The 57,671-nt window shown below is 61.3% G+C and carries 40 protein-coding genes and 4 tRNA genes (1 of these 44 only partly in view); 35 read left to right on the forward strand and 9 right to left on the reverse strand.

Features of this window, described 5'->3' with window-relative positions:
- Nucleotides 1-133 precede the first annotated feature (133 nt).
- A complete protein-coding gene (locus tag ROTMU0001_RS01440; RefSeq protein WP_005506572.1) occupies nt 134-502 on the forward strand; it encodes an Rv2175c family DNA-binding protein in 369 nt (122 codons plus the stop codon).
- 127 nt (nt 503-629) lie between these two features.
- Here the strand turns inward: ROTMU0001_RS01440 and ROTMU0001_RS01445 are convergent, their stop codons facing one another.
- Nucleotides 630-1,862, reverse strand: coding sequence for a polyprenyl synthetase family protein (locus tag ROTMU0001_RS01445; RefSeq protein ID WP_005507737.1), 1,233 nt, complete (start codon nt 1,860-1,862; stop codon nt 630-632).
- Between the two features lie 185 nt (nt 1,863-2,047).
- On the opposite strand from ROTMU0001_RS01445, the gene dinB reads away from it, so the two are divergent.
- The 24 genes from dinB to nrdR all read left to right on the forward strand — a co-directional run bounded on the left by dinB (nt 2,048) and on the right by nrdR (nt 34,108).
- On the forward strand, nt 2,048-3,442 hold the full coding sequence (dinB, locus tag ROTMU0001_RS01450) for a DNA polymerase IV (protein WP_005507738.1): 1,395 nt from the start codon (nt 2,048-2,050) through the stop codon (nt 3,440-3,442).
- Between the two features lie 172 nt (nt 3,443-3,614).
- A complete protein-coding gene (locus ROTMU0001_RS01455) occupies nt 3,615-4,016 on the forward strand; it encodes a DUF3040 domain-containing protein (RefSeq protein ID WP_005506566.1) in 402 nt (133 codons plus the stop codon).
- Nucleotides 4,017-4,573: 557 nt separating this feature from the next.
- Nucleotides 4,574-5,005, forward strand: coding sequence for a division/cell wall cluster transcriptional repressor MraZ (mraZ, locus tag ROTMU0001_RS01460; protein ID WP_005507741.1), 432 nt, complete (start codon nt 4,574-4,576; stop codon nt 5,003-5,005).
- 102 nt (nt 5,006-5,107) lie between these two features.
- The gene (gene rsmH / locus ROTMU0001_RS01465; RefSeq protein WP_005507742.1) at nt 5,108-6,172 is read left to right on the forward strand and encodes a 16S rRNA (cytosine(1402)-N(4))-methyltransferase RsmH; all 1,065 of its coding nucleotides are present in this window, start codon (nt 5,108-5,110) and stop codon (nt 6,170-6,172) included.
- A gap of 21 nt (nt 6,173-6,193) precedes the next feature.
- Entirely contained in the window at nt 6,194-7,168 is a 975-nt protein-coding gene (ftsL, locus tag ROTMU0001_RS09235) for a cell division protein FtsL (RefSeq protein WP_005507743.1), read from the forward strand.
- A gap of 62 nt (nt 7,169-7,230) precedes the next feature.
- Nucleotides 7,231-9,096 (forward strand): peptidoglycan D,D-transpeptidase FtsI family protein, encoded by a 1,866-nt coding sequence (locus ROTMU0001_RS01475; RefSeq protein ID WP_005507744.1) that lies wholly within the window; start codon nt 7,231-7,233, stop codon nt 9,094-9,096.
- 168 nt (nt 9,097-9,264) lie between these two features.
- The gene (locus ROTMU0001_RS01480) at nt 9,265-11,010 is read left to right on the forward strand and encodes a Mur ligase family protein (RefSeq protein WP_005507745.1); all 1,746 of its coding nucleotides are present in this window, start codon (nt 9,265-9,267) and stop codon (nt 11,008-11,010) included.
- A complete protein-coding gene (locus tag ROTMU0001_RS01485) occupies nt 11,003-12,622 on the forward strand; it encodes a UDP-N-acetylmuramoyl-tripeptide--D-alanyl-D-alanine ligase (protein WP_005507746.1) in 1,620 nt (539 codons plus the stop codon). Before ROTMU0001_RS01480 ends, ROTMU0001_RS01485 begins: the two co-directional genes overlap by 8 nt.
- Before the next feature lie 6 nt (nt 12,623-12,628).
- Complete coding sequence (gene mraY / locus ROTMU0001_RS01490) at nt 12,629-13,834, forward strand: phospho-N-acetylmuramoyl-pentapeptide-transferase (protein ID WP_005507747.1); 1,206 nt, start codon at nt 12,629-12,631, stop codon at nt 13,832-13,834.
- Entirely contained in the window at nt 13,834-15,420 is a 1,587-nt protein-coding gene (gene murD / locus ROTMU0001_RS01495) for a UDP-N-acetylmuramoyl-L-alanine--D-glutamate ligase (protein ID WP_005507748.1), read from the forward strand. Before mraY ends, murD begins: the two co-directional genes overlap by 1 nt.
- A 148-nt stretch (nt 15,421-15,568) precedes the next feature.
- The gene (locus tag ROTMU0001_RS01500; protein WP_005507750.1) at nt 15,569-17,749 is read left to right on the forward strand and encodes an FtsW/RodA/SpoVE family cell cycle protein; all 2,181 of its coding nucleotides are present in this window, start codon (nt 15,569-15,571) and stop codon (nt 17,747-17,749) included.
- Nucleotides 17,750-17,961: 212 nt separating this feature from the next.
- Entirely contained in the window at nt 17,962-19,062 is a 1,101-nt protein-coding gene (gene murG, locus ROTMU0001_RS01505) for an undecaprenyldiphospho-muramoylpentapeptide beta-N-acetylglucosaminyltransferase (protein WP_044141910.1), read from the forward strand.
- Nucleotides 19,062-20,561: a UDP-N-acetylmuramate--L-alanine ligase gene (gene murC / locus ROTMU0001_RS01510; protein ID WP_044141912.1), complete on the forward strand. Its 1,500-nt coding sequence runs from the start codon at nt 19,062-19,064 to the stop codon at nt 20,559-20,561. The genes murG and murC overlap by 1 nt, the downstream gene beginning before the upstream one ends.
- 9 nt (nt 20,562-20,570) lie before the next feature.
- Entirely contained in the window at nt 20,571-22,193 is a 1,623-nt protein-coding gene (locus ROTMU0001_RS01515; protein WP_155115028.1) for a cell division protein FtsQ/DivIB, read from the forward strand.
- A gap of 196 nt (nt 22,194-22,389) precedes the next feature.
- Nucleotides 22,390-23,580 (forward strand): cell division protein FtsZ, encoded by a 1,191-nt coding sequence (gene ftsZ / locus ROTMU0001_RS01520; RefSeq protein WP_005507755.1) that lies wholly within the window; start codon nt 22,390-22,392, stop codon nt 23,578-23,580.
- Nucleotides 23,581-23,716: 136 nt separating this feature from the next.
- Nucleotides 23,717-24,565 carry a purine nucleoside phosphorylase YfiH/LACC1 family protein gene (locus tag ROTMU0001_RS01525; protein ID WP_005507756.1) on the forward strand — a complete coding sequence of 283 codons (849 nt, stop codon included), beginning with the start codon at nt 23,717-23,719 and terminating at the stop codon, nt 24,563-24,565.
- Nucleotides 24,566-24,614: 49 nt separating this feature from the next.
- On the forward strand, nt 24,615-25,448 hold the full coding sequence (locus tag ROTMU0001_RS01530; protein ID WP_005507758.1) for a YggS family pyridoxal phosphate-dependent enzyme: 834 nt from the start codon (nt 24,615-24,617) through the stop codon (nt 25,446-25,448).
- A gap of 660 nt (nt 25,449-26,108) precedes the next feature.
- Nucleotides 26,109-26,531 carry a cell division protein SepF gene (locus tag ROTMU0001_RS09180; RefSeq protein ID WP_245534272.1) on the forward strand — a complete coding sequence of 141 codons (423 nt, stop codon included), beginning with the start codon at nt 26,109-26,111 and terminating at the stop codon, nt 26,529-26,531.
- A 10-nt stretch (nt 26,532-26,541) separates the two neighbouring features.
- Nucleotides 26,542-26,841, forward strand: a complete 300-nt coding sequence (locus ROTMU0001_RS01540) for a YggT family protein (RefSeq protein ID WP_005507764.1) — start codon at nt 26,542-26,544, stop codon at nt 26,839-26,841.
- 465 nt (nt 26,842-27,306) lie between these two features.
- Complete coding sequence (locus tag ROTMU0001_RS01545; RefSeq protein ID WP_005507765.1) at nt 27,307-27,846, forward strand: DivIVA domain-containing protein; 540 nt, start codon at nt 27,307-27,309, stop codon at nt 27,844-27,846.
- 288 nt (nt 27,847-28,134) lie between these two features.
- The gene (gene lspA / locus ROTMU0001_RS01550; RefSeq protein ID WP_005507766.1) at nt 28,135-28,737 is read left to right on the forward strand and encodes a signal peptidase II; all 603 of its coding nucleotides are present in this window, start codon (nt 28,135-28,137) and stop codon (nt 28,735-28,737) included.
- A 120-nt stretch (nt 28,738-28,857) separates the two neighbouring features.
- Complete coding sequence (locus ROTMU0001_RS01555) at nt 28,858-29,844, forward strand: RluA family pseudouridine synthase (protein WP_005507767.1); 987 nt, start codon at nt 28,858-28,860, stop codon at nt 29,842-29,844.
- Nucleotides 29,845-29,934: 90 nt separating this feature from the next.
- Nucleotides 29,935-33,477 (forward strand): DNA polymerase III subunit alpha, encoded by a 3,543-nt coding sequence (gene dnaE, locus ROTMU0001_RS01560; protein ID WP_005507768.1) that lies wholly within the window; start codon nt 29,935-29,937, stop codon nt 33,475-33,477.
- Nucleotides 33,478-33,652: 175 nt separating this feature from the next.
- Nucleotides 33,653-34,108, forward strand: a complete 456-nt coding sequence (gene nrdR, locus ROTMU0001_RS01565) for a transcriptional regulator NrdR (protein WP_005506525.1) — start codon at nt 33,653-33,655, stop codon at nt 34,106-34,108.
- Nucleotides 34,109-34,339: 231 nt separating this feature from the next.
- On the opposite strand, the gene ppgK is transcribed toward nrdR, so the two are convergent.
- A complete protein-coding gene (ppgK, locus tag ROTMU0001_RS01570) occupies nt 34,340-35,191 on the reverse strand; it encodes a polyphosphate--glucose phosphotransferase (protein WP_005507769.1) in 852 nt (283 codons plus the stop codon).
- A gap of 137 nt (nt 35,192-35,328) precedes the next feature.
- Entirely contained in the window at nt 35,329-36,240 is a 912-nt protein-coding gene (map, locus tag ROTMU0001_RS01575; RefSeq protein WP_005506520.1) for a type I methionyl aminopeptidase, read from the reverse strand.
- A 269-nt stretch (nt 36,241-36,509) separates the two neighbouring features.
- Between map and ROTMU0001_RS01580 the strand changes: the two genes are divergently transcribed.
- Entirely contained in the window at nt 36,510-36,767 is a 258-nt protein-coding gene (locus ROTMU0001_RS01580) for a hypothetical protein (protein WP_005507770.1), read from the forward strand.
- A gap of 134 nt (nt 36,768-36,901) precedes the next feature.
- Here ROTMU0001_RS01580 and panB read toward each other — a convergent pair whose 3' ends face one another.
- Together panB and ROTMU0001_RS01590 are read right to left on the reverse strand one after the other, a co-directional pair.
- Nucleotides 36,902-37,828 carry a 3-methyl-2-oxobutanoate hydroxymethyltransferase gene (gene panB, locus ROTMU0001_RS01585; RefSeq protein ID WP_005507772.1) on the reverse strand — a complete coding sequence of 309 codons (927 nt, stop codon included), beginning with the start codon at nt 37,826-37,828 and terminating at the stop codon, nt 36,902-36,904.
- 66 nt (nt 37,829-37,894) lie between these two features.
- A complete protein-coding gene (locus tag ROTMU0001_RS01590; protein WP_044141970.1) occupies nt 37,895-39,742 on the reverse strand; it encodes a hypothetical protein in 1,848 nt (615 codons plus the stop codon).
- Between the two features lie 391 nt (nt 39,743-40,133).
- Here ROTMU0001_RS01590 and glnA point away from each other — a divergent pair, with 391 nt between their 5' ends.
- The 7 genes from glnA to ROTMU0001_RS01625 all read left to right on the forward strand — a co-directional run bounded on the left by glnA (nt 40,134) and on the right by ROTMU0001_RS01625 (nt 48,743).
- Entirely contained in the window at nt 40,134-41,474 is a 1,341-nt protein-coding gene (gene glnA, locus ROTMU0001_RS01595; protein WP_005507778.1) for a type I glutamate--ammonia ligase, read from the forward strand.
- Between the two features lie 216 nt (nt 41,475-41,690).
- Nucleotides 41,691-45,044 (forward strand): bifunctional [glutamine synthetase] adenylyltransferase/[glutamine synthetase]-adenylyl-L-tyrosine phosphorylase, encoded by a 3,354-nt coding sequence (locus ROTMU0001_RS01600; protein ID WP_005507779.1) that lies wholly within the window; start codon nt 41,691-41,693, stop codon nt 45,042-45,044.
- Between the two features lie 401 nt (nt 45,045-45,445).
- Nucleotides 45,446-45,518, forward strand: a tRNA-Gly gene (locus ROTMU0001_RS01605).
- 47 nt (nt 45,519-45,565) lie between these two features.
- A tRNA-Cys gene (locus tag ROTMU0001_RS01610) sits at nt 45,566-45,636 on the forward strand.
- 24 nt (nt 45,637-45,660) lie between these two features.
- A tRNA-Val gene (locus ROTMU0001_RS01615) sits at nt 45,661-45,732 on the forward strand.
- 370 nt (nt 45,733-46,102) lie between these two features.
- Entirely contained in the window at nt 46,103-47,098 is a 996-nt protein-coding gene (locus ROTMU0001_RS01620) for an HNH endonuclease (protein WP_005507781.1), read from the forward strand.
- Nucleotides 47,099-47,375: 277 nt separating this feature from the next.
- Complete coding sequence (locus tag ROTMU0001_RS01625) at nt 47,376-48,743, forward strand: hypothetical protein (RefSeq protein WP_005507782.1); 1,368 nt, start codon at nt 47,376-47,378, stop codon at nt 48,741-48,743.
- Between the two features lie 384 nt (nt 48,744-49,127).
- Here ROTMU0001_RS01625 and hrpA read toward each other — a convergent pair whose 3' ends face one another.
- Nucleotides 49,128-53,675 (reverse strand): ATP-dependent RNA helicase HrpA, encoded by a 4,548-nt coding sequence (gene hrpA, locus ROTMU0001_RS01630; RefSeq protein ID WP_005507783.1) that lies wholly within the window; start codon nt 53,673-53,675, stop codon nt 49,128-49,130.
- A 285-nt stretch (nt 53,676-53,960) separates the two neighbouring features.
- Here hrpA and ROTMU0001_RS01635 point away from each other — a divergent pair, with 285 nt between their 5' ends.
- Nucleotides 53,961-54,422, forward strand: a complete 462-nt coding sequence (locus ROTMU0001_RS01635) for a helix-turn-helix domain-containing protein (RefSeq protein WP_005506503.1) — start codon at nt 53,961-53,963, stop codon at nt 54,420-54,422.
- A 36-nt stretch (nt 54,423-54,458) separates the two neighbouring features.
- Here the strand turns inward: ROTMU0001_RS01635 and ROTMU0001_RS01640 are convergent, their stop codons facing one another.
- The 3 genes from ROTMU0001_RS01640 to ROTMU0001_RS01650 form a co-directional block, all read right to left on the reverse strand.
- A complete protein-coding gene (locus ROTMU0001_RS01640; RefSeq protein WP_005507784.1) occupies nt 54,459-55,706 on the reverse strand; it encodes an alpha/beta hydrolase in 1,248 nt (415 codons plus the stop codon).
- A 14-nt stretch (nt 55,707-55,720) separates the two neighbouring features.
- A complete protein-coding gene (locus ROTMU0001_RS01645) occupies nt 55,721-56,668 on the reverse strand; it encodes an NADP-dependent oxidoreductase (RefSeq protein WP_005507785.1) in 948 nt (315 codons plus the stop codon).
- Nucleotides 56,669-56,950: 282 nt separating this feature from the next.
- Nucleotides 56,951-57,024, reverse strand: a tRNA-Arg gene (locus ROTMU0001_RS01650).
- Between the two features lie 74 nt (nt 57,025-57,098).
- On the opposite strand from ROTMU0001_RS01650, the gene argS reads away from it, so the two are divergent.
- Nucleotides 57,099-57,671, forward strand: the beginning of a protein-coding gene (argS, locus tag ROTMU0001_RS01655; RefSeq protein WP_005506491.1) for an arginine--tRNA ligase. The gene runs 1,092 nt beyond the window's last position; the window shows 573 of its 1,665 coding nt (coding positions 1-573); the start codon lies at nt 57,099-57,101; its stop codon lies off the right edge, out of view.

The raw sequence follows: 57,671 nt of genomic DNA on the forward strand, positions 1-57,671 counted from the left end.
AAAGTGCCGGTGGACCCGACTCCAACGCAAGAACAACGGGCAGGGCACAAGAACGAAAGATATATGGGAAGGCTCCAAAGCCTGCGGCGGGTCAAAAGTGGTAAATACGTGCCAGCTCTGGCACTCTTAAAAGGTGACTAACGAAAATATTGCTCAGACCTTCGCCCTCGTCGGCGATTGGGTAACTATCCCCGAAATTGCGCAGGCCCTCGACCTGAAGGTGACCCGCGTTCACAACCTGATTTCTGACGGTACGCTCATCGCGCTGCGCGACCCGGAAACCAACGTGCGCAAGGTACCCGCACTGTTCATGAACGGTTCGCGAGTACTCGAATCCCTCAAGGGCACCCTCGCTGTCCTGAAGGATTCCGGCTTCAGCGATGAAGAAGCTATCGTGTGGCTGTACACCAGCGACGAGTCCCTGCCCGGCCGTCCCATCGACGCACTGATTGACGGTCGTAAGACTGAAATCCGTCGCCGTGCGCAGGCACTGGCTTGGTAATACCAGCTTGGTAATAGTGGCTCAGTACTATAGCTAAATAGGTTGAGGCGGCATACTTCGGTATGCCGCCTCAACCTATTTAACGTTCTAACTGTGTTGAACCTCTACGCCTTGCGACGTAGCGCATCTATGCCTTGCGGCGCAGAGCACGGCCCACGATATCGGTCAGCGCCGCATGCGTCAGCTCGTCCAGGTTCATCGCCTCCAGTGCCTCAAACACAGCCTGAGACTTCTGCTCAATCAGCTGCTCATGCTTGGCGAAAGCACCCGAAGAAACCATCAGCTCGCGGATGCGCTCCACCTGCTCATCGCTCAGCTCGGGGTCGCCCAAGCTATTGTGCAGAAGCGCCGCGTCCTTCTCGTCGAGGACGGCGGAGGTGAGCGCCACCAGCACGGTACGCTTACCCTCACGCAGGTCATCGCCAGCGGGTTTACCGGTCACCTCGGGCTGGCCGAAGACGCCCAGCTCGTCATCACGCAGCTGGAAACCCTCACCCAGCGGCAGGCCGAACGCACGGTAACCGGCAAGTACCGGGTGCTGCTCGCTCACGGCACTTGCACCGCTCTCCAGCACGGCAGCCTGCAGAGCCAGAGCACCACCAATTGTGAAGGGGTGCTCGCACGAGTACTTGGCGGACTTGAAACGAATCACGTTCAGGGCACGCTGCAGAGCCGCCTGAGCGTCCTCGGTTTCGAGAACCTCGGAGTAGACGTCCAGGTACTGACCCGCCAGAACTTCGGTGCGCATCCGGTCAAAAATAGTGCGCGCAGGAGCGCCATAAATCGCTCCCTCACCCAGGGACGCGAAAACCTCGGCAGACCACGCCATGGTCAGATCGCCGGCAAGGATACCGCCGGTCAGACCATAGTTGAAAGCATCACCGCGCCAACTATTCTGCTCGTGCGCCGCCTCGAAACGCTTGTGCACGGAGGGAGCGCCGCGGCGGGTATCGGAGCGGTCGATAATGTCGTCGTGAATCAGCGCGGAGGTCTGGAACAGCTCCACCGCCATGCCGGCCTTCACAATAGACCAGGACGTGCGGTTCTCGGTTACTGGTGCACCGCCGGCACCTCGCCAACCCCAGTAGCTCAACAGGGCACGCAGGCGCTTGCCGCCGGTGGAGAGAGACTCAATAGCCTCCAGCAGAGGTAGGGTCTCAGAGGAAATGCCCTCGAGCAGCTCGCGCTGGCGGGTAAAAAACTCAGCCATGAGAGTGTCAAAAGCGTGCAGGTAGGATCGCTGCTCTTCAGCAATACGCTCGGCGAGGTGCGCAGAATCCGCCGGGATATTCGGTGCCGCTACGGTGAGGCTCTCGGTCGCCTGGGGAGTGGGTGCTCCGGAAGGAGAAGGGGGAGTCATACTATCCTCGCTGGTGGTCGCTGTGTACGGTCCTGATGCCGTGCGGTGTGCACTTCTTCTAGCTTAGTGGAGAAAAGCCCAAGAGAACGCATTTGCGAACATGTTTACGATATACTACCCCTATTGTTCGTAGAAATGTGCTATATTTTCGGTAGGTGGGCGTAGAAGCTATGAGAGGAGGCGACATGGGGCAGACGCGAACCTGCAAGAACAGCGGCGCAAGGAACGGCCGCGTCATTATGCACCTGGACATGGACGCCTTCTTCGTCAACGTCGAACTCCTCGAAAACCCCGCTCTGCGCGGCGAACCCATTATCGTGGCGCCCCTGGGCCCCCGCTCGGTCGTATGCTCCGCCTCCTACGAGGCGCGCGCTCACGGAGTGCGCTCCGGGATGCCGCTCAGCCGCGCCCGGAACCTCAGCCCCAACGCCACCGTCCTGCCGCTGCGTGGCGACTACCGGCACTACTCCCGCGCCGTCATGGCAATCCTTCATGACCTGAGCCCCTACGTTGAGCAGGTCAGCGTGGATGAAGCCTTCGTGGACCTCACCGGCGCCTACCTGCACGGCCAAGACCCCGTCGCCCTGGCGCAGCGCGCTCGCGACCGCATCGCACAGGAGCTCTCCCTGCCCTCCTCCGCAGGGGTGGCACCCAATAAACTACTCGCCAAAATGGCGTCCACCGGCAGTAAACCGAATGGGCTGTGGGTCATTCCACCCGAGCGCGTTCAAGAATTTCTTGACCCGAGAAAAGTCTCCGACCTGTGGGGAGTGGGTGCGAAGAGTACCGAGCAGCTCTCCCGATACGGTATTCACACCATCGCCCAGATGAGGTCCATGAGCCTGGACTGGCTCAAAGAACGCTTCGGTACCGCCCAGGGCGAGCACCTCTGGGCCATGGCGCGCGGCATTGACGAACGCCCCGTAATCACCGAACGTGAAGAGAAAAGCATGGGTGGCGAGCACACCTTCGAGACGGATACGACCGATGCCCAGGAGGTGAGCGTTGCTATTCGGGAGCTGAGTCTCAAACTGGGAAAGCGCCTGCGATTCGCGGGGAAACTCGCCGGAGGGCTCAGCCTCAAAATTCGCTACAGCACCTTCGAAACGCACACCCGCGCTATCCCACTAAACGTGCCCGTGGACTCCGGCATGCAGATCGCTTCCCTGGTGGTGGAAGCCCTGCGAGCAGATGAAATCGTGGTAGGGCAGGCGGTACCCCGCGCCCTGCGACTCATCGGAGTGCGCGCCGAAAAGCTTGCCCGCGCAGAAGACGGGGTGCAACAAACCCTCTTCGACTCCATCGAGAGCGGGGCAAACCCACGCTCCGCGCAAACCGCCTCCTCGCAAACCGCCTCAGCACAACGAGGCGGAGGGGGAGCGGACAATAGCCCGCAGAACGGTACTCGCTCGGGAGCTGGCGCTCACTCGGGGGCTGGTGCCCGCCTCGTGAAGAGTGGCAGATGGTCCGAGGTTGAGCACGTCATGGACGCGATTCACCGTAAGTACTCACAGGAAAGCCTCAAACCAGCCTCCGGAGTTACCGCGCCCGAGAAGAACATTGACGAAAAGAGGTCATAAAGAGCTTCTGTCCGGAAAAAGAATGCGCCAACCCCACTCCGCGCGGTACGATGGGAAACATACGACCGGAGACATACAGCGGGAAGAAGCGCCCACCGCGCCACCTGATGCACTAGCTAACCCGGCTGATACCGACGTCATCTTGAGTAGCGACACCTCAAAGGAGAAAACGATGGCACTGTCCGAGCGTGAACAGAAGGTTCTGGACCAGCTCGAAGAACTCATGAGCAATGAGGATCCGCACTTTGCCTCCTCCATGTCCTCAACTGGCAATACCGCGCCGGTCTTTAGCGCTCGCCACCTGGCTCTCGGTATTCTCTTCGTTCTTATCGGCCTGGGCATCATTATCGGTGCGGTTGCATCGAATATGATTTGGCTGGGTGTCTTCGGCTTCCTCTTCGCGGCAGGTGGCGTGTACTTTGCGACCACCAGCAAGAAGACCCCGGTAGATTCCTTCCTCGGCGGTAAGGCAGAGGGCGCAGCTCGCGTGCGTCAGCGTGAGCAGAAGGAGCGTTCCTCCTTCATGAATCGTCTGGAGGACCGCTGGGACGAACGCAATAACGGCCAGTTCTAGTACTGCTTTGGTGCAATAGTTTTTCTCACGGCTAGTATTTCTCGTGGCTGAGCATCCGTACTCTCTAGGGTCTTAAGACTTCATCAAGACTTCACAGGCGGAAGGTAAGAATTCTCTTACCTTCCGCTTTTTCTATGCCTGAAATAGTGAAGCGTGGATGCTTTATGAAAGCTGGTAGACGAATCACGCCGATTCCTGAAGCTTGCCCTGTTATTGAGCCTTTACTTGAGCCGGGGTATGGCAGGCATGCTGAGGGTATTACGCTGAGCTGATACGCCCGAAGCTGTGTAGAAGCTGTGCGGCAGCGTTAAAAATGCAGAAGAGAGCATAAAAACACTAAAAGATACTCTGCCGGGTGGGGTAGGTGGTGGAAAGTGGGGTAAAGTGGAGGGGAAAGCTGAAAGTCAGTCCTATCGCCGTGCCCTCAAACAGACGGCGGAGGCGCCGGCCCGGCACACCCCGCCACCGGCACCTACAGGATTCGTGGAGCAACCACGCTCCCGCAGGCTTCAGCACAATGGCACACATCAGGGGCACACATCGGGGAGGTGAAGTGAATGTTCTTAGGTACCTACTCGCCACGAATGGACGCCAAAGGACGCATCATCCTTCCCGCCAAATTCCGTGAGGAACTCTCAGCAGGCCTCGTTCTGACCCGCGGTCAAGAACGATGCCTGTACGTTTTCCCCGCCGCAGAATTTGAACGCATCCACGAGCGGATGCGCACCGCGCCCCTGCCCGGACGAGCCGCCCGAGACTTCCTGCGAGTCTTCCTCTCAGGAGCCTCAGACGAACTGCCCGACAAGCAGGGACGCATCACCATCCCGCCGATACTGCGCCAATACGCAGGACTGACCGACAACCTCGTCGTCATCGGATCCGGAACCCGCGCAGAAATCTGGGATGCAGCCGCCTGGGAGGAATACCTCGCCCGCACCGAAGCTGAATTTGCCTCCCTCGACGAGGACCCGTTCAGCCCGCTGCTCTAACCGGCTTTGCCGGTGTAGCAGCTACCACCCGGCATCTCTCTATCACCACCGCACCACTCTTCCGTAAACCTTCCCGCAGGACAAACTCTCACAGGAGCACCCATGAGCGTAGACCACGCCCCCGAAACCGGTACGACCGCATCCGGCGCTGCCGCCAAGGTCACCGGCGCATCCATTGAGAACCTCTCCCAGCGTGAAGCCAGCGAACGTCACGTGCCCGTCATGCTGGACCGCTGCATTAACCTGCTGGCACCCGGCATTGAACGCGCCGTTGAGGAGCGCGGCACCGCCTACGTTATTGATGGCACCCTCGGCATGGGCGGTCACTCCGAGGCGCTGCTTGAACGCTTCGAAAACCTTGTACTCATCGGCATTGACCGCGACCTGCAAGCGCACGCCATCGCCGGTGAGCGCCTGGCGCGCTTCGGTGACCGATTCGTGCCCGTCCACGCCGTCTACGATGAGATTGACCGCGCTATGGAAACCGCAGGCGTGCAGGGTATTGATGGCATCCTGATGGACCTAGGCGTCTCCTCCATGCAGCTGGACGAACGCACCCGAGGCTTCGCCTACTCCTACGACGCACCCCTGGACATGCGCATGAACTCCGAAGACGAGCTCACCGCCCGCATCGTCGTCAACGAATACAGCGAAGATCAGCTACGCCGCATTATCCGCAATTGGGGCGAAGAGAAGTTCGCATCGCGTATCGCCCGCGCCATCTGTACCGCCCGCGCCAACGCACCCCTGGAAACCACCGGTGAGCTCGTGCGCATTATCCAGAAGGCTGTGCCAGTCGCCGCGCAGCGTACCGGCGGCCACCCCGCCAAGCGTACCTTCCAGGCGTTGCGTATCGAAGTGAACCACGAACTGGAAGCCCTCGAACGCGCCGTACCGGCAGCCCTGGAGGCGCTCAACCTCGGCGGCCGATTCGTCGCCATGAGCTACCACAGCCTCGAAGACAAAATCGTCAAGAGGGCACTGACCGCAGAGGCAACCTCCAAGGCACCCAAGGGCTTCCCGGTAGAGCTTGAAGAGCACAAGCCCACCGTCAAAATCATTACCCGCGGCGCCGAACCGCCTACCGACGAGGAAATCGAACAGAACTCTCGCGCCGCCAGCGCCAAGTTGCGCGCCGCCGAGAAGATCCGCATCCCCGCCAAGTAGAAGAATAGAAAGCGAAGAAGAGTGAGCACCCAGCACGCATCCCCGCGCCCCACCCGCGCCCAGGGCGCCCCGCGGAGTCGACGCGCCGGTTCCTCGCGCCCTGCCGCCGGCACCCCCGGCGCCGTTGGCTCTACCCGCGCATCCTCTACTGGTGGTTCTACCGGGGCGAGCCGCGCCTCCACTCGAGCCCACTCCGGTCGTACCCGCACCGCGCGTCTGGAGCCGGTCACCGCATCCCAGCCGGTGGTCCGCCCCGTCAGCACCGCAGCATCGCACGGCGGTAAGCGCACCTCGACGAATGCGAGCCGTGTGCCCTCGAGCGTTCGTGCGGCAGCCCGCACCGAAGAGCCCCGCGAGGAGAAGCCGAAGTCGCGTCACCCGCTCTCGACCGTGCGCCGCCGAGCCCGTAAGCTCAGCCCGCCCACCATGCTCGCTGTTTTTGCGGCAATCCCGCTGACCCTGGTCTTTATTCTGTTGCTCAACGTGCTGATTGTGACCCGACAGTACGACATGGTGGATTTGCGCGCGCAGGAGCAGCAGCTTGTGCAAGAAAACCAGGCTCTGCAGCAGGAGATTGGCTTCAAGGAAGCTCCGCAGGATTTGGCGATACGCGCCAGTACCCTGGGCATGTTTGTGAGCTCTTCGCAGGCGACCCTGAACCTGCAGTCCTCCACGATTGAGGGCACCCCCGCCCCGGTGGCAAGCCCGACCGGTGCTGAGGGAAACAAGCAGGAGAACCTGATTTCGCCTCCGGCAGCTGGATCGAACGAAAGCTACGCCAAGGGCATCGTGGATGCGGATAAGTCCGTTCAGCAGCGCCACGGCCAGGCGAGCGCGGCGGCTAAGGCATCTGCAAGCGCCTCGGTAAGCCCCGCTCAGCAGGCCAACCCCACTCAGCAGGCTAACCCGACCCAGCCTGCACCGAGTGCCTCGGCTAGCTCTGCTACCGCACCGAGCGCCGCTCAGCAGCCCGCAGCAAGCCAAGCTGCACGATAAACAATATTGACCACAGGATGCGTAGCATCACCGATAGACTAGACCAGCGAAAGGACCACCGCATGAGCTCCGACGCGCGTAAGAACGCGAACGAATCGGCATCCGGTCAGCCGGATCTGACCCGCCGTGGCTTCGTCGCAGGCGCCGCAGCCACCTGCGCTCTGGGCGTTATCGGTGCGAACCTGTTTATCCGTCAGGGCTTTGACCCCGGTGCGGTGGCGAATGCGTCCCGTCAGAAGCGTCTGCGCTCGCAGGTGCTGCCTGCTGTGCGTGGCCAGATTCTCGATATCAACGGTAACGTTATGGCGCGTACCGTGCAGCGTTATAACCTGACCGCAGATCAGAGCGCCGTGGCGACCTTCAAGCGTTACAACGAGGACCGCACCCAGAAGATTGAGGTCACCCCCAACCAGCTGGTGTACGAGATGGTCGATATTCTCAAGACCGTTGACCCGGGCATTACCGACGAGTTCATCAAGTCCAAGCTGGACGGCACCTCCAAGTACTCGGTGATTAAGGCAAATATCACCCCGGAAATTTTCAATAAGATTGATGCTCTGGGTGCGCCCTTCATCTACGGTGAGGCATTCTCCCAGCGCCTGTACCCCAACGGTAGTGTGGGTGGCTCCGTGGTCGGCAAGTACAACATTGTTGAAGAGGCTGACGGCAACGGCAAGGGCGGCACGGTGTCCCGTAACTTCTCGGTGGGCATTGAGCGTGTCTTCGAGAAGGAGCTTGCCGGTACCCCCGGTGAGCGTACCTACGAGATTAGTGCTGATGGTGTGCGTATCCCCGTGGCGAAGGAAGAGCAGCGCCTGGCGGTGGACGGTAAGAATATTCGTCTGACCATTAACCGTGATGTGCAGTATTTTGCGCAGCAGGTGGTACGTGCCCGCGCTGAGGAGCTGAAGGCTGAATGGTGTACCGCCATTGTTATGGATGTGCGTGACGGCTCCATTTTGGCTCTCGCTGATTCCTCTACGATGGACCCGGGTGCGGCAACCATTGAGGATGCGGCGGACATGACTCCGCGCGCTATTTCGCAGAACGTGGAGCCCGGTTCGACCGAGAAGATGCTGACTTCTTCGGCGCTGATTGAGCAGGGCCTGACGACTCCGACTAGCGTGTATGATGTGCCCGCGACCCTCACGATTGACGGCCAGACTTTCAAGGACGCGTTTGAGCACGGGGCGCAGCGGCGTACTTTCTCGGGCATTATTACGGACTCGATGAACACCGGTACGGTGCTGGTTGGTCAGAAGCTCAGCAAGGAAGAGCGCTACAACTGGTTGAAGAAGTACGGCGTCGGTGAGTTTACCGGCATTGAGCTGACCGGTGAGCAGCAGGGCCTGATCGCCGATTGGCGTGATTGGGACGGCCGTCAGCAGTACACGGTGCTGTTCGGTCAGGGCGTTGCGCAGACTCCGCTGCAGACCGCCATGATTTTCCAGGCGCTGGGCAATAAGGGTGTTCGTCTGAAGCCGCGCATTGTGGACGCGATCATTGACGCGGACGGTACCGAACATAAGCGTGCCGTGGAGCCTGGCGAACGCATGGTGAGTGAGCAAACTGCCGCCTCCTGTCTGACTCTCATGGAGAACGTGGTGGAGCAGGGCCATGCCCGTCCGGCGAAGGTGACCGGCTACCGCGTGGGCGGTAAGACCGGTACCGCGGAAGCTCCGAGTGAGAAGGGCGGCTACGACGGCAACACGACCTCCTTTATTGGTGTGGCGCCGATTGAGAACCCGCAGTTCTTGGTGGCGGTGACCATGCAGCGTCCTGAAGGTAGCGTGGGTACGAACGGTACGACGGCTGAGTTCTCCAAGATTATGGAGAAGACTCTGCACACCTATAATGTGCCGCGTTCTACCGGTGAACCGGAGTTGATTCCGCTTTTTGCTGAGGATAGCCCCAATAAGACGAGCTAAAGGTGAGCGGGGGAGAGGCGCCCGGTAGCTGATTCGTGATGAAGAAGCGCCGGTACTGAACACCTGTCGAAGCCTAAAGACCGTAGAATATTGAATGACCCTGTGTGCCTTGAGCGCATTGACCATACAGAGCTCACCGCTTCGGACAGCGGAGAGGAAAGAAGGACGATGGATACCGCATCTCACGCACCCGGCCAGAACCTGCTGGGCGGCGACGCTCAGACTCTGCGCCCGAATTCTGTGCACCCGGTGAGTTTGGCGCACCTTCGCGAACATCTGCAGGGCTTGGGCGCTCAGGTGAGTTCCCAGCCGGCTAGCGGCGTTCAGGGTTCTGAATCTGGTGAATCCGTTGAGGTCACTGGTATCAGCATGGACTCCCGAGGCGTTCGCCCGCAGGACCTGTACGTGGCTCTGCCCGGTGCGAAGGTGCACGGTGCGCAGTTTGCTGAGGCTGCGTTGAAGCTGGGTGCTTCCGCTATTTTGACGGATGCTGCCGGTGCGCAGCTGCTGGGTGAGGCGCCGGTGCCTGTCCTGGTGACTGAGAACCTGCGTGAGTATGTCGGTCCGTTGGCGGCGCTGATTTATGGTTCGGCGTCGTTCCCCGCTACCCACCGTTACGCGGTGACCGGTACGAACGGTAAGACCACCTCCACCTACATGTTGGAGTCGGTGTTCCGCACCGGCCTGGGTGTGAAGACGGGTCTGATTGGCACTATTCAGATTCTGATTGATGGTGTGTCGGTTCCTTCGAAGATGACCACCCCGGAGTCTCCTCACGTGCATTCTCTGCTGACGATTATGGGTCAGCATCAGGTGCGTTGCGCGGCGATGGAGGTGTCTTCGCACGCGATTGATTACCACCGTGTGGACGGCGTGAAGTATGCGGTTGCTGGCTTCACGAACCTGACCCAAGACCACCTGGATCTGCACGGCACCATGGAGCATTACTTTGAGTCGAAGGCGCAACTGTTCACTCCTGAGCGTGCTGAGCTTGCGGTGATTACTGCTGATGACGAGTGGGGCGAGAAGATGTTCTCCGCCGCTTGCGAGCAGATGGGTGCGCAGCAGGTGCACCGCCTGGTGACTGCTCGCGGTGCCGGTCTGGCTGAGGTGCCCGCAGAGTTTGGTGCCCGCGACTGGGCTGTGGTGAAGGTTCAGCGTGAAGGCCTGGGCCACCGCTTCCACGTGGCTAATGGCGTCGGTGAGAGCGTTGAATGCTACACCGGTCTGCCCGCTGACTTTAACGTTTCGAATGCTGCGCTGGCGGCTCTCATGGCGTACCTGGACACTGACTCCGCTGAGCGTGAGCGCCTGCTGCCTGAGCTGGCGTCCGGTTCGGCCCTGACTCCGGTGGTTCCGGGCCGTATGCAGCTGATTTCCTTGGCTCCGCACGCGATTGTGGACTTTGCACACAACCCGGACGGTCTGACCCGCGCTCTGGAGGCAATGGACCGCCCCGGCGACGGTAAGGTCATGATTGTTTTCGGCGCGACCGGTGAGCGTGACCAGCTCAAGCGCCCGATTATGGGTGCGATTGCGGCACAGTACGCAGATATTGTGGTTGTGACTGATGACGACCCGCACGGTGAGGCGCCCGAGCCGATTCGTGCCGCCGTTGAGGAGGGCGCGCAGAAGGCTGAGAACCGCCGAGCCACCCAGATCCTGAATATTTCTCCGCGTGCCGCCGCTATTGATGCGGCAATTGCCCTGGCGGGCGAGCATGACGCCATCCTGATTGCTGGCCGCGGCCACGAAACCGAACAGGATGTTGACGGCGTGGATATCGCCCTGGACGACCGCGTTGAAACCGCCCGTGCCCTGCGTGCGCACGGTTTCGAGATTCTGCCTGACTACCAGCGCATGCTCGATGAAAGTGACTCTAAGATCGCTGAAAGTATGGTGAAGAATGATTAAGCTCAGCGCCGCCCAGATTATTGAGGCAACCGGCGGCACCGCTATCGGCCTGGAGGGCCGTGAGGAGCAGGTGTTCGCAGACTTCGCCACCACCGACTCCCGCGAGGTGCAGACCGGTACCCTGTTCGTGGCGAAGCCCGGTGCGGTCACTGACGGCCACAGGTTCATCCCCATGGCATTTGAGAGGGGCGCGACCCTGGCGCTGGTCGAGCGTGAAGTACTCGACGAGCAGGGCGTGCCCTACCCGAGCATCCAGGTGCCCGATGTGGTGCTGGCGATGGGCGATTTGGCGCGCTACTCCATTGAGCAGATGCGCGCTCAGGGTGAGCTGACCGTTATCGGCATTACCGGTTCTGCCGGTAAGACCACCACCAAGGACCTTCTTGCCGCCATTTTCACCCCGGAGGGCCCGACCGTTGCCCCGGTCGGCTCCTACAACAGTGAGGTGGGCGTGCCCCTGACCGTTTTCCGTGCGGATGAGTCCACCCGCTACCTGGTCATTGAGATGGGTGCCGACCACGTGGGCAACATCGAGTACCTGGCGAATATTGCGCACCCTGATCACGGCGCAATCCTGAAGGTTGGTACCGCGCACGCTGGCGAGTTCGGCGGCGTGGACAATATTGAGCGCACCAAGGGTGAGCTGGCTGAGGGCGTTCAGCCGACCGGCTCCCTGGCTCTGAACGCTGACGATGAGCGCGTGCTACGCATGGCGTCGCGTTCGGTTGCACCCATTACGTACTTCGGCGTGGGCGAGAAGACCGGCGCGAACGGTCAGCCCTACGAGCGTTACGTGGCGGCACTGAATCTGCGCACCACCGATGCCGGTTGCCCCGAGTTCACTCTGCGCCTGCCTGACGGTAGCGAGTACGAGATTTCCTCGCAGCTGATCGGTGAGCACCACGTGCACAACCTGCTGGCTGCGGCGACTGTCGCCTACAACAGCGGTATTTCCGGTGAGAAGATTGCTCGCGCGCTCAATAAGGCAGCGGCAGCTTCGAAGTGGCGTATGGCTCGTACCGACCGCGCCGATGGCGTGACCGTCATTAACGACGCCTACAACGCGAACCCTGAGTCGATGGCGGCTGCACTGCGCACTCTGGCGCAGCTGGGCCGCACCGTTGACCCTGCGACCGGTCAGCCGCACCGCACCTGGGCTGTTCTGGGCGCCATGCTGGAGCTCGGTGACGCCTCCGTGGAGGAGCACGACCGCATCGGCCGCCTCGTGGTGCGCATGAACATTTCCAAGCTGATTGCTGTGGGCGACGAGACGAAGCCCACCTACAATGCGGCTCACCTGGAAGGCTCCTGGGGTAATGAAGCGACCTGGGTGAAGACCCCGGAAGAGGCAGAGCAGATTCTGCGCGCCGAGGTCCGCCCCGGCGACATTGTGCTCTTCAAGTCCTCGAACGGCGCGAAGCTGGGCATTCTGGGTGACCAGGTTGCTTTCGCTGAGTACACCTTCGGCGCTGAGGAAGAGCAGGCACCGACCTGGCTTTCTGCCGGTGACTTTGTTGAAACCACCGATTTGAGCGACCACCTTGCCGCTCACCTGGACGGCGCCGCTAACGACGACCGTACTTCGACCGAACAGACCACGAACGAAGGGTAGCGCTTTATGATTACCGTGCTGATTGCTGGAATCTTCGGATTCCTCATCTCCCTCACCGCGCTGCCGGTGTTCATCAAGAAGATGAAGTCCCTCAAGCTCGGCCAGCTCATCCGTGAGGAAGGCCCGGCGGCCCACCAGCATAAGGCGGGCACCCCCACCATGGCGGGTCTGATCTTCATCCCCGCGGCGATTCTCGCCTACTTCTTGACCCTGGCGGTGAGCGCGCTGCTCTTCGGTACCGCGCCGGTACCGACCGCTACCGCGTGGCTGACCATCGCCTTCACCCTGGGCATGCTCGGTGTGGGCGCGGCGGACGACATCATGAAGTTCCGCAATAAGGGCAACGAGGGCCTGACCGAGAAGCAGAAGACCATTGGTCTTCTGGGCGTGACCCTGCCCTTCGCGTACCTGGCGTTCCAGTTCCCGAATGAGTCGGGTGCTCGTCCGGCGTCGACCGCTATCTCTTTCGTACGTGACCTGCCCATTGACCTGTTCGCGGCGGGTGCGGTTTTCGGCTCCATCCTGCTGGTTGGTTGGATTACCCTCATCTCCCTGTCCGGTACGAACGCTGTGAACTTCACCGATGGTCTGGACGGCCTGGCTGGCGGCATCATGATGACCATCTTCTCCGGCTACCTGACCATCAGCATCTGGCAGTACGTGCACGCCTGCTCCGCTGGCGCTGGCACCGCCTGCTACGATGTGCGCGACCCCGGTTCGCTGGCGCTGATTGCTGCTTCCCTGGTGGGTTCGCTGGCTGGCTTCCTCTGGTGGAACGTGTCGAAGGCACAGATCTTCATGGGCGACTCCGGCTCCCTGGCATTGGGCGGCGCAATGGTTGCTTTCGCACTGTTCACCCGCACCGAGCTGCTTCTGCTGGTCATCGCTCTGATTCCCGTGCTGGAAGTGTTCTCTGTGATTGTGCAGAAGTTCGTGTTCAAGACCAGCCGTAAGCGTTCGGTGGCAGCGGGGGAGAAGCCCCTACACGCGCACCGTTACTTCCGTATGACCCCCTTCCACCATCACATGGAGAAGGTCGGCGTCAACGGCAAGTACTCAATTGATAAGCGAGGCATTGCCCCCGGTACCGTCAGCAGCGGCGAAGTGAACTCCGTGTTCCGCCTCTGGGTTGTTAATGCCCTCTGCGTGCTCGTTGCCCTGGCGCTGTTCTTCGGTGACTGGTTCTCGCAGACTTCTGGAGTGATTCACTAATGTCAACTATTGAACAGCCGGATGCAGCTCGCATTGAGGCGGTTGCCGCCGCTATTGCGGTGAACCCGGTGTATGAGAACGAGCGCCTCGCGGAGCTGACTCACTGGGGTGCGCCCTGGGCTAACCTGCGCGTGGTCGTGGTGGGTATGGGCACCAGCGGCGACGCTGTGACCGACGTGCTTGCCCAGCTGGGCGCGAAGATCGTTGTCATCGACGGCGCGGATACTCCGGAGAAGCGTGAGCGCATCGAGATTTACAAGAACGCGTACGGCCCGGTTGAGGGCCTGTTCGGTCCCGAGCACATGCGTGCCCTGCCCCTGGTGGACGGTCAGGAACCCGAGCTTGTGGTGACCTCTCCGGGTGTGCGTCCCGACCACCAGGTGATGCTGGACGCTTATGAGCGCCGTATCCAGATTTGGGGCGATGTTGAGCTGGCATGGCGTTTAAACGAGCGTAGTGGCCTGCCGACCCCCAAGTGGCTGTGCCTGACCGGTACGAACGGCAAGACCACTACCGTGGGTATGGTCGATTCCGTCCTGAAGGCTGCCGGTAAGAAGTCTATTCAGGTGGGTAACGTGGGCATGCCCATCGTGTACGCCATTGCCGATGATGAGCCCTATGAGTTCTTCGCGGTGGAGCTGTCCAGCTTCCAGCTGCACTGGACCCATTCGATGTCCCCGTACGCTTCGGTGGTTCTGAACATTGCTGAGGACCACGTGGACTGGCACGGTTCGTTCGAGCGTTACAAGGCTGATAAGGCTCGCGTGTACGAGCACACTCAGGTTGCCTGCATCTTCAACACCGACCATGTGGACACCCTGCGCATGGTTGAGAACGCGGACGTTATTGAGGGCGCTCGCGCGATTGGCTTCAGCTCCACTGAGATGCCTGCCGTGTCGATGCTCGGCCTGGCTGAGGACATCATGGTGGACCGCGCCTTCTTGAAGAACCGTTACAACGAGGCGTATGAGCTGGCGGTTCTGGAGGATTTGGCTCCGGCTCCCGGTAAGATGCCTGCGAAGCACACCGTGGAGAACGCTTTGGCGGCTGCGGCTCTGTGCCGTGCGGCTGATATTGACCCGAAGGCTGTGGGCGCTGGCCTGCGTTCCTTCAAGACCGGTGCGCACCGTAACCAGCTGGTGGGTTACGCAAACGACATCATGTGGGTGAACGATTCGAAGGCTACGAATCCTCACGCCGCGAACGCGTCGATGAGCGGCTACCCCTCGCTGGTGTGGATTGCTGGCGGCCTGTCGAAGGGCGTTGAGTACGATGAGCTGATTGTTGCCCACGCGCAACGTCTGAAGGCTGTGCTGATTATCGGTACCGATACTGCGGCGTTGAAGTCGGCATTGGCTAACCACGCTCCGCAGGTTCCGACCTACAATATGACCGCCGCTGTGGCTGATTCTTCGGACGGCGTTGCCGTGATGAACGCGGCCGTTGCGAAGGCTGCTGAGCTGGCGCATCCGGGGGATACCGTGCTGATGGCTCCCGCGTCTGCGTCGATGGACCAGTTCAAGAATTATGCGGTGCGCGGTGATGCGTTTGCGAACGCTGTAGCCGCCCAGCTGGCTGATTCTTAGGACGTTACCTGCAGGGGCGTCTCGGGTAACCGGGGTGCTTTCTGCGGGTTCTTCTCAGGGGTGGGATGGTAACGGTGTCCCACCCCTGAACCTTTTTCGTGTATTCGCCACGACGGATCCGTGGCAGTTGAGGCCTATAGGAGGGCATGTGAGTACCAGCGCATCTTCGGAGCGTTCGGCTTCTTCGGCGCGTTCGACCGCGAGTGGTCGTTGGGCGTCTTTGCGAGCCGGTTTGGAGGATTTCTCAGCGCCGTTCCGTGCTCGTGCCGGTAGGTTGTACCGTCGTGGTTTGAAGGCTGACCTGTGGGATGTGCCGGTGATGTTGCTGGTGACGACCCTGGGTCTGGCTATTTTTGGCTGCATTATGGTGTTGTCGGCTTCGAGCGTCACGATGATTTCGCAGGGCCAGTCGCCGTTCTCGCAGGTTTCGTCTCAGATCATGTTCTTGGTCCTTGGCGTGATTGCGATGGCGGGTATTACGCGTATTCCGGTGGGCGTTTACCACAAGAAGTTTGTGGTGTATGCGATGCTGGCTACCGCTTTGGTCATGCAGCTTGCTGTGGTGGTTGTCGGCGTTGAGGTGAACGGTAACCGTAACTGGTTGAAGCTTGGCCCGGTGCAGATTCAGCCGTCGGAGTTTTCGAAGCTGGCGATTATTATGTGGCTGGCGTGGGTGTATAGCCGCCACGGCGATATTTCTCGCAGTATTTGGCGCACGCTGTTCCCCTCGATTTATGGTGTGGGTGCCCTGGTGCTGCTGATTATGCTCGGTGGCGATATGGGTACCGCCATGGTGTATGGCTTCATCTTTGTGGGCATGATGTGGCTGGCGGGTGCTTCTCGCAGCTCGCTGCTGAAGATTGGCGGCGCGTTTGCGGCGTTGGCGCTGGTGGGTGTGCTCAGTAGCGCGAACCGTGTGGCTCGTATTTTCGGTATTTGGGGCTCGTGCACGAACGCTAACTGTGACCAGGCGAATTCTGGTGAGGTGGCGCTGACGACCGGTGGCTTCTTGGGTGTTGGTCTGGGCCAGTCGCGCCAGAAGTATAACTACCTGGCTGAGGCGCATAACGACTATATTTTCGCCATTATTGGTGAGGAGCTGGGTCTGCTGGGTACGCTGGCGGTTCTGCTGCTGTATGTGGGCCTGGTGTATTGCGCGGTTCGTATTATGCTGCGTACTACTGATCCGCTGGTGCGTTTGGCTACGGGCGGCATCATGATTTGGTTGACCTCTCAGGCGATTATCAATATGGGCATGGTGTCCCGTATTTTGCCGGTGATTGGTGTGCCTTTGCCGTTTGTCTCCTATGGTGGTTCGTCGCTGTTGTCCTCGTTGTTTGCGGCGGGTTTGTTGTTGGCGTTTGCGCGGCAGACTCCGTTGCGTGGCGCGACGAAACCGTCGAATATTGAGACCCAGAGCGCGCGTGAGGTTCGTCGTGCGAATGCTGAATGGCAGCGTCGTACGCCGTTGCAGGATGTGCTGAATCAGGAAGAGGCTGCTCGTGCGGCTGCTGGTGGTCACCTGTTGAAGGAACATAATCCTTTGAAGGTTGTTTTCGGTCCGGAGAGCACGTTGCGCCGCTGGTTGGGTTTTGCGCCGGATCAGCAGCGTGAGTTGTCTCGTATGGCTCGTGAGCAGCGGAAGGAGCAGGAGCGCCAGGCTCGGGAGAAGGTTCGTCGTGAGAAGGAACAGGCTCGCCAGGAGGCGGCGCAGGCTCGAGAAGAGGCGCGTCGTGCTCGTGAGGAGGCGCGTCTGGCTCGTGAGGAAGCTGCCCGTGTGAAGGCCTCGCAGAAGGCTGAAGCTCAGAAACAGAAGGCCTCGCAGAAACCTGCACCGAAGAAACCTGCACCGCAGAAGCCTGCACCGAAGAAGGTAGCTCCGCAGAAAGCTCCCGCTCAGCCGCGTACCGGCCAGCAGGTTCGTGTTGCCCAGAAGAGTACTGCCTCTACTCGAGCGGCACAGGGTAAGCCTGCTCAGACTCGTACTGCTCAGCCCCGTACCGCTCAGCAGCCTGCTGCTCAGAAACCTGCTGCTCAGAAACCCGCTACTCAGAAGCGAGTGCAGCAGCCTCGTGCTACTCAGCCCCGTAGCGCACAGCACCGTCCGTCGGGTTCGCTACCTGCGGGTCTGCAGCCGCTGCATCCTGAGGACCGTCAGCGTCGAGCCCAGCGACAGGGTAATCCTCGACAGGGCACTCAACGTCAGGCAGCGTCGCGACAGGGCACTCAGGCAAAGGGCACTCAGAAGAACGGTGCTCAGCAGGCGCAGCGTCCGGCTCAGGGCGCGGCTCGGAACTCGGCTCAGCGCGGCACCCGCAAGCAGGGCTAAACCCCGCGGAACCCGCTCCGTGAAGCCTGCATATCGGGGGGGCTGACATTCGGGGGAACGAGCTGCGGTTCGTGTCTCTACCCGTGATGAATATGCGCTGAATATAAGATAAAGCCCTCGCTATTGAGTTGTAGCTCAATGGCGGGGGCGCTCTTTTGAACAGGTGCGATAGCGTAAAATGATGCTGTACCGATGTGTTGGGAGAAAGACCTATGACGAAGAAGGCGCCCTCTATAGTCTTCGCCGGTGGTGGCACCGCCGGTCATATTAATCCGATGCTCGCGATTGCGCGTGCGGTTCGTGATCTTGAACCGAACGCTAAGATTCTGATGCTGGGCACTGCGGATAAGATGGAAGCCGAGCTGGTTCCGGCAGCTGGTTTCGATATTGAGTTCATCCCTCGTGCAGCGTTCCCTCGTAGCATTAACCGTGCCGCTTTGGCTTTCCCCGCTAAGTTCTTTGGTGGCCTGTCGAAGACCCGCCGCATCCTCAAAGAAGCAGATGCAGACGTGGTTGTTGGCGTGGGTGGCTACGTGTGCCCGCCGGCGTACCTGTCGGCGTTGAGCGCTAAGATTCCCGTGGTGATTCATGAGGCGAATGCGAAGCCCGGTTTGGCGAACCGCCTGGGTGGTACGTTTGCGGAGTTCACCGGTGTGGCGTTCCCTAATACTCCTTTCCCGCGTGCAACCCTGGTGGGTATGCCGATGAAGGATGAGATTGCCTACCTGAACCGTGAGGCGCACCGTTCGAAGGCTCGCCGTAACCTGGGCTTGGACCCGCAGAAGCCGACCGTGATTGTGACGGGCGGTTCGCTGGGTGCGTTGAGCCTGAATAATGCGGTGGCGGCGTGCCGTGACCACTTTGCGGAGTGGGACTTCCAGATTCTGCATATTACCGGTAAGGGTAAGACTGTTCTGGATGAGAATGGTGAGCCGCTGAGTGCGCCGAATTACCGTCAGATTGAGTTCAGCAACGGCATGCAGGATGTGTATGCAGCCGCTGATCTTCTGCTGGTGCGTGCGGGGGCGGCGACCGTCAGTGAGGTTGCTGCGGTGGGTGTTCCCGCGATTTTTGTGCCGCTTCCTATTGGTAATGGTGAGCAGGCTCTGAATGCTCGTTCTCTGGTGGAGGCATCTGCGGCTCTGCTGGTGAAGGATGCAGAGGTCACCGGTGAGTGGTTCGCCCGTGAGATTCCGGCTCTTATGGCGAACCCGGAGGAGCTGGAGCGCATGGGCGCTGCGGCGTATGAACTTGGTATCCGTGACGCGGCACGCGTTATGGCTGAAGCAGTATTGAAGGCAGCTGAGAAGTAATGACTGAATTGATGAATCTTGAGATGGTGCTGCCGGCACCGCTGAACCCGCCGTTCCCTGAGCGTGCGAAGATGAGCGAGTTGGGCCGTGTGCACTTCATCGGTATTGGTGGCGCGGGTATGAGCGCTATTGCCGCGCTGATGCTGCAGGCTGGTGCGACGGTGAGCGGTTCTGATCGTGCGGAGTCGGCTACTGTTGAGTCTTTGCGTGCTGCGGGTGCTCGTGTGGGTGTTCCTCAGCAGGCTGAGAACATTGTGGACGTTGATACCGTGGTGATTTCTACTGCGATTCGTGAGGATAACCCGGAGCTTGTTGCCGCTCGTGCGCAGGGTCTGCGTGTGCTGCATCGTTCTGAGGCGCTTGCCGCTGTGATGGGTGAGTCTCAGGTGGTTGCTGTTGCCGGTACTCACGGTAAGAGCACGACGAGCTCCATGATTTCTGTGATGTTTGATCAGCTGGGTGCGCAGCCGTCCTTCGCGGTGGGTACTGTGATTGCTGGTCGCGGCACGAACGCGCACCTGGGCGCTCAGGGCCCGGAGACGATTTTTGTGGCTGAGGCTGATGAGTCGGACGGCTCGTTTGTGCGTTACTGCCCGGCTATTGCTGTGGTGACGAATGTTGAGCCGGACCACCTGGATTTCTATGAGACGGATGAGCGTGTCTTTGAGGCGTTCAACCGTTTTGTGGGTTCGCTGGCGCCTAACGGTGTTGTGGTGACCTGTGCTGATGATGCGGGCGCGGCTGATTTGGCGGCTCGTTCTCGTGCGGCGGGTGTGCCCGTGGTGACTTATGGTGAGGCGGCGGATGCTGACTTGCGTATTAGCGAGATTACCAGCGCTGGTTCTTCCTCGTCGTCGCACCTGTCGTGGTCTTTTGAGTGCCGCGGTGTGCGTTATGAGGGTGAGCAGGATCTTGCTCTGAAGGTGCCCGGTATCCACAACCAGTTGAACGCTTCGGCTGCTTTTGCGTCGGCGTTGATTTCTGGTTACGAGGCTGCTGATATTGCTCGCGCGCTGGCTGATTTCGTGGGTGCTGACCGCCGTTTCACCCTGCGCGGTGAGGTTGCCGGCGTGAAGGTCTTTGACGACTACGCGCACCACCCGACCGAGGTGTTCCGTGCTTTGCAGACCGGTCGTACCGTGGCTGATGGCCATAACCTGTACGTGATTTTCCAGCCGCACCTGTTCTCGCGTACTCGCGAGTTCGCGAAGGAGTTTGCGCAGGCCCTGTCGATGTCTGATCGTGCTCATGTGCTGGATATTTACCCGGCTCGTGAGCTGCCGATTGAGGGTGTGACCAGTGAGCTGATTACCGGTGCTGGTTTCTCTGAGGTTCGTTACGCTACCGCTGAGAGTGCAATTGAGGATATTGTGGCGTGCGCTCAGGACGGCGATATTGTGATGACCGTTGGCGCTGGCGATGTGACCGCTTTGGGTGCGCGTCTGCTGGAGTCCCTGGAAATCCGTCACGGCGGCGAGTCGAAGAAGTCGGAGGCTTAGGCTGTGCCGATGAGTTCTGGTCTCTCTTCGGAGGGGCATTCCTCCTCGCGCGCGCCGAAGGCTCCGCGTTCGCGTGCTCGTTTTCGCGCCCAGCAGGTAGCTGAGAATGCGCAGGTTGAGGCGGCACAGGCTGAGGCGGTACATGCTAAGCCCGTGCAGACGCAGGCTGTAAAGAGCGCAGAAATTGCTGAGGCTGTGAAGCCCGCGGAATCTGCGAAGTCTGCGGAAGCTGTGAAGCCTGCCGGGGCTGCATCCTCGGAGGCTTCTGCCCAGTCTGCCGCTACTCAGTCTTCGAGCTCTGTGCGTCATGCCCCGCGTAAGCCGGTGGTGCATAAGTCGCACGCCCAGAACGGTGCTGATTCTTCGGCTTCCAAGAGCGCTGCGGCGGTTCATTCTTCGGCACAGTCTTTGAAGGATTCGGTGCGTTCTGCGCTGATGACCGGTCGTACCGTGTCTGAGGTTGAGCACGCGCCTGAGCTGTTTGATGTTGAGGCGTTTGAGGATTCTTCGTCGAAGACTTCACCCGCCAAGGGTGCCTCTGCTCAGCCTGCATCCTCGCAGTCGGTAAAGAGCTCAGAAAAGGAAGTAGCCGATCAGAAGGCTGCTCAGAAGAGTTCTGACAAGAAGTCTTCTGCCGATTCTGTTGAATCTCGCGAAGAGTCTGCCGCTCAGAAGGCTAAAGAAAACGCCGATAAGAGCGCCGATAAGGCGGGGGAGAAGGCTGTTGAAGAGCCTCGCCCCACGAGTCGTTTTGGTCGTTGGCGTGCAGAGCGTGAGCAGCAGCGTGCCGCGGAGATTGAGAAGGAGCGCGAGCGTGCGAGCCGTCAGGCTCACCGTGAGCGTCTGCGTCAGGATCCGGGTCTGGACGGTCTGCGTGCTGAGGAACGCCCCCGTAAGGAGCGTGCGCCTCTGACTCGTGCCCGTAAGCTGCTGTACACTGCCTCGGCACTGGCTATTATTGCGGTGCTGTATGTGGTGCTGGTCTTCTTCTCGCCCCTGTTGGCGACTCAGAAGATTACGGTACGCGGCGCGTCCCTGCTGGAAACCACCCAGGTGGAGCAGAAGCTTGAGCCTCTGCGCGGTGTTCCGCTCACTCGCATCGATGAGAAGAAGGTGCGTGAGCTGCTCGGGCAGGATAATGTGATTCGTAGCGTGCAGGTGGAGAGCCGTCCGCCGCATGAGCTGGTGGTGACTCTGAAGGAGCGTACCGCGGTTGCGGTTGTGAAGCAGGGCGATACGTACCATACTGTTGATAGTGATGGTGTGAGCCTTCTCGAGTCGGCAACTCAGCCCGATACGTCGGTGCCGCTGGTTCGTTTCAGCGGTGATGACCCGCAGACTTCGGCTGAGTTCCGCACTATTTCTACCGCGCTTTCGGCAATGCCCTCTGAACTTCTAGCTCAGGTTAAGGAAGCCGGCGCTACATCAACCTCAAGTATCACTCTAACCTTGAGGGATAATACTACGGTGCAGTGGGGAACCGCTGAAGAGAGCGAGTTGAAGGCTAAGGTCCTGCTCTCCCTGCGCCAGGCTATTGCCAAACGTGCTCAGGAGGAGAAATCTTCCGAGGCACAGACGCAGAAGGTGACCGTCTATGACGTGTCTGCCCCGCGCGTACCGGTGACCCGTTAGGGGAACCATTCAGGCGCTTTATCCTCCCTTTTTGTGTGAAATCCGCAAAAAGAGGGGGTAATTGCGCTGTGTGACTAGGAACCAACAAAAACAGTTTGGTATCCTAGCAGATAAAGTCATTCTTTAGAGGAAACCTTCAGGCTTAGATTAAGCTGCGGGTCTTCCGAAGCTGGAACACGGAACAATCGAGGAATACATGGACGCTGGAACTCCCCAGAACTACTTGGCAGTCATCAAGGTCGTTGGTATCGGCGGCGGTGGCGTCAACGCAGTCAACCGCATGATTGAGGTTGGTCTGCGCGGCGTTGAGTTCATTGCTATCAACACTGACGCTCAGGCTCTGCTGATGTCCGATGCAGACGTTAAGCTGGACGTTGGTCGTGAGCTGACCCGCGGTCTTGGCGCGGGCGCAAACCCCGAGGTTGGCCGTCAGGCAGCCGAGGATCACGCGCAGGAAATTGAGGAAGTCCTCAAGGGCGCAGACATGGTCTTTGTGACCGCAGGTGAGGGTGGTGGCACCGGTACCGGTGGCGCACCCGTCGTGGCACGTATTGCCCGCTCCCTCGGCGCTCTGACCATTGGTGTGGTGACCCGCCCCTTCACCTTCGAAGGCCGTCGCCGCTCCAACCAGGCTGAGACCGGTATCGCTGCTCTGCGCGATGAGGTTGATACCCTGATCGTTATTCCGAACGACCGACTGCTGTCGATTTCGGATCGCAACGTCTCCATGCTGGACGCATTCAAGTCCGCTGACCAGGTTCTGCTCTCCGGTGTGCAGGGCATTACCGACCTGATCACCACCCCCGGCCTGATCAACCTTGACTTCGCTGACGTTAAGTCCGTCATGCAAGGTGCAGGTTCGGCTCTGATGGGTATCGGCTCGGCATCCGGTGAGGACCGTGCCGTGAAGGCAGCTGAGCTGGCTATCGCTTCGCCGCTGCTGGAAGCATCCATCGACGGTGCACACGGCGTTCTGCTGTCCATTCAGGGTGGCTCCGACCTGGGTCTGTTCGAGATTAACGAGGCTGCACGCCTGGTTCAGGAAGTTGCTCACCCCGACGCAAACATCATCTTCGGTGCGGTTATTGACGACGCACTGGGCGATGAGGCTCGCGTGACCGTGATTGCTGCTGGCTTCGACGCAGTGAACCCGGAGACTAACTCCAACGCTTCCACTGCTGCGGCTACTCAGGCTCAGCGCACCCAGGCATCCTTCGGCGGTTCCACCGCTGCGGCTGCTCCGGCTGCTAACGGCTACGGCTACAACGCACCCGCTGCTGCTCCGGCTTCCACCGGCGCTGCTGGCTTCGACGTTGACCTTCCCCCGGTTGTGGAGGAAGCTCCGGCTCGCCGCGACACCCTGGACGTCCCTGACTTCCTGAAGTAGTCTGCCCGGCTGTGAACGCCTAGCGTTGCACGGCTGAGAGTCTTATGAAGCTATAGGGGAGCTGAGAAACACGCACATTGTGCTGTTCTCGGCTCCCCTTTGCTATACCCGCTGACATCTGATGAAGGAATAGAAGATGAGCGATAACCCCAAAACTTCGCTACTTGCCTCTGCCGATACCCGCACCCTGGGTCCCTGGCGTGTGCGGGTGGGTTTCACCTCCCGCGCGGCGGGCAACCTGGGCCTGCATGTGGACGATGAGCTCGGCGGCGGTATGGATGCCTCCCTGGTGCGCACCCTCAACCACCGTGCCGCGTTGGAGGAGGCGCTGGGTACCGAGCCGTTCTTCTACCTGAACCAGGTGCATGGCGTGCAGATTGCCTACCCGGAAGACTATGAAGTGGAATCCTACGCACCCGGTGCACCCGAGGAGCGTACGGTTGAGCGTGCCCGCGCGGTGCTGGAGAACTCCCCGGTCGCCGATGCGGCGATTAGCAGTGAGGGCGTGCCCCTGGCGATTATGGTGGCGGACTGCATTCCCGTGGTGCTGGTGGGTGAGCGGGTCGCGAACTGGCAACCGATCCTGGCGGTGGCTCATGCGGGTCGCCGAGGTCTGCTTGACGGCGTGCTTCAGCAGACCGTGCAGCGGATGCGTCAGCTCGGCGCGGAGAAAATTACCGCCTGGCTGGGTCCGAGCATTTGCGGTAGCTGCTACGAGGTGCCCGAGGCGATGCGCACCGAGTCCACCGAACTGATTCCGCAGGTGCATTCGGTGACCAGCCAGCAGACCCCCGGCCTGGACCTGCCCGCCGGTGCCCGCGCCGTGCTGGAGGAGGCGGGCGTGCAGGTGAGCATGGACTGTGCGCAGTGCACGTTTGAGGAGCCCGAGGTGTATTCGCATCGCGGGTTCACGAACCGCGGTGAGAAGCCGGGCCGCATCGCAGGTCTGGTGTGGATTGAGAAGGCGGCAGAGCCTGCCGCCTAGAGCTGCTAAAGATAGAACCGCTAAAGATAGAGCCGCTGAAGGAGAGAAGATGTCTGAAATGAACGTAGAAGAGAACCTGCAGTACACTCCCGAACGTGCCGAGCAGCTGCTGCAGAACTACCGCCGCGTGCTTGAGCGTATCCGCGCCGCGGAGCAGGACCACAGCGCCGTGCGTACCGAGGAGAGCGCCCCGGTGCAGCTGGTGACGGTCACGAAGTTCTTCCCCGCCTCCGATGCGGCGGCGCTGCTGGATGGGGGAGTGTCCCTCTTCGGTGAGAACCGCGACCAGGAGGCGAGCGCGAAGGCTCGCGAGCTTGCCGCATACTGTGCTCAGCGTGAGGTGCAGCCCCCGCATTGGGCGTTTATCGGTCAGCTGCAGACGAACAAAGCGAAGTCTGTGGTCAAGTACGCCTCCAGTGTGCATTCGGTGGACCGCCCCTCCCTGGCGGATGCGCTGGCGAAGGCGTACGCAAACCAGCTCTCCCGCTTTGAGGCGGGGGAGGCGCCCGCACCCGCGGCGGCGGAGCAGGGTGCGCTGACCTGTCTGGTGCAGGTGTCCCTGGCGGAGGTCGCGACGGCTGGCCACGCCGCCGAGGGCGCGCGCGGCGGTACGAGCGCCTCCGAGCTGCTGGAGCTGGTGGAGCGCATCGAGAATCACGAGCACCTGCGCTGCGGTGGCGTGATGGCGGTGGCACCGCTGGGCATGAACCCGGATGCGGCGTTTGAGAAGCTCTATGGTTTGGCCTCGCTGGTGCGTGAGCAGGTGCCGCACGCGACCGAGATTTCCGCCGGCATGAGCGGCGACCTGGAAGCGGCGGTGCGCTGGGGCTCGACCTGCGTGCGCGTGGGTAGCGACATCATGGGTAAGCGTCCGGCGCTCTAGGCCCTTTAGCCGTTAGTCTTTTCAGCTGATGGGTCTGCTGGCGGCGGCATAATCATCGGTGCCCTTGACCGCCTGCGCGGGGTGGGCGCTGGTAATATATACATGCCGGTGCATGACGTACCGTCACGCACACACCTTCTGAGGAAGCACCACGGCAGACCCTGTACACCACAAGCAAAGAACAGCGAGAGAATCATGGCGAAGCAAAGCCGTCTGGCGGGTTTCCTCGGCCTGGAACGATACCAGGACGCCGAGGCGACGCCGGAAGAATCCCCGCAGGCTGTGCAGGCTGACACCCACAAGGAGGCGAACGCCTCCGCAGGGCAGGCTGCTACAGCGCAGAAGACCGACAGCGCCAACAGGCTCTCAGCGCTGCCCGGCTCGGCACAGTACAGCAACAGTACCGCCGAGCCGCAGAGCGAAACCTACCACCCGCAGGACGAACCCGCCTATACTGAACAGGAAGAGTACCTGCAGGCTGATAGCTACGATGACGGTACAGAAACCGAGTATCTGGACGCAGAAGAATCTGCCGACGGACGAGCAACCGTAGATGCAGCGGCATACGCCACCGCTCATACACCTGAAACCACAGCTGATCTGGCAGAAACCGAGCAGACTTGGGACGATGCCAGCGCAGACAATTGGGAGGACACCCCGGTGCCGAATACCGAATACACCGAGCAGTACGCCGATACGTACTCCAACGACGGCTACTACGAACAGGGCTACGCGCCCGAAGAAACCAACGGATACACCTACGGTTACGAGGAAGAAGAGGACGAATTGCGTCGTATCACCACTATCCACCCCCGCTCCTACAATGACGCAAAGATCATTGGTGAGGCATTCCGCGAGAACATCCCCGTGATTATGAACGTGGAAGAAATGCCTGACGCAGACGCAAAGCGCCTGGTGGACTTCGCATCCGGTCTGGCATTCGCACTGGAGGGCCGCATTGAGCGCGTCACCGCTAAGGTGTTCCTGCTGACCCCCTCCAACCTGGAGGTTCTGGGCGTGGCTAACTCCGAGGTTCCCGCCGGCTTTGAGACCGACGGCGAATTCCCCTTCGACCAGGGCTAAGGACTGATAGATGGGTTATATTTTCGCCCTCATTACGATTATTCTGTACGTTCTCTACGTCTCCATGCTGCTGCGCATGCTCTTTGACTGGGTACGCATGTTCGCTCCGGGATGGCGCCCCAAGGGCATCGTTCTGCTCTTCGCTAGCGGCGTGTACGCGGTGACGGACTGGCCGATGAACCTGTTGCGTCGTCTGATTCCGCCGGTGCGTGTGGGTAACGTTGCGTTGGATACCGGTTTTCTGATTCTGATTGTTCTGCTGTCTTTCCTGCTGAACATCATGACGACGATTACCGCGAAGCTGTCCTAATGTGGCCCCTCCATCGGAGAGATACGAGAACTAGGCATGAGAGCCCCGCTTGCGCTTGGCATCCTGACATGGGATGACGTGCTGGCGGGGTTTTCTGCGTCTGGGGTCTGTGCCTGGGTTCTGCGCCGGGGGTCCGCTTGGGGAGCGTCAAGATGTCTCTGCAAAAACCTTCTTGAAATGCACCGCAGAGCAGAAAACATAAGGGGGATAGCAGGGACTAGGGCGGATACGTCACGTGGTGAATCCCACCCTTGCGCCGAGCGAATATTTTACGATTCAACCGACGTATAACCGGGCACAGAAACCAAAGAATAGTAGAATTGGTGCCAACGACTGCATCGCGGCATAGCCATGCCCTGAATCATCGGGACCCTAAAATATTGGGGCCACGCCCTATCTGGCTGGTGAATCCGCGGCACTCAACATCACCACCAAACCCCGTAGGGATACCCAGAGGAGAAGCCCATGGCAATCACCCCCGAAGACCTGATCACTAAGAGCTTCAAGATCGTCACCGAAGAGTCCGGTTACGACCGCAACGAGGTCGACGACTTCCTGGACGAGCTCGTTGTCGAACTGCGCGCACTGTACTCCGAGCGTGACGCTCTGGAGCGTCAGGTCGAGCAGCTCTCCGCAAACGCTCCCGAATCCCCCGCAGCGGCTGTGGCACCCGCACAGTCCTCGGCAGCACCGGCTGCACCTCAGGACGCGGCGGCACTGCTCGCCATGGCACAGAAGGTTCACGACGACTACGTGGCACAGGGCGAGAAGGCTAAGGCTGAACTGATTGAAGAGGCAGAGAAGAAGGCAGACGCTATGGTGAGCGAAGCTCAGCAGCAGCGCGAAGAGGTTCTCTCTCGCCTCACCGACGAGAAGGAAGAACTGGAGATCGCTGTTGAGGCTCTGCGCGGCTTCGAGAGCCGTTACCGCTCCAAGCTGCTGCAGCACCTGGATGCACAGGTTCAGGAGCTGAAGAACCTCAAGTCCATCGAGGCTTCCGCATAAATCAGTTCGCTTGAATGAGCTAACGACGCTCTGAGGCGTATGCCGCCCGGATTCTTTCTCTTCCACCGCTATTCACCGGGGAAGATGGAGAGAACCGGGCGGTATTCTCATACCTGCTCCGCCCGGCTTGAGAACACAGGATGAGAAGCGGGGGAGAGCACCCGCCAAATCACCGCCGAATACTCGATGCACTACCCCGATTTGCTAAGCTAGAGGGGCACTATCGAACGGTACCGCACCAGGTTTGCGTTCGGGCGCGTAGCAACCGGCACAGACTAGAGGAGAGCTATGACCAACACCCCCAAGACTGCTGAATCCTCAGTCTCACACACCGCTACAAAGGCTGACGGACGCCGCGTGCGCATCCTCTCGGCTCGCTCTGCGGGCATCCTCGCGCTCGTGCTTGCCACCGTCGTGTTCGCTATCGACCAGGGCACCAAATACCTGGTCGTCACCCAGATGCAGTTGGGGGAGCGCATCACCGTCATTGACGGGCTTCTGTGGTGGTACTCGATCCGTAACTCCGGCGCCGCATTCAGCATGGGCGAGAACGTCACCTGGGTCTTCACCCTCGTCATGGTCGCCGCCGCGGCCGTGGTGCTCTACCTACTGCGCCGCACCCGCGCCCTGTCCTGGACCCTCGCCCTGGGCGGACTGCTCGGCGGTATCTGCGGCAACCTTTTCGACCGTCTCTTCCGTGAGCCCGGCTTCGGTTCCGGTCACGTGGTCGACTTTATTTCCGTACCGAACTTCGCGATTTTCAATATTGCAGACTCCGCAATCTGCGTGTGCATGGCGTTCATCGTTCTGCTGAACTTCAAGGGCCTGAACCTCAACGGAACCCGTGTGCAGGCTGACGACAAGAATGCGGCAGGGAAGAGCACCAAGTAGCTCCCCGTTCCGGCATACGCGCCGACGGTTACGTTGCCGACACACGTGCCTATAGCCGTTCTCACACAGACAACCCCTCACACAGACAACCAAAGCAAACACCACCCGAAGGAGAGCCGCATGAGCGAAACCACCAACGCCGCCGAAGATACGGCCCGCATCCGCGCCGAATTCACCGTTGAAGGCGCGCTCGCCGGTATGCGCCTGGACGCCGCGCTCGCCGGTGCCCTCGATGCGCCGCGCACCCGCACCTCCGGGTGGATTCGTGACGGCCACGTGACCGTGACCAACAACGGCAAGACCGTGAAGATTGGCAAGTCCTACAAGCTTTCCGCAGGCGATGAGGTCGTCGTCGATGCACCCGCACCGCGCGATCTGGCGGACATTCGTCCCGAGAAGGTGGATGGCTTCCGCATCGTGCATCTGGACGACGATATCGTTGTGGTGGACAAGCCCGCGGGCGTGGCGGCGCACCCCTCACCGGGCTGGCACGGTCCCACCGTCATCTCCGCGCTCATGGGTGAGGGCATCTCGGTTGCTACCTCCGGCGCGGCAGAACGCCAGGGCATTGTGCACCGCCTGGACGTGGGCACCAGCGGCCTGATGGTCGTAGCCCGCAGCGAACGCGCCTACACCGAACTCAAGCGAGCCTTCAAGGAACGCACCGTGGACAAGGTCTACCACACCCTCGTGCAGGGCCTGCCCGACCCGCTGCGCGGCACCATTGACGCACCCATCGGTCGCCACCCCGGCAACGAGTGGAAGTTCGCCGTGGTTGAAGACGGCCGCAACTCCATCACCCACTACGATGTGCTCGAAGCCTTCGGCCCCGCATCGCTGGTGGAGGTACACCTGGAAACCGGACGCACCCACCAGATTCGTGTGCACTTCTCCGCGCTGCGCCACCCCTGCTGCGGCGACCTGACCTACGGCGCCGACCCGCGCTTTAGCGCCGAACTGGGCCTGACCCGCCAGTGGCTGCACGCGCACCGCCTGGGCTTCGATCACCCCGGCACCGGTGAGCGCGTGACCTTCACCAGTGAGTACCCGCTCGATTTGTCCTACGCGCTGACCGCTCTGCGTGAGGGTAAGGTTCAGCTCGGCTAGACAGCTCGGCAACTATAGCCGCCCGCGGGCTGCCGCACACAGCTTCACATTCACCGCCCATCCTCCAGCCCACACCTCCAGGAGATTCCCGTGGCAACCAAAGAATTTACGCACCTGCACGTGCACACCGAGTACTCTATGCTCGACGGTGCCGCGCGCCTGGGTGACCTGTTCACCCACGCTAAAGAACTCGGCATGAAGTCCATGGCGACCAGTGACCACGGCTTCCTCTTTGGTGCCTTCGACTTCTGGCGCCAGGCTAAAGCGCACGATATTAAGCCCATCATTGGTGTGGAGGCGTACCTGACCCCCGGCACACACCGCACCGACCGTTCGCGTGTGCGCTGGGGCGACGGCTCCCGCGACGACGTCTCCGGTGGTGGCGCGTACACCCACATGACCATGTGGGCTGAAACCACCGAGGGCATGCACAACCTGTTCCGTGCCTCCTCGATTGCGTCGCTGGAAGGTCAGCTGTACAAACCGCGTATGGACCGCGAGGTGCTGCAGACCTACTCAAAGGGCCTGATTGCAACCACCGGCTGCCCCTCCGGTGAGGTTCAGACGCGCCTGCGCCTGGGACAGTTCGATGAGGCGGTCCAGGCGGCGAGCGAATTCCGCGATATTTTCGGTAAGGACAACTTCTACTGCGAGGTCATGGACCACGGCCTGGACATTGAACGCAACGTCCAGGAGGATCTGCACCGTCTCGCCAAGAAGCTGAACCTACCCTTCGTCGCCACCAACGACCTGCACTACACCCGCCAGGAAGACCACACCGCCCACGCGGCGCTGCTGTGCGTGCAGTCCGGCTCGACCCTCACCGACCCCAAGCGCTTCAAGTTCGATGCGGATAACTTCTACCTGCGCTCGGCAGAAGAAATGTACGCCCTGTTCGGCGACATTCCCGGCGCGTGCGAGAACACCCTCGAAATCGCTGAACGCTGCAACGTGGAGTTCAACACCAAGGCGAACTACATGCCGAACTTCCCCGTGCCCGAGGGCGAAAACGAGGAATCCTGGTTCGTGAAGGAGGTCGAGAAGGGCCTGCACTACCGCTTCCCGCAGGGCGTTCCCGACACTGTGCGCAAGCAGGCAGAGTACGAGGTGGGGGTTATTACCTCCATGGGCTTCCCCGGCTACTTCCTCGTGGTCGCCGACTTTATCAACTGGGCTAAGCGCAACGGTATTCGCGTGGGCCCCGGCCGTGGCTCCGGTGCAGGCTCCATGGTCGCGTACGCGATGCGTATTACCGACCTGAACCCGCTCGACCACGACCTGATCTTCGAGCGATTCCTCAACCCCGACCGCGTCTCCATGCCCGACTTCGATGTGGACTTTGACGATCGTCGCCGCGGCGAAGTCATCGACTACGTGACCGAAAAGTACGGTGAAGAGAAGGTCGCACAGATTGTCACCTTCGGCACCATTAAGGCGAAGCAGGCGCTCAAGGACGCTTCTCGCGTGATGGACCAGCCGTACTCGGTCGGCGAGCGCCTCACCAAGGCGATGCCGCCGGACGTTATGGGTAAGAACATCGCCCTGGCGAACGTGTATAACGAAGAGGATAAGCGTTACGCCGAGGCGGCAGATTTGCGCGCCCTCATTGAGGACCCGGTCGATAAGATTTACGGCCAGGTGTTCGAAACCGCGAAGGGCCTGGAGGGTCTGAAGCGTCAGTGGGGTGTGCACGCTGCGGGCGTGATCATGTCCAGCAAGGACCTCGTGGACGTGATCCCCGTGATGCGCCGCGAGGCCGACGGCCAGGTTATTACCCAGTTCGATTACCCCACCTGTGAGGGCCTGGGCCTGATCAAGATGGACTTCCTGGGTCTGCGTAACCTCACCATCATCTCCGATGCGGTGGAGAACATTAAATCGAACCGTGGCATTGACCTGGACCTTGAGTCCCTCTCGCTGGACGACCCGGAATCGTACCGCCTGCTGGCGCGCGGCGACACCCTCGGCGTGTTCCAGCTCGACGGCGGCCCGATGCGCTCGCTGCTCAAGCTCATGGAGCCCGAGGAGTTCGAGCACATTTCGGCAGTGTTGGCGCTGTACCGTCCGGGCCCGATGGGCGCGAACTCGCACACCAACTACGCTCTGCGTAAGAACGGTAAGCAGGAGATCGAGCCGATCCACCCCGAGCTAGAAGAGCCGCTGAAGGATATTCTGGACACCACCTACGGCCTGATTGTGTATCAGGAGCAGGTTATGGCGATTGCTCAGAAGGTTGCGAACTACACTCTGGGCGAGGCAGACCTGCTGCGCCGTGCAATGGGTAAGAAGAAGAAGGCGGAGCTGGATAAGCAGTACGCTACCTTCCACGACGGCATGATTTCTAACGGCTACTCTGAGGGCGCTATTAAGGCGCTCTGGGATATTCTGCTGCCGTTCTCTGACTACGCGTTCAACAAGGCGCACACGGCTGCATACGGTCTGGTGTCGTACTGGACGGCGTACCTGAAGGCGCATTACCCGCAGGAGTACATGGCTGCGCTACTGACCAGCGTGGGCGATAACAAGGACAAGCTCGCGCTGTACCTGAACGAGTGCCGCGCCATGGGCATTACCGTGCTCGCGCCGGATGTGAACGAATCCACCCTGACCTTCGCCCCTGTCGGTGACGATATCCGCTTCGGTATGGGCGCGATCCGTAACGTGGGCGCGAACGTGGTCGAAGGCATGATTGCCGCCCGCGAGGAGAAGGGCCGCTACGAGTCCTTCAACGACTTCCTGAAGAAGGTGCCGCTGCAGGTGTGCAATAAGCGCACCATCGAGTCGCTCATTAAGGCGGGCGCTTTCGACGACCTGGGCCACACCCGCCGTTCGCTGTCCCTCATTCACGAGGCGGCAGTGGACGCAGCCGTAGCGGTCAAACGTAAGGAAGCGGCGGGTCAGTTCGACCTCTTCGGCTCCCTCGGCATGGATGACGCCCTGGGTGATGAGCTGACCGTGACCATCCCCGACGTGCCCGAGTGGGACCGCCGTGAGAAGCTGAACTTTGAGCGTGACATGCTGGGCCTGTACGTTTCGGACCACCCGCTACGTGGCCTGGAGCGTGCGCTCTCGGATGCCGCAAGCCATTCGGTGCACGACATTATCGGTGAAGACTCGCACGTGCGCGACGGCGAAACCGTCACCCTTGCGGGCATGCTCACCGGCGTTTCGCGCCGTATCGCCAAGTCCAGCGGTAACCAGTACGCCTCCGTGGAGCTGGAAGACCCCTCGGGCGCAACCATTACGGTCATGTTCTTCTCCCGCGCCTACGAGACGATGGGCGCCGCCCTGGCAGACGACCTCATCTGCTCGATTCGTGGCCGCGTGCAGCGCCGTGACGACGGTAGTGTGAACATGAGCGCGCAGGAACTGCAGATCCTGGAAATCAGTGATGACGGCCGCGCCGCACCCATCACCATCGTGGTACCCGAGTACCTGGTGACCGAGGCGAACCTGAAGGAGCTTAAGGAGACCCTGCGCGACCACAAGGGCACCGCGGATGTGCGCATGCTCATCCGCACCCGCGATAAGGAGCAGCTGGTGCTTCTGGATGCGAGCGTGCGCGTGGAACCGAACCCGAGCCTCTTCGGTGAAATCAAGACGATTTTCGGTCCGAGCTGCATTCGACGCTAAACATATATAACCCCGCAAGGTGGGAATGACAGGGTGGATTCTGCATAGCAGAGTCCACCCTGAGCGTATATTCACTCACACCATACGGTGTATCCGCTGTATATCACGGTAGAATAGGTATAAATATTCTTGAGCGCTGTATACGCGGGCGCTAGCGCCCAGCCAAGGAGAAACAATGTACTGCCCCTATTGCAAGCACACCGACTCGCGCGTGGTGGATTCCCGCACCACCGATGACGGCGCCGCAATTCGCCGCCGCCGCCAGTGCACCTCCTGCGCTCGCCGCTTCACGACCGTTGAAACCACCACCATTTCGGTGATTAAGCGTTCCGGCGTGACCGAGCCCTTCGACCGTTCGAAGATTGCCGCCGGCGTGCGTAAGGCATGCCAGGGCCGCCCCGTGGGGGAGGACGATCTGGCGAAGCTCGCCCAGGAGGTTGAGGAGCTGATTCGTGCTCGCGGCCTGGCGGAGATTAACGCGCACGAGGTGGGTCTGACCATCCTGGAGCCGCTGTCGAAGCTGGACGCGGTCGCTTACCTGCGTTTTGCGAGCGTGTACCAGGCGTTTGAGAACCTTGAAGACTTTGAGGAGGCGATTGCGCGTCTGCGTGAGGACCGCATCGCCCAGTAACTAGCTAGCACAGTAACTGACTAGCACAGCCACTAGCTAACCCAGTAGCTAATGAGCTCAGCCGCCGCTACATGAGCGGCGGCATACAGAAGGGACCGCCTTCCGAATGATTCGGAAGGCGGTCCCTTCGTACGTATGTGAAGCGCTATCCGAGGCGGATAGCAGGAAGCAAGCCCTTACGCTTCGCCGCGGCGCTTACGCGGCCGCGGGTCAAGCAGGTTCAGGAAAACCTTACGCTTCGCCGCGGCGCTTACGCTCGGGCAGCATACCGCCAGCCCACAGTGCCGCACCCACAATACCCGCGTTGTTACGCAGGGCGGCCATGACCATGGGGGTACGAATCTGATCCTCAAAGTAGGGCATGAACTTCTCCGGGTTCTTGGAGATGCCGCCGCCAATGATGAACAGGTCGGGGGAGAAGAGCATCTGAACGTGCTCGAAGTAGCGGTACAGGCGCTTGCCGTACTTCTTCCAGGACAGCTCGTGCACCTCGCGGGCACGAGCGGAAGCCTGAGACTCGGCGTTGTGGCCGTCAATCTCCAGGTGGCCCAGCTCGGTGTTCGGGATCAGCACGCCGTCGTTGATGAGGGCGGAGCCAATGCCGGTGCCCAGGGTGATGACAGCGATCAGGCCGTCACGGTTACGGCCCTGACCGTAGGTTGCCTCAGCCAGACCGGCTGCGTCAGCGTCGTTGAGGCCGTAGACGGTGCGGCCGCCCAGCGCCTCGCTCATGACCTGCTCCAGGTCGGTGTTAATCCAGGAGTCGTCCACGTTCGCTGCGGAGAAGACCATGCCGTTCTTCACCACTGCGGGGAAGTCGATGCCGACAGCGGACTCGGGGTCCGGTGCCAGGTCGCGGCCCTGCAGCTCATCAACTACTCGGCGTACAACCTCAGCCACAGCCTCGGGGGTTGCAGGCTTGGGGGTGTCAATGCGGAAACGGTCGGACACGAGGTTACCGGTGCGCAGGTCAACGATACCGCCCTTAATGCCGGTACCTCCAATGTCCACACCAATCTGCAGGTCCTTGGGGGTGGGGGCGGGCAGCTCGTTGATGACGCCGGGTTCTGCGTATTCGCTCATGGTTTTCTCTCTCTTTCACCCCGCCTACTGCCGTGTAACACTAAGGGAGTGGGCGGGCTTGTCAGTGGGTGAATTGATATAAAAAGTGAGGTGCTGGGCTCGAACCTGCACAGGCAGGAAACCCAGAGGGCTGCGGATTAGGGCAGGGTCAGGATGTCCGCGCCGTCAGCGGTCACCACGAGGGTGTGCTCGAACTGCGCGGTGCGCTTGCGGTCGCGGGTGACCACGGTCCAGTCGTCGTCCCACAGGTCCCATTCGATGGTGCCGAGGGTCAGCATGGGCTCGATCGTGAAAATCATGCCCTCACGGATCTCGGTGTCGTAGGCGGGTGCCGCATCGTAGTGGGGGATGATGAGGCCCGAGTGGAACTCACGACCCACACCGTGACCGGTGTAGTCGCGAACCACACCGTAACCGAAACGCGCCGCATACTTCTCAATGACGCGACCAATCACGTTGATCTGGCGGCCCGGCTTCACAGCCTTAATCGCACGGTTCAGGGACTCTTCGGTGCGCTCAACCAGCAGGCGGGACTCTTCGTCCACGTTGCCGACGAGCAGGGTCTTGTTGGTGTCGCCGTGCATGCCGTCCAGGTATGCGGTGACGTCCAGGTTGAGGATGTCGCCGTCCTCCAGCACGGTGGAGTCCGGGATGCCGTGGCAGATGACCTCGTTCAGGGAGGTGCACACGGACTTGGGGTAGCCGCGGTAATCCACGGTGGAGGGGTACGCGCCGTGGTCGCAAATGTACTCGTGGACCAGCACGTCAATCTCGTCGGTGGTGGTGCCGGGTACGCAAATCTTGGATGCTTCAACGATGGCGCCTGCCGCGATCTTGCCGGCTGCGCGAACCCGCTCAACTTCCTCGGGGGTGTACATGTTCGAGTCGTTACCCTCGTTGGCGGTGGGCTTACCCACGTACTCGGGGCGAACAATGTGCGAGGGGACCGGGCGCATGGGGGTGATGCGTCCGGGGGTCAGGCAACCCACGGGTGCTCGACCGGGCTCTGCGGGAAGATTGTGCGAAGTATTCGTTTTGGTTGAAGACATAGTTTCATCTTACCGGGCGTGGGCGGGTTGTGTCCCTTGCTCAGGCGCTAAAAAGCGGCGGATACACAAGCCGTACCTTTTTCCCAGATTGTGAATAAAATTTCATGCACGCTAGCGGCAAAAACTGCGCGGGCGGAAAGCCGGGGTGGAAGGCAGAGGCGGAAGACCGTGGAGGGGGAACGCCGTGAGAAGCTCCGCCCGCCTCATTGCCACGAACCTACGCGCGTGAGAAGCTAGAAACACCAACCCCTCACCGTCGAAGGAGAACCATGAGCCATCACAAGCACCGCCTGAGCGAAGCCATCGAATCGGCGGTCGAAAAGACCCTGAACTCCGCGACTGAAGCCACCAGCCCGCACCCCGAAGAGTACTGGTACAACCTCAAAACCGGCGAGGTTGAACGCGGCCAGCAGAGCGCCGTCACCTCCCTGTGGGGCCCCTTCAAAACCTACGAGGAGGCGGCACACGCCATGGACCGCGCCCGCGAACGCAACGACGCCTGGGAAAAGGACGGCGGCTGGCTCTAAAGATCGAGCACCCTCAGCCACGTTCAAGGCGCCCGCCGCCCAACAGACATACAGTCTGAGACGAAAAGACCCCCGCACCCGGAGCACCGGATACGGGGGTCTTTCTTCTCAAGCTTTTCTTCTCAGCCTAAAGCCTACTCAAAAGTGTGCTCAGCCGCCGGGAACTCACCCGAACGAACCTGCTCACGATAAGCACGCGCAGCGTCCTCCATGACCTGACCGACCTGCGCAAACTGCTTCACAAAACGCGGCACGCGACCGGAACGAACACCCATCATGTCCTGCCACACCAGCACCTGACCGGTGGTCACATTTGAGGCACCAATACCAATAGTCGGCACAGCGCCCACAGCCTCATCCACCAGCTGCGCAGTCTGGGTAGTCACCATCTCCATGAGCACGCAGAACGCGCCAGCCTCAGCCAGCGCCACCGCATCCTCACGAACACGCTCAGACGCATCACCGCGGCCCTGCACACGGAAACCGCCCAGAGCATGCTCCGACTGCGGGGTGAAACCAACATGCGCCACCACCGGAATACCGGTACGCACCAGGGCACGAACCCACTCAGCCATCGACGCATCAGCCTCAATCTTGACCGCGTGCGCGCCGCCCTCCTTCATCAGGCGAACAGCGCTCGCCACCGCCTGCTGCGGGGACTGCTCATAGGTTCCGAACGGCAGATCGGCAACCACCATGGCGCGGGATGCACCGCGAGAAACCGCCGCCACCAGCGGAATTATTTCATCGAGGGTAATGGTCAGGGTGGACTCGTAGCCGAGCACCACATTCGCCGCAGAATCGCCAACCAGCAGCATATCGATGCCCGCACGATCAAAAATCTGCGCCGTCAGAGCGTCATAACAGGTCAGCATGGAGAACTTCTGACCGGTCGCCTTAGCCTGAGCCAGGTGAACGGTACGCACCTTCTTGACGGTGTCCAGGTCAAAAGGCTTCTGTGCCGATGCGGATGCAGAAGCAGTCGCGGGAGCATCCGCGGAGGTAGCGGCAGGCTGTGCCGCGTAGGGCGAAGAGATCTCGGAAGAACGCTCAGTAGTCATGCTGACTATTCTAACCCTGTACGGCTCCAACCTGGCGTACCGCTCACCCCGAGGGAACAACTATGCCTAGTTCCAGATGAGGTTAATGTAGTAGGTCGGGAACGACGCAGCGGCGTTCTTATTCATCATCTCCGGAATAGCGGAAGAAGCATCACTAAACTCACGCGGCAAATCGCGCTGAATGAGCGCCTGCTGCACCAGCGCATCCCAGTACAGCTGCATGATCGAATAGGTGCAGACTTCCTTCACGACGTCCTCCGCGTAGGACTCCCACGCAGGGAGCGCTGCATCGTTATTGAAGAAACCCTCATAGCCCTGAGACAGGCCCGTATCGCAGGCGTTCACCGCGTTCTTCGCGTACTGCAGCCAGTAGCTACGGCTCAGCTCATCGGTGGTGTTGAAAGTAAACGCCTCATAGTCTGCCTTCAGCAGGGCGTAAGACGCCTGAATAGAACCGGCAAGCGGGGCGTGCGAAGAGAAGACAATAACGTCCAGAAGAGCAGCGATGTACTCCATCTGCACCTTCTCGTAGGTAATGCCGGAAGGCTGAACCGGACCAGAATGCATCTGCACCAGGGCCTCCACCGCGTTGATGAAACGCTCAACGTCCGCGGTAGCCTTCACCATCAGATTCAGCAGACGCTGAACGCACTGATAATCCTCAGAAATCTGCGAGAACACGCCAAAAGACAGGATGCCACGCTCAGAAGCCGCCGTCGCCAGAATCTGGTGCGTCAACCGCTGGCTCTCCGCCTCCGCCTTCGCCACGCTTACCAGCAGAGCACCGCAATACGCCAGGGCGCGGCCGTCCACCAGCTGAGGCTGCTGCTGATGCAACGGCAGAAGACGCTCATGAATCTGACGGAAAATAGCGCTCTGCGCCAAAGCCTTCTTGCCCAGCTCCTCAGCCTTCAATAGCACAGTATCCGCCGAGAAATCACGCGGCACGAAACGACGAGCATCCGGCGCAGTAAACGGCGAATAGGGGCGGCCCATCACCGGCTGCAACAGCGACATCGTGGTAAACAGCGAAAAACGAGCCGCCACCGGGTACAGCGAATCCGGGTAGTTCGGCGCATCCGGCGCGTTGACACGCTCCGTGCACAGAGTCAACCAGGTCTGCTCCACCGCCCGATCAGACGTAATGCCAACACCCATACCCAGGATGCTCTCACCGAACGCCTCCGACGGAAGCTTGCCGGGGTTCATGGCACGCGCCTGCATGAGCGCCACAGCCAGCTCCACCGTATAGTTCGTGCGGCGCTTCTTGCCCGCCTCGTCGAGATTCTGGAACGGACGTACACCCGCAATCTTCTGACCGCGCGCCAGCGTATGCAGCTCCTTATTCATGGCGAACTGCTGCGGGTTACGCTGCATCATCTTCGACACCTCGTAAGCGCTCTTACGGTTCAGCTTCTCACGGCGCTGAGCACCCTCAGCCGACAGCGCATCATACTTGCCGCGGCTTGCGTGAACATACCAGGAACGAATTACCTGAAGCGGCAGGAAGAAGAAAGTGTACTTCCACGACCAACTAAAAATAATGACCGGAATAGCCGCGCTCGAACCCAAACGGCCCGTGTAACCGGTCCAAATGAACTCCACAAACGCACCAACCAGCGCCCACAAGGCCAAAGTGCGAACCCTAAACGCCACACGGGAGGGGCGGTCCAGCAGGTAGGTCGCACCACCGGTCTTGTTATTCTTCATGACGGTCGGGCCAAAGACCGCAACAACAAAAAGACAGACCAGATACAACACCAAGAAAACAATGGGGGCAGCAACAAGTAGCAGCCACTCAAGCCCGGTGGGGTCAGCAGCAACCAGCGTGCTTGCCGCTAGAGGAATCTGTGCGGGCGCCACCTGTGCGGGTAACGCCTGCGAAGCTGATGAGAGAAGAACGGAATGTAGCATACCCCCATTATCGCAAGGCAACCCCGACCACGCCCCGCGAACCGTCATCTGCTAGGTATCTGAACAAAGCCTAGACCCGCACCGCAGAAAAGTGGGGGAGCGGCCTCGGTACCGCCCAGAATCTGAGCTACCGCGGCACACGAAAAGAGAATTTACACAAACGAAACCTCCCGCCCACCCGCCACACAGCAGAACCCGATAGGCTAGATAACAACAGGACACACGCCGGGGCAAGGAGGCGCCAGCACCGCTGGTACACAACCCGCCGCAACCCCTTGGAACCCCAAGGGACATGCAGGACCTTTCCGCGCCTCGGCAGCAAATTTAGCGCGCCTCCGCCACCCACAGACGGGTACCACGCGGATGCGCGCCCGCACCGAGAGGGCAACTCATGGACCGCCAACAGGAATTCGTACTGCGCACCATCGAAGAGCGCGACATCCGCTTTATCCGCCTCTGGTTCACCGATGTGGTCGGCACCCTCAAATCCGTGGCGCTCGCACCGGCTGAAGTAGAAAGTGCCTTCGACGAGGGCCTGGGATTTGACGGCTCCTCCATCGAGGGCTTCTCCCGCGTCTACGAATCCGACATGCTCCTACAACCCGACCCCTCCACCTTCCAGATTCTGCCCTGGCGCGGTGAGGAAGACATCACCTCCCGCATGTTCTGCGACGTGCTCACCCCCGACGGTGAGATTAGCGCCTCCGACACCCGCGGCGTGCTCAAGCGCGTGCTCAACAAGGCCGCGGAGATGGGCTTCACCTGCTACACCTCACCTGAAATCGAGTTCTACCTGCTCGAATCCTCCAAGCTCGGCGCCGACGGATTCCCCGTGCCCGTGGATCACGAATCCTACTTCGACCACACCCCCGGCGGCATCGTGCAGGACTTCCGCCGCAAGGCAGTGACCATGCTCGAAGAAGTCGGCATCTCCGTCGAATTCAGCCACCACGAAACCGGCCCCGGCCAGAACGAAATCGACCTGCGCCACGCCGACGCCCTGCAGACCGCCGACAACGTCATGACCTTCCGCACCGTCATCAAGGAAGTCGCCTACTCGCTCGGCATGTACGCAACCTTCATGCCCAAGCCCTTCACCAAGTACGCCGGCAGTGGCATGCACACCCACTTCTCCCTCTTCGAAGGCGACACCAACGCATTCTTCGAAGCCGGTGCCGAATACCAGCTGTCCAAGACCGCACGCCACTTCATTGCCGGTGTGCTCAAGCACGCCCCCGAATTCACCGCGGTCACCAACCAGTTCATCAACTCCTACAAGCGCCTCTGGGGCGGCGGCGAAGCACCCTCCTACGTCTCCTGGGGCCACAACAACCGCTCCGCCCTCGTGCGTGTGCCCCTGTACAAGCCGAACAAGATGCAGTCTGCCCGCATCGAGTACCGTGGCCTGGACTCGGCATCGAACCCGTACCTCGCCTACGCGGTGATTCTCGCCGCCGGTCTGAAGGGTATCGAAAACGAGTACCCGCTCATGCCCGCCGTGACCGAAGACCTCGCCGCCATGACCAACGCCGAACGCCGCGCCATGGGCTACAACCCGCTGCCCGCGTCCCTGCGTGAAGCCATCAATATCACCGAAGAATCCGAGTTCATGGCGGAGGTTCTGGGCGAGCAGGTCTTCGAGCAGTTCCTGCGCAATAAGCGCGCCGACTGGGACCAGTACCAGGCTCAGGTGACCCCGTACGAGCTCAAGCACAACCTCGGAATCCTCTAACGGCTGGATCCTCTCACCTCCTCATAGGATGAGTGAGCGCTGACAGCCTCAGGGCGGTATCCGCTACCGGTAACACGCCGGCGGGTACCGCCCACAGGTCTATCAAATGCACCTATTGGCTGCACCGTTCACCGCCGATTTTTAGCCGCCGAAATTTATACTTTCCGCCCCGGATCTACTCTCCACCCACAGTTCTCTACCCACGGTTCTCACGCTATGACTGACAGCTCCCACTACCCGGCCACCGGGCTCATCCGCATTATCGACCCCGCCAAAGAACCCAAACCGCTCACCGACATCGCCCCCGACGCACTCGACGACGAGCAACGCGCCGAAGCCGAACGCAAAGCCCAGCTACGCCTGCGCACCCGCATGATCGCCACCGGCTTCCACGACCCGTCCAAGGCAGAACGCTGGCTCAACGCACCCGAACTGAAGCACGTCTCGCAGGATGCGCTCTTTGCCGGGCTGCGCCTCGCACCCTCACCGGATATTGCCCTGCCCGCCCTCGTGCGTCTCATCGAGAAGCACCCGGCGGTCGCCGAACGCGCCAACCGCGGCGACAAAGAATTCGGCATGTACCGACTGCTCGGCGCATCCCAGGCGATTGGCGATTTTCTCTACCGCCGCCCCGAACACATTGACCCGCTCTTCGACACGCAGGTGTACCCGGCTGAGAGCGCGCTGATTCGCTCCCAGCACCCGGCGTCGATTCTGCCGGAAACCGACGGGGAATTCCTGACCCCCATCGCACCGCTGGACACCCCCTACCGCCGCGACATCCTCACCGCCCTCGGTGCCGACCCTCACGCGGAGCGTCCGAGCGCTGCCGCCGAGCAGACCGGCAAAGACGGCTACGTGACCCTGCGCGTCGCCTACCGCGCCGCCCTGGCGCGCATCGCCCTGCTCGATGTGTGCTGTGAAGACCCGGTCGAAATGATGCCCACCATCGGTCGTCACCTCGCCGATTTGGCTGCCGCTGCGCTGGAGGGTGCGCTCGCCATCGCACGCACCGAAGTGGCGGAGGGGCTGGGCCCCGGCCTGGCGGCTCCTCGCCGAGGCGAAGCCGTAGACGCTCTGGACCTGGCGATTATCGGTATGGGTAAGTGCGGTGCTCGCGAGCTGAACTATATCTCTGACGTTGATGTGGTGTACGTGGTTGCGCCCGTAGAACCCGCCGCCGCTGGCGCTGCGCCCAACGCCGGGGCAGAGGGGGAGAGCGCCCCGCTCAAGCTCACCGAGAACGAATGTTCCACCATCGGCACGGAACTCGTGCACGCCCTCACCCGCGCCATCATGGGCCCCGCACCCGAACCCGCCCTCTGGGAGGTCGACGCGAACCTGCGCCCCGAGGGTAAGGACGGCCCGCTCGTTCGCACCGTCGAATCCTACGTTCAGTACTACAAGCGCTGGGCGGAAAACTGGGAGTTCCAGGCGCTGCTCAAGGCGCGCCCCATCGCCGGTTCGGCGCACCTGGGCGCCCGCTACGCCCGCTCAATCGACCCCTTCGTGTGGGAGTCCGCCGCCCGTGAATCCTTCGTGGAATCCGTGCAGGCGATGCGCGCCCGGGTGACCGACAATATTCCCTCGAACCAGGTGGACCGCCAGATTAAGCTGGGCCCGGGCGGCCTGCGCGATATCGAGTTCACCGTGCAGCTGCTGCAGCTCGTGCACGGTCGAACCGACCCCGCTGTGCGCACCAAATCCACCGTGGATTCCCTCGCGGCGCTGACCGCCGTCAGCTACATTAGCCGCACCGACGCCGAAGCATTCAGCCGCGACTACAAGAAGCTGCGCGTGCTCGAGCACCGCATCCAGCTGCAGCAGCTGCGCCGCACCCACCTGATGCCCGAGAAGGACGCCGAACAGCGCGCCCTCGCCCGCTCGATCCTTTCCCCGGAACGCAACGGCACGCTCTCCGCCGAGCAGATGCTCAAGGCTTGGCAGAAAATTAAACGGAACGTCCGTTCACTGCATGAGCGAATCTTCTTCCGCCCGCTGCTCGCCGCCGTCTCCACGCTCAGCCGCGACGAAGTGGTACTCAGCGAACAGGCGGCACAGGACCGTCTTGCAGCCCTCGGCTACCGCGACCCGCGCGGCGCCATGCGTCACATCAAGGCGCTCACCACGGGTCTTTCCCGCAGTGCAGACATTCAGCGGCACCTCATGCCCGTGCTGCTGGGCTGGTTCGCCCGCGGCGTGGACGCAGACGCCGGCCTGCTCGGATTCCGTATCGTTTCCGAATCGCTCGGCAGCACCAGCTGGTACCTGCGCATGCTCCGCGACTCACCCGCAGCCGCCGAACGCCTCAGCCAGCTACTCTCCAGCTCGCGCCCCATGACCGACCTGCTCGAGGATGCCTCCGCCTCCATCGCTTGGCTGGACAAGGTCGCCGACCTCAAACCGCTGGGGGAGGAAGCGCTCGCCTCCGAGATTTCCTCCCTGCTGGCACGCCACGCGGACGCCGCCGAGGCGATGCGCGCCGTGCGCTACCTGCGCCGCCGCGAAACCCTGCGCACCGCCATGGGCTGGACCCTGGGCATCGTCGACGTTGAGGACACCTGCGCCGGTCTTGCCGCCATCGACGAGTGCACAATCGGTGCGGCGCTGCAGATTGCCCTGCGTGAACTCCAAACGGCACCGGAAGGCGCCGAACCCGCCGAAGCTGAGGCGACAGCGGGGGAGAAGCTGCTCACCCGCATCGCCGTCATCGGCATGGGCCGCCTCGGCGGCGCCGAGAACGGCTTCGGCTCCGACGCGGACGTCATGTTCGTTCACGAACCCCTCGACGGGGCCGACGAAGACGCCGCACAGGAACAGGCGGCACGCATCGTCAACCGCACCCTGGCGCTCCTCAAACAGCCCGTCAAGCCCGCCATTCGCGCCGAACGGCCCCTCGAAGTGGACGCCGACCTGCGCCCCGAAGGCAAGCAGGGCGCTATCGTGCGCTCGCTGGACTCCTACCGCTCCTACTACGAACGCTGGGCGGAAACCTGGGAGTTCCAGGCGCTCACCCGCGCCCGCCCCATCGCGGGCGACGAGGCGCTCGGACGTGCTTTCGTGGAGCTCATCGACCCGTACCGCTACCTGGCAGCTTTTGAACCCGAACAGGTACAGCAGATTCGCCGCATGAAAGCGCGCGTGGAAAACGAACGCATGCCTCACGGCGCCGACCGCACCCGCCAGCTCAAGCTCGGCCGCGGCGGACTCTCCGACGTGGAATGGCTGGTCCAGCTCGTACAGCTGCGCCACGCGCACGCCGTGCCCGGGCTGCGCACCACCTCCACCCTGAAGGCGCTGAACGCCGCGGTTGAGGCGGGGCTGGTCGAAGCCGCGGACGCTGAAATCCTCAGCGGCGCCTGGCTACTCGCCACGAAGATCCGCGGCGGCAACGTACTGCGCGGCGTGCGCCAGTCCGACACCCTACCCTCGGGACGCGCCGACCTGGAAGCAATCGCCCGCTGGTGCGGATACCCCGCCGGTAGCGCACGCGCCCTCGAAGAGGACTATCTGCGCCAAACTCGCAACGCCCGCAAAGTCTACGAGCGCCTCTTCTTCGAAGAACTATAAAAAGATTCCAGAAAAACATGAGCCCGGCATTTTTGTCGGTGCGGATTTCTGATGCGAATTTCATAGGGGAGGGGCGGGGAACATGGTTCCCCGCCCCTCCTTTTCGTGTCCTTGCGAAAAATTTTGCGGACGTTTCGCGGACATCGTGTGCCCGCCGCTGCCCTCACGGGAACAGTAACCACCCCAAAACCCCAAAAATGTGACCGGCACCATGAAAATAAATTTTACTCGCGCACCTCAAAAACGAGCCCAAATACCCCGTTCTGCCCCGGAAACACGCGGAACACAAGATGATCTGCAAAGGATTTGGCAAACACTCAAAAACCCCGTATAGTATTTACCTGTCAGCACGACGGAGCGAAAAACTCCAATGGAATGATTCAAATTGAATACGCTGATATGCGGTTGTAGCTCAGTTGGTAGAGCACCACCTTGCCAAGGTGGATGTCGCGAGTTCAAGTCTCGTCAACCGCTCGTAAGGACTCCAAGAGTTCGAACGCGTTCCCTCGTGGAGCGTATGCGGTGAGGTGGTCGAGTGGTTAGGCAGCGGCCTGCAAAGCCGTGTACGCGGGTTCGAATCCCGTCCTCACCTCGCAACAAAACAACTGTTTTGTGAGCGCGATTGGCGCAGCGGTAGCGCGCTTCCCTGACACGGAAGAGGTCACTGGTTCGATCCCAGTATCGCGCACAAATGAAGCCCTGATTCTTCGGAATCAGGGCTTTTGTGTTTAACCTTTTGGTTTTCTTGGTTTGCGGAGGGATGGTGTTCCTCCTTGTTCCTACAGGGGACCCGCCCTCGCTTCGCTTCGGGCACCCTGATGTCACGACGGAGGACACCATCCCTCCGCCCCGTAGGAAAAACACTCGACCCCGGTTCAGTAAGGGCAGGGCTTGGGTGCGCGATACCGGTATAACGAACTGGAGGGGGAGGGGGCTGTCGCCTTCTCAGTCTTCTGCTGGCTCCGCCGAGTCGGCTTTGTCAGCCGAACCTACCTCCGATACCCTAATGGAGGAAATCTACACTCACAGATACACCGCCGTATCGCAAAGGAACACCCGTGAAATCCTCCCTCAAAGGGTTCGGCGTCTTCTTCGCCGTATGCTTCGCCTTCTCCCTCTGGTACGTCATCCTCGGCGTCGTCATCATCGTAGTCATCGTGGGCATTGTCCTGACCATCCGCAAAAACCGGTACTTCGCATCCCCCGAATTCCAGACGCACCGCCAACGCACCGCCACACTCGCCAGCGAATACAACGAAATCGCCAGCTACGTACACGACATCTACACGCACGGAATCTACGAACTCGGCACCTCCACCAACGGCATGTACAGCCACCTCGCCACCGTCGAGGTTCAGCAGCCCAAAACCTGGAAGACGCTGCTGCAGAAGAAACCCGAAGAACGCCACCCTCACGTCTACAAGGCATCCGAACAGGTCGTTCTCGAAGCCGAGCGGGACCCCATCGGCAGCCTCACCAAATACTTCCACATCGAAGCCGACCTGCAAACCCTCAAAGACGTGCAGCGCCTCTCCGACGATATCGCGCGCCTCGAAACCGCCGTCGACAACGTGCGACGCCGCGAAGACGACATGATCGCACACATCAACCCGCCCCATTTCATCACCAAGATCTACGCCGACGAGTTCTGGAACAAACTCAACGTCTGCCACGTGGGGCTGACCGTGCCGTACCCCATCTACCGCTTCGAATACGCCTCACCCGGCGGCAAAGAAAACCGCGCCGTCACCGTCACCCTCGACACCCCAACCCTCGACGCGCTCTCCGAAACCCTCGAACGCAAAATCCGCTGGGCATGGCCCGAAGGCGGCGAACGCACCCTCATGACCGCCCAGCTACGCCAACGCATCAAAGAACGCGACAACTACACCTGCCAAAACCCCGGATGCGGCAACTCCATCATGCGTGAACGAATCCTCATCCTAGAGGTTGTCCACAAGGTCCCGCTATCCGAAGGTGGCAATAACGAGCCCGATAATCTGCAGACCCTCTGCTGGCGTTGCGTGCGCGGACGGAACCTGCGGCTCGCATAAAGCCGCACCTTCCGAAAGCGACATCAGGGTACCCGCACGGGCGCTCTCCGCAGCGAAGCAAGGAGAAGCGGAGCGTCCGGGCGTGGCGGGTTCCCCTGCAGGAGCGAAGGAAGGGAGCGGCGCGAGATGCCCAAGAGCTCCCATACCGTGCTCGAGCTAGGGATTTATGTTAAAGCTGAGGTTCAAGGTATGCTTTTCCTCGGCGCAGAGGCACAGACTTTCAGGCTCCCGCTTCCGCACCGCAAACGCATCACCCCACCTGAATAAAGGGCATACCATGTCTACATCCCTGACCCGCCGCAAGCTCGTCGCCGGTGCAGCCTGGGCGGCACCGGTCGTCGCCGCCTCCGCAACCATCCCCTCCTACGCAGCATCCGTGGCCGCCACTAACGACTGCATCCTGGCAGCTAGCCCGGCGTACAGCATTTCCGGCACCGACGAAGGCGCCAAAACCGTGCAGAGCTTCGCCGTGCCCAACAACGTCCACAAGCTCCGCTTCGAACTGGTCGGCGGCGCGGGCGGCACCAACAACCGCATGACCCAGGCGGGCTCCGGCGCGAAGGTCACCGGCATCATCCCCGTCACCCCCGGCTCCACCGTGCAGATTATCGCCGCGGCAGGCGGTATTGGTGACGGCTCCCTCACCCCCACCGCAGGCGGTGAAGGCTACGGCAACGGCGGCTCCGTACCCGCCTACACCATCCCCGCCACCATCACCGCGCAGGTCGACGCCAAATACCCCAACCCGGCAAACTCCAAGACCCAGGCGTACGCGGCATCCGGCGGCGGTTCCTCCGCACTGCTTATCGACGGCGTCGTCGTAGCTATAGCAGGCGGTGGTGGCGGCGCGGGCATGACCACCTCCGGCGTGTCCTACGCAGACCCCTGGTACTCCAACTTCAACGGCCAGATCGACGCCGGTGTGGCACCCCTCGGTTCGGATGCATCCCCGCAGTTCGACGCGGCGGGTAGCGCCTCCGCGGCGGCAGGCTCCAACGGCACCTCCGGCTACGAAGTCTACAACGCTGAACGCTCTAAGGTCCTGACCTACAACTCCGGTTCCGGCGGCGCAGCGGGCGTGGGCGGTGCAGGTGGCGCGGCAGGCACCCTGCCGGCAAGCGGCCCCATCATCGGCTTCGGAACCACCAACAACCAGATGCTATTCAGCCAGTTCGTCGCCGGCAACGTGGGCACGAGCGGCTTCGCGGGCAACGGCGGCGACGGTGCGGGCGCGTACTCCTACCAGCTGGATGAGAACCCCGCCAGCGTGCACGAGAAGGGCACCTACGAGGACCGCAGCTGGGACCTGGACGTCTACAACGATGAGGGTGCGTACGCGCAGAACTTCAACGGCTACCAGTCCGTGGTGTCCGGCGGTGGCGGCGCAGGCTACGGAGGCGGCGGTTCCGGCGCGGCACAGTCCGTCTCCTCGATTGTGCTGACCCAGAAGTGGCTGAACAGCCCGACCGGCGTGCGTCAGGGCATCGGCTACACGATGCAGGGCGGCGCCGGTGGCGCGGGCGGCTCGTACATTGCACCGTCCGTGAGCGAGGGTGCGATTGTTTCGGCTGAGAACGCGCCGCAGTGGATGCGCGAGCGCGGTAACGGTTCGGTGACGGTAACTTTCTGCGAGGCGGCTGCCTAAACGCTTCTCCCGCTGAGAGGCGGTGTTCGTCCTCGCTCCTACAGGGGCACCCGCCCTCGCAGAGCTCGGGCACCCTGATGTCGCTACGGACGACACCGCCTTTCCGCGCTAGGTTCCCGGCTTAGCTTGCGCTGTGAACGGCAAAGAGCCCCCACACGATTACCTCGTGTGGGGGCTCTTTGCTTGTGCTGCAGGTGCAGCCGTGTTTTCCGGAAGCGCCCTCAGGGTGTCACCCCGGACGCTCTCCGCAGCGAAGCAAGGAGAGGACGGAGCGTCCGGGTGACGGGTGCCCCTGCGTAGGCGCGGAGGAAACATGCGGCGCACCTACACCTGAGTAGGAGCGAGGACGAGTACCGCCGTCCGCAACTAACTGTATTCCCGGAATTAGCGCTTGATAGCGTCCAGCGCCTCACGCTGAGCCTTCGCAATGCGCTTCTCAGATACCGTGTAGGCGGTACCAAGCTCCTGGGCGAAGAAGCTGACGCGTAGCTCCTCAATCATCCAGTTCACGCGGCGGAGCGCATCCGGCACGATGGTGCCTGCCGGTAGCGACTTGACCGCGTTATCGTAGGAGTCTTCCAGGTCCTGCACGGTGAGCATGAGCTGGTTGTCGCGGTGCAGGTTCGGGCCGAGCTTCGTCAGGCGCACCTGGGCGGCCTTGAGGTAGCGCGGGATGTGAACCAGCTGGTCGTAGCCGGTTTTCGCCACGAATCCGGGGTAGACCAGGTTCTCCATCTGAGCCTTCACGTCGGAGACGGCGTGCATGGTCGTCAGCGAGGTTGCCTTCTTGATGGCCTTCTTCAGCGCGGTGGCTTCGGAGAGGATTTCGGCGACGAGCTTGGTGACGTCGAAGACCGTCTCGATGAGTTCGGCACGCACGTGCTCGTAGAGTTCGCTGTATTCGGCGTGCGTGAAGATGGGCGTGTGCGGCACGAGGTGGTCGAGTGCCGCGACGGTGCAGTCGCGAATGAGTTCGTCGATGGAGCCGTGCGGGTTCTGCGTGAAGACGATTTTCTCCTTGTGGGAGAGGTGTTCGCTCACGTAGCGTACGGGCGAGGGTACCTGCAGTTGGAGCAGGCGGATGATGCCGCGGCGCTGTGCGTGGAGCTGTTCGGCTTCGGTGGGGAAGATGCGCAGGCCTACGCTGGTTTCTTCGTCGACGAGGGCGGGGTAGCCGTTGACTGCCTGGGTGGCGATGATGCGCTGTACCTTGCGGGGGATTTCTCCGTTGGGGAAGAGGTCGGCGGGGAATTCGGTGAGGCCGCTGATTTCGCGTACCTGCGAGCCGTGCGCATCGGCTACCTGGGCGGTGCCGCTCTGAGCGTTCTTCGCGCCCTTCTTGGCAGAAGCCGCGGAGTTGCCCGAGTTGCCCGAACCGCCTGAGTTGCCTGATCCGCCCTGCGCGAGCGCCACCATTTTTGCCATGGTGTCGTCGGATGCGCCGAGGGAGTCGGCAAGGGCGCCGCGAATCTCCTTGTGGAGCTGCTGCTGCAGGGCGCGCAGGTCCTTGCCTTCGCCCAGGATTTTGTTGCGTGCGTTGCGCACCTGGAATCCCATTTTCAGGTGTTCGGGCACGGCGTCCCAGTTGAAGGCTTCGGGCTCGACAACGACGCCGCGCAGGCGGCGTAGTACGAGTGCCAGGGAGGGGATGAGCTCGTCGGTGGCGGGGGAGTAGTCCTCTTCCAGGGCGGCGCAGGCGGCGCGTGCCACGTCGGGTGCGGGTACGAAGTTGCGTCGGATCGCCTTGGGGAGCGATTTGATGAGCGCGGTGACGAGTTCGTGGCGCAGGCCGGGGATCTGCCAGCGGAACGGTTCGGGGTTCAGCTGGTTGAGGAACAGGATGGGTACCTGGACTGCTACACCGTCGCGCTTGGCGGCGTCGGTGCGGGCGCCTCCGATGCCGGCGGTGGGGGCGTATTCGTAGCGCAGGTCGAGGGTCAGTTCGCCGCTGTCGGTGCGCTGCACCCACTGGCGGGGGAACTGGGAGTCGTCGTAGTCGGCGGCTTCCTCGTTGATGAGCTTTTCGGGGTTGAAGTCCAGGTAGTTGTCGTCTTCGAGGCGTGCCTGCTTCCACCACTTGTCGAAGGCGCGCACATCGGTCACGTGGGCGGGGATGCGGGCATCGTAGAAGGCGAAGAGTACGGAGTCGTCTACGCGCAGGTCGCGGCGGCGCAGGCGTGCTTCGAGTTCTTCGACTTCGGCGAGGGCGCGCTGGTTGCGCAGATAGAACTTGTGCTGGGTGTGCCATTGGCCTTCGACGAGGGCGGACTGGATGAACAGTTCGCGGGCTGCGGCGGCGTCTACGCGGGCGTACTGCACGGGGCGGTCGGCGTAGATGGTCAGGCCGAAGAGGGTGCCCTTGGCGTAGGCGACTGCCGCGCCGGAGCTGAGGGACCAGTGCGGTTCGGAGTATTGCACGCTGATGAGGTGCTTGCCGATTTCTTCGATCCACTGCGGGTCGATGGAGGCGTTGGTGCGCGCCCACAGGCGGGAGGTTTCGACGAGTTCGGCGGAGAGCACCCAGTCGGGGCTCTTTTTGAACAGGCCGGAGCCGGGGAAGATTGCGAACTTGGTGCCGCGCGCGCCGAGGTATTCGCGGGGGCCGCGGGTGCGCCCCTTGGAGTCCTTCTCGCGTTCTTCCTTGACGCCCACGTGCGAGAGCAGGCCGGTGAGCAGGCTCTTGTGGATGTCTACCTCGTGCGCGGAGGCGTTAATATCGCGACCGCCGCTGGCGTGAATGTTGGCGGTTCGGCCCATTTCGCGCAGCTGGGCGAAGAGGTCCTGCCATTCGCGGATGCGCAGGTAGTTGATGTATTCGCGGTGGCACATTTTGCGCAGCTGAGAGGAGGACAGCGCCGCCTGCTGCTCGTTGATGTAGTCCCAGAGCAGCAAGAAGGAGGAGAAGTCGGAGGTGTCGTCGACGAAGCGGGCGTGCATCGCGTCGGCTTCGGCGCGCACGTCGGCGGGGCGTTCGCGCGGGTCCTGGATGGTCAGGGCGGCGGCGAGCACCATCATTTCCTTGGCGCAGTTGCGGCGGCCGCCTTCGATGATCATGCGGGCCAGGCGCGGGTCCACGGGGAATGCCGCCATGGCTCGGCCGATGGCGGTGAGGGTTGCGCTATTGCCGCGGCCCTTGCGGGGCTGGCGGGGGCGTTCGGTGAGCGCGCCGAGTTCGCGCAGCAGGTTCACGCCGTCGTTGATGGCGCGAGATGCGGGCGGCTGCACGAACGGGAAGCGGGAGATGTCGCCGGGCTCGCGGACCACGCCGATTGCGATCATCTGCAGGATGACGGCTGCGAGGTTGGTGCGCAGAATTTCGGGGTCGGTGAACTCGGGGCGCGAGTTGAAGTCTTCCTCGGAGTAGAGGCGGATTGCGATGCCGTCGCTGACGCGGCCGCATCGACCGGAGCGCTGGTTGGCGCTTGCCTGCGAGATGCGTTCGATGGGCAGGCGCTGAACCTTGGTGCGTGCCGAGTAGCGGGAGATGCGTGCGGTGCCGGTGTCGATGACGTACTTGATGCCGGGCACGGTCAGCGAGGTTTCGGCAACGTTCGTGGCGAGCACAATGCGCGGGCGGGAACCGGGGGAGAACACGCGGTGCTGCTCGGCGAGGGAGAGGCGGGCGTACAGGGGTAGCACCTCGTAGTTTAGGCGCGGCGACTTGGCGACCATCGCCTCGATAGCATCCTTGGCATCGCGGATTTCGCGCTCACCGGAGAAGAAGATGAGGATGTCGCCGGGCGCTTCCTTGGAGAGCTCCTTAATGGCGTCGAGGATTGCGTCGGTGGGGTCGCGGTCCTCGGCCACTTCCTCGTCGTCCAGGTAGAACTCGTCGCCTTCGAGGGGACGGTACCGGATTTCGACGGGGTAGGTGCGGCCGGAGACCTCGATAATGGGCGGCGCGTCGTCGGGCAGGATAGCCTCGGCAATGTCGCGTTCTTCGGCGCTGAGGTTTTCATCGACGATACCCTTGCCCGGCACGTAGCTGGGGGAGAAATGGCGCGCGAAACGTTCCGGGTCGATGGTTGCGGAGGTAATAATGACCTTCAGATCCGGGCGCTGCGGCAGGATGCGCTTGAGGTAGCCAAGGATGAAGTCAATGTTCAGGCTACGTTCGTGTGCCTCGTCGATAATAAGGGTGGAGTAGCGGCGTAGTAGCTTGTCATTCTGGATCTCGGCGAGCAGGATGCCGTCGGTCATGAGCTTAATAGCGCTGTGTTCGCCGACTTCGGAGGTGAAGCGTACCTGGTAGCCGACGGTTTCACCGATTTTCTGGCCGAGTTCTTCGGCAATGCGTTCGGCCACGGAGCGTGCGGCGAGGCGGCGCGGCTGGGTGTGGCCGATCAGGCCCTTCTCTCCCAGGCCCAGGTCGAGGCACATTTTGGGAATCTGGGTGGTCTTACCGGAGCCGGTTTCGCCGGCGATAATGACGACCTGGTTCTCGCGAATGGCCATCATGATGTCCTCGCGGCGCTCACTAACGGGTAGTTCTTCGGGGTAAGTGATGACCTCGGGAATAAACGGCTCATAGTGGCGCGGTGCCTGGTGGTTCTGCCGTTCGCCCTGCTGGTTGCCCTTGCTGTCGCCCTGCTGGTTGCCCTGCTTGCGGGCACGGTTGGTGCCGCCTCCGCGTCGGTTGGAACGGGAGGCGTTGGAGTTGCGTTCGGAGGCGCCGCGGGAGGAGTTCTTGCGGTCTGCGTTATTCTTCTGGGCGCTGTTCTTCTGCGCGCCCTTCTTTTGGGCGCCGCTCTTCTGTGCACCCTTTTTTACCGCGTTGTTCTCAGTAGTTTTATCTGCGGTTTTTTCGCCGGCTTTTTCAGAGGACCGTACCTTTGCCGCGTGGATTGCGGCGGCCATGCTCGCCATGGTGGGGGCGGTGCGGGGGGCCTTAGAAGTATCTGCGTGTTTCTTCGTGGATTTCTGCTCAGACATATCCTATCCAGTGTACTCGCCTTGCCTGCGGTGGGCTTGGGGTGTGCTTTGTTTGTCATATTTGGGTTTGTTCGCGGGAACCCCGGGGTGGGCGGTGGCGGAATACAGGCCCCAAGAGAGCAGTTAATGTACAATAAATGACATCAAATGCTATTAAGAGAGTTAATAATTATTCATCTGAATTTTATGCGCCGTAGATGCGAATTAACTGCGCTTCTTAACTTTCTTTCGATAGTTTCGTTCAACTGCTACAGTGGTGAATAACACAGTAACGAAGGAGTGACTATGCCATCACCAAAGACGTACCCGGCAACACGTGTTGCAGTGTTGGATTGCTGCGAAGACGGACAGCACGAAGAAATTCACCACCGCTGCGAAGAGCTCTTCCAAGCCCTCGTTCACGCGAGTCTGCGCACCCACTTCGACCGCCTCAGCGCCGAAGAAACCCTCTACCTGGTCACCGGCGACGGCGAGCGCGTACAGATTTCTCCCGAAATGTACGGGCCCCTCACCTCCGTAGCGCGCGCATTCGCCGACCGTAAGGACGTCTGCGTGGTACGCCAGGACCGCCTCATGACCACGCAGGAGGCGGCAGACTACCTGGGCGTATCCCGCCCGACCGTTGTTCGCCTGCTGGAGCGCGGAGATATTCCGTTCGAGCGCATTAACACGCACCGTCGCGTTGCTTTTGATGACCTCGAACGCTACCGCCTTGAGCACGAATACGTGAACCGCCGCGTTCGCTAACCTGTCGAACCGCTCAGGTTACACGCCGCAGTTGAGCTACACGCTGCGGTTGAACTGAACAGCGCGGTTGAGAAATAGCAGCATCTGCTGAACAATGTCGGGGCTAAAACAGCGCGAATCCCCGTGTTCGGCATCCGGAACCAGCACCAAATCGGTAGGCACCTGCCGCGTGCGCAGCGCCTGATACACCCGCACCGATTGCTGGTACGGCACACACGAATCACTAATACCGTGCACAAGCATCAGGGCAGTGGCGCCGCCGCTCGCACCCTGTGCAGAGGCACTTTCGATCTTATTCACTCGTTTCTGGGGGCGTACCGCATCAATAGGATGCGCACGCTCCCAGTTCTTTTGGGCACGCTCGATGCAGACACCCGGAACCGCCCGCTCGCCCTTGGAAGCGTCGATAGCAGACACGTCAGCGGGGACAGGGTGGGTGCTTCCCAGCAGCCGCCATTCGGCGCCGTCATCCTCGGGGTGGTCGAGAGCGTAGCCAGCCAGGGGCCGATCGGTGAAGATGGTCCTTAAATCGCTAACCCCGTAAAACGAAGCCGCCGCCGCCACCTGCGAACTATGGGACGGGTAGGCGCTCGCCGCCCTGCCCTCATAGTATTCGTCGTGCTCGGGTGCGCTCGCGGAATCCCCAAATGCAGAATCCCCAGATGCAGAGTCACCGGCGGCGGAATCTCCCGTATGTGCAGCCATCATGCTCAGGTGCCCGCCGGCGCTTCCGCCCGCTACCGCAATGCGCTGCGGGTCAATACCGAACTCGTGCGCGTTGGCGCGGAAGAAACGCACCGCCTCCTTCACGTCGTGCAGGGCGCCCGGGAAGAGTGCCTGATGTGAATACCGGTAGTTGATGGACGCGACCGCCCAGCCTGCCTGCTGAAAAGCGGCGCGCATGAGCGCCTGGGTATTGGGCTGCTCCCCGCCAGGGGTGCGCAGGACGGTGTCGCGTAGGGCCTGGTTGGTGCCGAAGCGCCAGGCGCCACCGTGAACCCACACCAGTAGCGGGGCGGGGGAAGAGATATCCCCTGTCGCGGGGAAGAAATCGTAGGCGAACGCCTCGCGAGTTACCGGCGACTGCACGCCGTAGTCGGGTAGTGAGTGGGCATCGTAAAAGCCCGCCTCGCGGTAAAAACCGGAGCGGTACTCGGTACTCTCAACGGTCGGCGCGTCCTCAACCGTCTGCGCGCTCTCAACATTCGGCGTGCCCTCAGTGGTCAGTGCGTCCTCAGCGTCCATCGCGCCCTCTACATTCGGCGCGCTCTCAGAAATCTGCATGAATCAGCACCTCGTTAGGGAACCAGTACGATCTTGCCGCGGGTGCGACCCGTCGCAACCAGGGCATGAGCCTGCGCAGCCTGCGAAAAATCAAGCACCTGATCCACGTGTACCTTCAACAGGCCCAGGGACATGAGGCGGGCAATCTCCTGCATCTGCATGCGGTCCGGGTGAACCGTCAGCCACTGCGCCTCGAAGCCGCGCTCACGCGCAACATCCAGCGGATCGGGGCTGGTCAGGGTGATAATACGGCCGCCGGGAACCAGCACCTCCAGCGAATCGAGGAAGGTCTGCTGACCGGTGGAATTGAGCACCACGTCCATGGTCTGGCCCAGTACGGCACGGAAATCCTCGGTGCGGTAATCAATAGGCTGGGCACCCAGTGAGCGCACAAACTCGTGGTTAGCCGCGGAGGCGGTCGCAAAAACCTGAGCGCCAGCCTGCGCCGCCAACTGAACGGCGAGGTGGCCGACGCCTCCGGCACCGGCGTGAATGAGCACGCGCTCACCTTCCTTCAGTCGTGCCACTTCGAAAAGCGCCTGGTATGCGGTCAGCGCCGCCAGGGGAGCGCCACCCAATTGCGCGCAGGGAACATCGGCGGGCACCTTCACCAGCTGATGCGCCGGGGCGAGAACATACTCGGCGTACGCACCGGCGGGGGAGGGAAAAGAAACAAGACCAAATACGCCGTCGCCCACCTTAAAACCCGTGTAGTCGCCGGCGGTAGCAACCACGGTGCCGGCAACATCCCAGCCGGGAACGAAGGGCTTGTACGACGGATCTGCCAGCTGAGCGGCGGGACCCAGACCCTTGCGAGTGGTTAGGTCAATCGGGTTGACACCGGCGGCAACCGTCTTGATGAGCACGTGACCGCGCACCGGCGAGGGGATAGGTACGTTTGCTTTGTGCAGAACGCTTTCGTCGCCCCATTCGGTGAGCTGAATCTGGCGCATGGTGGTCATCGGGTTACCTCCGCTGTTGTGGCTTGAAGCCGTGCTGATGTGACGGGTGTGCGCGTTTTCCCATTCTCTCAAGGCTGTTAGCGTTGCCACAACAGGCAGGCGGGTAGTGTCCACCCTCTGAGGTTGAAGAGGGAGCTGGCGGGAACGGTCGCCCGGCGCAGGCTTTATGCACAACAGGGTGGGTGGCTCAATAAAGTTGAGTTGTTAAATAAAAAGGAGCCGATACCCGAACAATACGCCTCGGATATCGGCTCCCGTGTTCCCTCTCGAATAAGAACATCGTGCCCCTGAAAGGATTCGAACCTTCGACCCCCAGTACCGGAAACTGGTGCTCTAATCCGCTGAGCTACAGAGGCAACCCACCTATGGTATCAGATATGCACTAGATAAAGGGTCAGGCACCTGCCAAGGCTTGCTAGAATAGTTTGTTATGACTCCTGAAGAACTCTCCGAAGCCATTGCGCTTGCCCTTGAAGAAACCATTTCCTCCGGCCAGCTGACCCTCGTGGAGGGCGCTGAACTGCCCGCCGTCCGAGTGGAGCGCCCCAAGTCCCGTGAACACGGCGACTGGGCAACCAACGTCGCTCTGCAGCTCGCCAAGAAGGTGGGCAAGAACCCGCGTGAGGCAGCAGCTCTTCTGGCAGAGAAGATTAGCGCCATCCCCGGTGTTGCATCCGTAGATATTGCTGGCCCCGGCTTCCTGAACATCACCCTGGACGCCGCAGCTGCCGGTGAGCTTGCCGCCACCATCGTTGAGGCTGGTGAAGCATACGGCCGCAGCGACAAGTTCGCCGGCAAGACCATCAACCTTGAGTTCGTCTCCGCGAACCCCACCGGCCCCATCCACCTGGGTGGCACCCGCTGGGCTGCCGTCGGTGATGCGCTCGCCCGCGTCCTTGAGGCTGAGGGCGCTAACGTCGTGCGTGAATACTACTTCAACGACCACGGCACCCAGATTGACCGTTTCGTGCGCTCCCTGATTGCCGCTGCCCGCGGTGAGGAG

The sequence above is a fragment of the Rothia mucilaginosa ATCC 25296 genome (assembly GCF_000175615.1).
GTDB lineage: Bacteria > Actinomycetota > Actinomycetes > Actinomycetales > Micrococcaceae > Rothia > Rothia mucilaginosa.

What these genes read in the sequence shown, in the direction of transcription:
- ROTMU0001_RS01475 (WP_005507744.1), top strand. Translation starts at nt 7,231, where the DNA reads ATGAGCTCCGACGCGCGTAAGAACGCGAACGAATCGGCATCCGGTCAG.
- hrpA (WP_005507783.1), bottom strand. Translation starts at nt 53,675, where the DNA reads ATGTCTGAGCAGAAATCCACGAAGAAACACGCAGATACTTCTAAGGCC.
- panB (WP_005507772.1), bottom strand. Translation starts at nt 37,828, where the DNA reads ATGACTACTGAGCGTTCTTCCGAGATCTCTTCGCCCTACGCGGCACAG.
- mraY (WP_005507747.1), top strand. Translation starts at nt 12,629, where the DNA reads ATGATTACCGTGCTGATTGCTGGAATCTTCGGATTCCTCATCTCCCTC.
- ROTMU0001_RS01555 (WP_005507767.1), top strand. Translation starts at nt 28,858, where the DNA reads ATGAGCGAAACCACCAACGCCGCCGAAGATACGGCCCGCATCCGCGCC.
- ftsZ (WP_005507755.1), top strand. Translation starts at nt 22,390, where the DNA reads ATGGACGCTGGAACTCCCCAGAACTACTTGGCAGTCATCAAGGTCGTT.
- murD (WP_005507748.1), top strand. Translation starts at nt 13,834, where the DNA reads ATGTCAACTATTGAACAGCCGGATGCAGCTCGCATTGAGGCGGTTGCC.
- ROTMU0001_RS01635 (WP_005506503.1), top strand. Translation starts at nt 53,961, where the DNA reads ATGCCATCACCAAAGACGTACCCGGCAACACGTGTTGCAGTGTTGGAT.
- ROTMU0001_RS01445 (WP_005507737.1), bottom strand. Translation starts at nt 1,862, where the DNA reads ATGACTCCCCCTTCTCCTTCCGGAGCACCCACTCCCCAGGCGACCGAG.
- ROTMU0001_RS01625 (WP_005507782.1), top strand. Translation starts at nt 47,376, where the DNA reads ATGTCTACATCCCTGACCCGCCGCAAGCTCGTCGCCGGTGCAGCCTGG.
- ROTMU0001_RS01530 (WP_005507758.1), top strand. Translation starts at nt 24,615, where the DNA reads ATGTCTGAAATGAACGTAGAAGAGAACCTGCAGTACACTCCCGAACGT.
- ROTMU0001_RS01485 (WP_005507746.1), top strand. Translation starts at nt 11,003, where the DNA reads ATGATTAAGCTCAGCGCCGCCCAGATTATTGAGGCAACCGGCGGCACC.
- ROTMU0001_RS01590 (WP_044141970.1), bottom strand. Translation starts at nt 39,742, where the DNA reads ATGCTACATTCCGTTCTTCTCTCATCAGCTTCGCAGGCGTTACCCGCA.
- murC (WP_044141912.1), top strand. Translation starts at nt 19,062, where the DNA reads ATGACTGAATTGATGAATCTTGAGATGGTGCTGCCGGCACCGCTGAAC.
- ROTMU0001_RS01480 (WP_005507745.1), top strand. Translation starts at nt 9,265, where the DNA reads ATGGATACCGCATCTCACGCACCCGGCCAGAACCTGCTGGGCGGCGAC.
- rsmH (WP_005507742.1), top strand. Translation starts at nt 5,108, where the DNA reads ATGAGCGTAGACCACGCCCCCGAAACCGGTACGACCGCATCCGGCGCT.
- ROTMU0001_RS01525 (WP_005507756.1), top strand. Translation starts at nt 23,717, where the DNA reads ATGAGCGATAACCCCAAAACTTCGCTACTTGCCTCTGCCGATACCCGC.
- ROTMU0001_RS01640 (WP_005507784.1), bottom strand. Translation starts at nt 55,706, where the DNA reads ATGCAGATTTCTGAGAGCGCGCCGAATGTAGAGGGCGCGATGGACGCT.
- map (WP_005506520.1), bottom strand. Translation starts at nt 36,240, where the DNA reads ATGTCTTCAACCAAAACGAATACTTCGCACAATCTTCCCGCAGAGCCC.
- glnA (WP_005507778.1), top strand. Translation starts at nt 40,134, where the DNA reads ATGGACCGCCAACAGGAATTCGTACTGCGCACCATCGAAGAGCGCGAC.
- ROTMU0001_RS01455 (WP_005506566.1), top strand. Translation starts at nt 3,615, where the DNA reads ATGGCACTGTCCGAGCGTGAACAGAAGGTTCTGGACCAGCTCGAAGAA.
- murG (WP_044141910.1), top strand. Translation starts at nt 17,962, where the DNA reads ATGACGAAGAAGGCGCCCTCTATAGTCTTCGCCGGTGGTGGCACCGCC.
- ppgK (WP_005507769.1), bottom strand. Translation starts at nt 35,191, where the DNA reads ATGAGCGAATACGCAGAACCCGGCGTCATCAACGAGCTGCCCGCCCCC.
- mraZ (WP_005507741.1), top strand. Translation starts at nt 4,574, where the DNA reads ATGTTCTTAGGTACCTACTCGCCACGAATGGACGCCAAAGGACGCATC.
- ROTMU0001_RS01545 (WP_005507765.1), top strand. Translation starts at nt 27,307, where the DNA reads ATGGCAATCACCCCCGAAGACCTGATCACTAAGAGCTTCAAGATCGTC.
- dinB (WP_005507738.1), top strand. Translation starts at nt 2,048, where the DNA reads ATGGGGCAGACGCGAACCTGCAAGAACAGCGGCGCAAGGAACGGCCGC.
- ROTMU0001_RS01645 (WP_005507785.1), bottom strand. Translation starts at nt 56,668, where the DNA reads ATGACCACCATGCGCCAGATTCAGCTCACCGAATGGGGCGACGAAAGC.
- ROTMU0001_RS01540 (WP_005507764.1), top strand. Translation starts at nt 26,542, where the DNA reads ATGGGTTATATTTTCGCCCTCATTACGATTATTCTGTACGTTCTCTAC.
- nrdR (WP_005506525.1), top strand. Translation starts at nt 33,653, where the DNA reads ATGTACTGCCCCTATTGCAAGCACACCGACTCGCGCGTGGTGGATTCC.
- lspA (WP_005507766.1), top strand. Translation starts at nt 28,135, where the DNA reads ATGACCAACACCCCCAAGACTGCTGAATCCTCAGTCTCACACACCGCT.
- ROTMU0001_RS01515 (WP_155115028.1), top strand. Translation starts at nt 20,571, where the DNA reads ATGAGTTCTGGTCTCTCTTCGGAGGGGCATTCCTCCTCGCGCGCGCCG.
- ROTMU0001_RS01580 (WP_005507770.1), top strand. Translation starts at nt 36,510, where the DNA reads ATGAGCCATCACAAGCACCGCCTGAGCGAAGCCATCGAATCGGCGGTC.
- ROTMU0001_RS01600 (WP_005507779.1), top strand. Translation starts at nt 41,691, where the DNA reads ATGACTGACAGCTCCCACTACCCGGCCACCGGGCTCATCCGCATTATC.